50 protein-coding genes, 1 tRNA gene, 1 pseudogene and 1 riboswitch (1 of these 53 only partly in view) are annotated in these 56846 nt (G+C 62.4%); of the genes and pseudogenes, 29 read left to right on the top strand and 23 right to left on the bottom strand.

Going from position 1 to position 56846, the window contains the following annotated elements:
- The first annotated feature begins 269 nt into the window (after positions 1–269).
- From PZN02_RS12205 to PZN02_RS12180, 6 genes are all read left to right on the top strand, one after another.
- Complete coding sequence (locus tag PZN02_RS12205) at positions 270–2333, top strand: acetate--CoA ligase family protein (protein ID WP_280658252.1); 2064 nt, start codon at positions 270–272, stop codon at positions 2331–2333.
- A 5-nt stretch (positions 2334–2338) separates the two neighbouring features.
- Positions 2339–3121: a carnitinyl-CoA dehydratase gene (locus tag PZN02_RS12200; protein WP_280658251.1), complete on the top strand. Its 783-nt coding sequence runs from the start codon at positions 2339–2341 to the stop codon at positions 3119–3121.
- A 332-nt stretch (positions 3122–3453) separates the two neighbouring features.
- The gene (locus PZN02_RS12195; RefSeq protein ID WP_280658250.1) at positions 3454–5043 is read left to right on the top strand and encodes an ABC transporter substrate-binding protein; all 1590 of its coding nucleotides are present in this window, start codon (positions 3454–3456) and stop codon (positions 5041–5043) included.
- Between the two features lie 2 nt (positions 5044–5045).
- On the top strand, positions 5046–6146 hold the full coding sequence (locus tag PZN02_RS12190) for an ABC transporter permease (protein WP_280658249.1): 1101 nt from the start codon (positions 5046–5048) through the stop codon (positions 6144–6146).
- Positions 6143–6970 (top strand): ABC transporter permease, encoded by an 828-nt coding sequence (locus PZN02_RS12185; protein WP_280658248.1) that lies wholly within the window; start codon positions 6143–6145, stop codon positions 6968–6970. The genes PZN02_RS12190 and PZN02_RS12185 overlap by 4 nt, the downstream gene beginning before the upstream one ends.
- Positions 6963–8594: an ABC transporter ATP-binding protein gene (locus PZN02_RS12180; protein WP_280658247.1), complete on the top strand. Its 1632-nt coding sequence runs from the start codon at positions 6963–6965 to the stop codon at positions 8592–8594. Before PZN02_RS12185 ends, PZN02_RS12180 begins: the two co-directional genes overlap by 8 nt.
- A 105-nt stretch (positions 8595–8699) precedes the next feature.
- Here the strand turns inward: PZN02_RS12180 and PZN02_RS12175 are convergent, their stop codons facing one another.
- Positions 8700–9494, bottom strand: coding sequence for a helix-turn-helix domain-containing protein (locus tag PZN02_RS12175; protein ID WP_280658246.1), 795 nt, complete (start codon positions 9492–9494; stop codon positions 8700–8702).
- A 125-nt stretch (positions 9495–9619) separates the two neighbouring features.
- Between PZN02_RS12175 and PZN02_RS12170 the strand changes: the two genes are divergently transcribed.
- Positions 9620–11203, top strand: coding sequence for an ABC transporter substrate-binding protein (locus PZN02_RS12170; RefSeq protein ID WP_280658245.1), 1584 nt, complete (start codon positions 9620–9622; stop codon positions 11201–11203).
- An 80-nt stretch (positions 11204–11283) separates the two neighbouring features.
- Complete coding sequence (locus PZN02_RS12165) at positions 11284–13281, top strand: CocE/NonD family hydrolase (protein WP_280658244.1); 1998 nt, start codon at positions 11284–11286, stop codon at positions 13279–13281.
- 105 nt (positions 13282–13386) lie between these two features.
- On the opposite strand, the gene PZN02_RS12160 is transcribed toward PZN02_RS12165, so the two are convergent.
- Positions 13387–13785 (bottom strand): ACT domain-containing protein, encoded by a 399-nt coding sequence (locus PZN02_RS12160; protein ID WP_280658243.1) that lies wholly within the window; start codon positions 13783–13785, stop codon positions 13387–13389.
- A 10-nt stretch (positions 13786–13795) separates the two neighbouring features.
- A complete protein-coding gene (locus PZN02_RS12155) occupies positions 13796–14719 on the bottom strand; it encodes an alpha/beta hydrolase (RefSeq protein ID WP_280658242.1) in 924 nt (307 codons plus the stop codon).
- Positions 14720–14869: 150 nt separating this feature from the next.
- Between PZN02_RS12155 and PZN02_RS12150 the strand changes: the two genes are divergently transcribed.
- From PZN02_RS12150 to PZN02_RS12105, 10 genes are all read left to right on the top strand, one after another.
- A complete protein-coding gene (locus PZN02_RS12150; RefSeq protein ID WP_136506594.1) occupies positions 14870–15778 on the top strand; it encodes a LysR family transcriptional regulator in 909 nt (302 codons plus the stop codon).
- Positions 15779–15922: 144 nt separating this feature from the next.
- Positions 15923–17083 carry an ABC transporter substrate-binding protein gene (locus PZN02_RS12145; protein WP_280658241.1) on the top strand — a complete coding sequence of 387 codons (1161 nt, stop codon included), beginning with the start codon at positions 15923–15925 and terminating at the stop codon, positions 17081–17083.
- A gap of 189 nt (positions 17084–17272) precedes the next feature.
- Complete coding sequence (locus tag PZN02_RS12140; protein ID WP_280658240.1) at positions 17273–18271, top strand: ABC transporter ATP-binding protein; 999 nt, start codon at positions 17273–17275, stop codon at positions 18269–18271.
- Positions 18268–19218, top strand: coding sequence for an ABC transporter permease (locus tag PZN02_RS12135; protein WP_280658239.1), 951 nt, complete (start codon positions 18268–18270; stop codon positions 19216–19218). The genes PZN02_RS12140 and PZN02_RS12135 overlap by 4 nt, the downstream gene beginning before the upstream one ends.
- On the top strand, positions 19208–20023 hold the full coding sequence (locus tag PZN02_RS12130) for an ABC transporter permease (protein WP_280658238.1): 816 nt from the start codon (positions 19208–19210) through the stop codon (positions 20021–20023). Before PZN02_RS12135 ends, PZN02_RS12130 begins: the two co-directional genes overlap by 11 nt.
- A 25-nt stretch (positions 20024–20048) precedes the next feature.
- Positions 20049–21476 (top strand): gamma-aminobutyraldehyde dehydrogenase, encoded by a 1428-nt coding sequence (locus tag PZN02_RS12125; RefSeq protein ID WP_280658237.1) that lies wholly within the window; start codon positions 20049–20051, stop codon positions 21474–21476.
- Between the two features lie 433 nt (positions 21477–21909).
- On the top strand, positions 21910–24138 hold the full coding sequence (locus PZN02_RS12120) for a TonB-dependent siderophore receptor (protein ID WP_280658236.1): 2229 nt from the start codon (positions 21910–21912) through the stop codon (positions 24136–24138).
- A 5-nt stretch (positions 24139–24143) separates the two neighbouring features.
- The gene (gene fhuF / locus PZN02_RS12115) at positions 24144–24899 is read left to right on the top strand and encodes a siderophore-iron reductase FhuF (RefSeq protein WP_280658235.1); all 756 of its coding nucleotides are present in this window, start codon (positions 24144–24146) and stop codon (positions 24897–24899) included.
- A 57-nt stretch (positions 24900–24956) separates the two neighbouring features.
- Positions 24957–26039: an ABC transporter substrate-binding protein gene (locus PZN02_RS12110; protein ID WP_280661474.1), complete on the top strand. Its 1083-nt coding sequence runs from the start codon at positions 24957–24959 to the stop codon at positions 26037–26039.
- A 156-nt stretch (positions 26040–26195) separates the two neighbouring features.
- A complete protein-coding gene (locus PZN02_RS12105; protein WP_280658234.1) occupies positions 26196–26714 on the top strand; it encodes a hypothetical protein in 519 nt (172 codons plus the stop codon).
- Between the two features lie 93 nt (positions 26715–26807).
- Here the strand turns inward: PZN02_RS12105 and PZN02_RS12100 are convergent.
- Positions 26808–27391 (bottom strand): annotated as a pseudogene (locus tag PZN02_RS12100) (cysteine hydrolase family protein).
- Between the two features lie 114 nt (positions 27392–27505).
- Between PZN02_RS12100 and PZN02_RS12095 the strand changes: the two are divergent.
- Positions 27506–27949, top strand: a complete 444-nt coding sequence (locus PZN02_RS12095) for an Lrp/AsnC family transcriptional regulator (protein ID WP_234886967.1) — start codon at positions 27506–27508, stop codon at positions 27947–27949.
- Positions 27950–28009: 60 nt separating this feature from the next.
- Here PZN02_RS12095 and PZN02_RS12090 read toward each other — a convergent pair whose 3' ends face one another.
- The 3 genes from PZN02_RS12090 to PZN02_RS12080 form a co-directional block, all read right to left on the bottom strand.
- Entirely contained in the window at positions 28010–29554 is a 1545-nt protein-coding gene (locus PZN02_RS12090) for a trimethylamine methyltransferase family protein (protein ID WP_280661473.1), read from the bottom strand.
- A 151-nt stretch (positions 29555–29705) separates the two neighbouring features.
- A complete protein-coding gene (locus tag PZN02_RS12085) occupies positions 29706–32153 on the bottom strand; it encodes a GcvT family protein (protein WP_280658233.1) in 2448 nt (815 codons plus the stop codon).
- Positions 32150–34597 (bottom strand): GcvT family protein, encoded by a 2448-nt coding sequence (locus PZN02_RS12080; protein ID WP_280658232.1) that lies wholly within the window; start codon positions 34595–34597, stop codon positions 32150–32152. Before PZN02_RS12080 ends, PZN02_RS12085 begins: the two co-directional genes overlap by 4 nt.
- 126 nt (positions 34598–34723) lie before the next feature.
- Here PZN02_RS12080 and PZN02_RS12075 point away from each other — a divergent pair, with 126 nt between their 5' ends.
- On the top strand, positions 34724–35587 hold the full coding sequence (locus tag PZN02_RS12075) for a LysR family transcriptional regulator (protein ID WP_280658231.1): 864 nt from the start codon (positions 34724–34726) through the stop codon (positions 35585–35587).
- A 19-nt stretch (positions 35588–35606) separates the two neighbouring features.
- On the opposite strand, the gene PZN02_RS12070 is transcribed toward PZN02_RS12075, so the two are convergent.
- Positions 35607–37292 (bottom strand): alpha/beta hydrolase, encoded by a 1686-nt coding sequence (locus tag PZN02_RS12070; protein ID WP_280658230.1) that lies wholly within the window; start codon positions 37290–37292, stop codon positions 35607–35609.
- 117 nt (positions 37293–37409) lie between these two features.
- A complete protein-coding gene (locus tag PZN02_RS12065; protein ID WP_153440780.1) occupies positions 37410–37868 on the bottom strand; it encodes an Lrp/AsnC family transcriptional regulator in 459 nt (152 codons plus the stop codon).
- Positions 37869–38095: 227 nt separating this feature from the next.
- Between PZN02_RS12065 and PZN02_RS12060 the strand changes: the two genes are divergently transcribed.
- Positions 38096–39379: a cystathionine gamma-synthase family protein gene (locus tag PZN02_RS12060; protein WP_280658229.1), complete on the top strand. Its 1284-nt coding sequence runs from the start codon at positions 38096–38098 to the stop codon at positions 39377–39379.
- A 5-nt stretch (positions 39380–39384) separates the two neighbouring features.
- Here the strand turns inward: PZN02_RS12060 and PZN02_RS12055 are convergent, their stop codons facing one another.
- Both PZN02_RS12055 and PZN02_RS12050 read right to left on the bottom strand, forming a co-directional pair.
- Positions 39385–39765, bottom strand: coding sequence for a VOC family protein (locus tag PZN02_RS12055; protein WP_280658228.1), 381 nt, complete (start codon positions 39763–39765; stop codon positions 39385–39387).
- A gap of 27 nt (positions 39766–39792) precedes the next feature.
- Positions 39793–40371 carry a TetR/AcrR family transcriptional regulator gene (locus PZN02_RS12050; protein WP_280658227.1) on the bottom strand — a complete coding sequence of 193 codons (579 nt, stop codon included), beginning with the start codon at positions 40369–40371 and terminating at the stop codon, positions 39793–39795.
- A 79-nt stretch (positions 40372–40450) separates the two neighbouring features.
- Between PZN02_RS12050 and PZN02_RS12045 the strand changes: the two genes are divergently transcribed.
- Positions 40451–41242 (top strand): crotonase/enoyl-CoA hydratase family protein, encoded by a 792-nt coding sequence (locus PZN02_RS12045; RefSeq protein WP_280658226.1) that lies wholly within the window; start codon positions 40451–40453, stop codon positions 41240–41242.
- A 64-nt stretch (positions 41243–41306) separates the two neighbouring features.
- Here the strand turns inward: PZN02_RS12045 and PZN02_RS12040 are convergent, their stop codons facing one another.
- Positions 41307–41783 carry an anthrone oxygenase family protein gene (locus PZN02_RS12040; protein ID WP_280658225.1) on the bottom strand — a complete coding sequence of 159 codons (477 nt, stop codon included), beginning with the start codon at positions 41781–41783 and terminating at the stop codon, positions 41307–41309.
- A gap of 121 nt (positions 41784–41904) precedes the next feature.
- On the opposite strand from PZN02_RS12040, the gene PZN02_RS12035 reads away from it, so the two are divergent.
- The 3 genes from PZN02_RS12035 to PZN02_RS12025 all read left to right on the top strand — a co-directional run bounded on the left by PZN02_RS12035 (position 41905) and on the right by PZN02_RS12025 (position 44106).
- A complete protein-coding gene (locus PZN02_RS12035) occupies positions 41905–42597 on the top strand; it encodes a TetR/AcrR family transcriptional regulator (protein WP_280658224.1) in 693 nt (230 codons plus the stop codon).
- Positions 42596–42862, top strand: a riboswitch (cobalamin riboswitch). (Overlaps the previous gene by 2 nt.)
- Before the next feature lie 43 nt (positions 42863–42905).
- Complete coding sequence (locus PZN02_RS12030; protein WP_136506572.1) at positions 42906–43082, top strand: CbtB domain-containing protein; 177 nt, start codon at positions 42906–42908, stop codon at positions 43080–43082.
- Positions 43083–43317: 235 nt separating this feature from the next.
- Positions 43318–44106: a CbtA family protein gene (locus PZN02_RS12025; protein WP_280658223.1), complete on the top strand. Its 789-nt coding sequence runs from the start codon at positions 43318–43320 to the stop codon at positions 44104–44106.
- Between the two features lie 88 nt (positions 44107–44194).
- Here PZN02_RS12025 and PZN02_RS12020 read toward each other — a convergent pair whose 3' ends face one another.
- Positions 44195–45040, bottom strand: coding sequence for a ferric iron reductase (locus tag PZN02_RS12020; protein ID WP_280658222.1), 846 nt, complete (start codon positions 45038–45040; stop codon positions 44195–44197).
- 16 nt (positions 45041–45056) lie between these two features.
- Entirely contained in the window at positions 45057–46370 is a 1314-nt protein-coding gene (locus PZN02_RS12015; protein WP_280658221.1) for a glucoamylase family protein, read from the bottom strand.
- A gap of 440 nt (positions 46371–46810) precedes the next feature.
- Between PZN02_RS12015 and PZN02_RS12010 the strand changes: the two genes are divergently transcribed.
- Positions 46811–47605, top strand: coding sequence for a DUF1194 domain-containing protein (locus tag PZN02_RS12010; RefSeq protein ID WP_280658220.1), 795 nt, complete (start codon positions 46811–46813; stop codon positions 47603–47605).
- Between the two features lie 17 nt (positions 47606–47622).
- Here PZN02_RS12010 and PZN02_RS12005 read toward each other — a convergent pair whose 3' ends face one another.
- Positions 47623–47874, bottom strand: a complete 252-nt coding sequence (locus PZN02_RS12005) for an SDR family oxidoreductase (RefSeq protein WP_280658219.1) — start codon at positions 47872–47874, stop codon at positions 47623–47625.
- 1105 nt (positions 47875–48979) lie between these two features.
- On the opposite strand from PZN02_RS12005, the gene PZN02_RS11995 reads away from it, so the two are divergent.
- A complete protein-coding gene (locus PZN02_RS11995) occupies positions 48980–49207 on the top strand; it encodes a hypothetical protein (RefSeq protein ID WP_280658217.1) in 228 nt (75 codons plus the stop codon).
- A gap of 266 nt (positions 49208–49473) precedes the next feature.
- Here the strand turns inward: PZN02_RS11995 and PZN02_RS11990 are convergent.
- Positions 49474–49549, bottom strand: a tRNA-Ile gene (locus PZN02_RS11990).
- Positions 49550–49702: 153 nt separating this feature from the next.
- Here PZN02_RS11990 and PZN02_RS11985 point away from each other — a divergent pair.
- Complete coding sequence (locus PZN02_RS11985; RefSeq protein WP_280658216.1) at positions 49703–50491, top strand: SIMPL domain-containing protein; 789 nt, start codon at positions 49703–49705, stop codon at positions 50489–50491.
- 172 nt (positions 50492–50663) lie between these two features.
- On the opposite strand, the gene PZN02_RS11980 is transcribed toward PZN02_RS11985, so the two are convergent.
- The 5 genes from PZN02_RS11980 to PZN02_RS11960 form a co-directional block, all read right to left on the bottom strand.
- Positions 50664–51053 (bottom strand): hypothetical protein, encoded by a 390-nt coding sequence (locus PZN02_RS11980; RefSeq protein ID WP_280658215.1) that lies wholly within the window; start codon positions 51051–51053, stop codon positions 50664–50666.
- 244 nt (positions 51054–51297) lie between these two features.
- On the bottom strand, positions 51298–51702 hold the full coding sequence (locus PZN02_RS11975; RefSeq protein WP_280658214.1) for a ketosteroid isomerase-related protein: 405 nt from the start codon (positions 51700–51702) through the stop codon (positions 51298–51300).
- 77 nt (positions 51703–51779) lie between these two features.
- Positions 51780–52202: a secondary thiamine-phosphate synthase enzyme YjbQ gene (locus tag PZN02_RS11970; RefSeq protein ID WP_280658213.1), complete on the bottom strand. Its 423-nt coding sequence runs from the start codon at positions 52200–52202 to the stop codon at positions 51780–51782.
- 150 nt (positions 52203–52352) lie between these two features.
- A complete protein-coding gene (locus tag PZN02_RS11965) occupies positions 52353–52706 on the bottom strand; it encodes a DUF1428 domain-containing protein (RefSeq protein ID WP_280658212.1) in 354 nt (117 codons plus the stop codon).
- Positions 52707–52852: 146 nt separating this feature from the next.
- Entirely contained in the window at positions 52853–53422 is a 570-nt protein-coding gene (locus PZN02_RS11960) for a transglycosylase SLT domain-containing protein (protein WP_280658211.1), read from the bottom strand.
- A 70-nt stretch (positions 53423–53492) separates the two neighbouring features.
- Between PZN02_RS11960 and PZN02_RS11955 the strand changes: the two genes are divergently transcribed.
- On the top strand, positions 53493–54305 hold the full coding sequence (locus tag PZN02_RS11955) for a DUF2066 domain-containing protein (protein ID WP_280658210.1): 813 nt from the start codon (positions 53493–53495) through the stop codon (positions 54303–54305).
- A gap of 141 nt (positions 54306–54446) precedes the next feature.
- Here the strand turns inward: PZN02_RS11955 and PZN02_RS11950 are convergent, their stop codons facing one another.
- Both PZN02_RS11950 and rpoD read right to left on the bottom strand, forming a co-directional pair.
- Complete coding sequence (locus PZN02_RS11950) at positions 54447–54740, bottom strand: GYD domain-containing protein (protein WP_280658209.1); 294 nt, start codon at positions 54738–54740, stop codon at positions 54447–54449.
- Between the two features lie 330 nt (positions 54741–55070).
- Positions 55071–56846, bottom strand: partial view of an RNA polymerase sigma factor RpoD gene (gene rpoD, locus PZN02_RS11945; protein ID WP_280658208.1) — the 3' portion only. It continues 285 nt past the right edge of the window; only the last 1776 of its 2061 coding nucleotides appear in the window; the start codon falls outside the window, past its right edge; it ends in the stop codon at positions 55071–55073.

The following is a 56846-nucleotide window of genomic DNA, read 5'->3' as shown; positions in this document are numbered from 1 at the left end:
CCCCTCTGCCCTGCCGGGCATCTCCCCCACAAGGGGGGAGATTGGCAAGACGCGACCACCCAGCTTCTTGATCCACGGCCCATCTCTGCCATCCGCCGCATCATTCCCGCAATCCATCGTCCGTTAAGAGCACTCCACTCCTCGACGGTCACTGACTGGCAAAGACAGCGCCCCGTCCAATCTCCCCCCTTGTGGGGGAGATGCCCGGCAGGGCAGAGGGGGGTATTCCGCGGCTCGCGCGCCCTTGATGCATTCAACAAGGGCGCAGCATGACCACCCCTCCCCGCTCCCTCGACCGGCTGATACGCCCGCGCTCCATCGCCGTCTTCGGCGGCAAGGAGGCGCGCCGCGTCATCGAACAATGCGACAAGATGGGCTTTGCCGGCGAGATCTGGCCTGTCCACCCGCGCGAAGACCAAATTCTCGGCCGACGCTGCTACCGCTCGGTGGCGGACCTGCCGAATGCGCCGGACGCGTCTTTCGTCGGCGTCAACCGGGCACTGACGATCGAGATCATCCGCGACCTTGCGGCACGTGGTGCCGGCGGCGCCGTCTGCTACGCCTCGGGCTTCCGCGAAGCGGCCAGCGAGCTCGCCGATGGCAACGATATGCAGGAGGCGCTGGTTGCCGCCGCCGGCGACATGCCGATCGTTGGGCCCAATTGCTACGGCTTCATCAACATGCTCGACGGCGCGCTGCTCTGGCCCGACCAGCACGGCATGCTGAGCGTCGAGCGCGGCGTCGCAATCCTGACCCAATCCTCGAACATCGCCTGCAACATCTCCATGCAGACGCGCGGGCTGCCGCTCGCCTACGTCATGACCGCTGGCAACCAAGCGCAGACCGGGCTCTCCGACATAGCCTGCGCCGTGCTCGAAGACCCGCGCGTCACCACCGTTGGCCTGCACATCGAGGGCTTCGACAGCATCGAGGCGCTGGAGCGGCTGGCGACCCGGGCGCGCGAACTGCGCAAGCCCGTCGTGACGCTGAAGGTCGGCAAGTCGGAGGCCGCACGGCTCGCGACCGTCTCGCACACCGCCTCGCTCGCCGGCAACGACCGCGTCTCGTCGGCGCTGCTTGCCCGCCTCGGCATCGGCCGGGTCGACACGCTGCCCGAGCTCCTCGAAACGCTGAAGCTCCTGCATCTTCATGGCCCGCTTGAGAGCGCCGACATCTCTTCGATGAGCTGCTCTGGCGGCGAGGCCTCATTGATGGCGGATGCGGGTGTCCGGCGTATGGTCAACTTCCGACCATTGCGCGAGGAGCAGCGCCAGCCGCTGAAGGAAAGTCTCGGCGAGATGGTGACGATCGCCAATCCGCTCGACTACCACACGTTCGTCTGGGGCAACCGCGACAAGCAGACAGCCGCGTTTACCGCGATGATGAAGGGCGACTACGCACTGAACCTCATCGTGCTCGACTTCCCGCGTCTCGACCGCTGCGACGCCGAAGATTGGGTGACGACCTGCGAGGCGGTCATCGCTTCCGCGAAGGCGACCGGCGCCGTCGCGGGAATCGTCGCGAGCCTCGGCGAGAACATGCCGGAAGCAACCGCCCTTTCGCTGATGGCGGCGGGCGTGGTGCCCTTCAACGGCATCGACGAAGCGCTCGCCGCCGCGGAGACTGCGGCCGAGATCGGCGCCGCCTGGGCAAGACCTGCCCCGCTACCCCTCCTCAAGGTCCGGGCCGAAGCGGGCGATGCCGTTACGCTGACCGAGGCAGAGGCGAAGGCCGAGCTCCTGGAGGCTGGCGTTGAGGTCCCCCGAGGCGAAACGGCCGCCACCGCCGAGGAAGCGGCGGATACCGCCGAAGCCCTCGGCTTCCCCGTCGTGCTCAAAGGCCTCGGCGTCGCCCACAAGACCGAAGCTGGCGCAGTCAAGCTCAACCTCGCGAGTCGCGACGAGGTCTACGCCGCCGCGACGGCGATGGCCGCGGTCGCTTCGGGTTATCTTGTGGAAAAGATGATCGCCAAGCCGGTAGCGGAACTCATCATCGGGGCGATGCGCGATCCCGTTGCCGGCCCGGTGCTCACCATTGGCGCGGGCGGAATCCTCGTGGAATTGCTGGATGATTCCGCGATCCTGACGCTTCCGACTACCGAAAAGGCGATTTTGGAGGCGATCGACAGTCTCAAGATCAGGAAGCTGCTGGACGGCTACCGCGGAGGACCGAAGGGAGACGTCGCCGCTTTGGCAAGAACTGTCGCTGCAGCGGCATCCTATGTCGTTGCAAACGCTTCCAAACTCGATGAACTCGATATCAATCCTATTATGGTGTTACCGGAGGGCCAAGGAGCCATCGCCGTTGACGCCTTGATCCGCCGGAGGAAATGACGCCTATGACCGGACCGATCCTCACGCGCCGCGAAGGCGGCATTCTGGAAGTCACGATCGACCGGCCGAAGGCCAATGCCATCGATCTGAAGACCAGCCGGATCATGGGCGAAATCTTCCGCGAGTTCCGCGACGACCCAGCCTTGCGCGTGGCGATCGTCACCGGCGCGGGCGAAAGATTTTTCTGCCCCGGCTGGGACCTCAAGGCTGCCGCCGATGGTGACGCCGTCGACGGCGACTATGGCGTCGGCGGTTTCGGCGGAATCCAGGAACTGCGCGACCTCAACAAGCCGATCATCGCCGCCGTCAACGGCATTTGTTGCGGCGGCGGGCTGGAGATCGCGCTTTCGACCGACATCATCCTTGCTGCCGAACATGCGACCTTCGCGCTGCCGGAAATCCGCTCCGGCACGGTGGCCGATGCCGCGTCGATCAAATTGCCAAAGCGCATCCCCTACCATATCGCCATGGACATGCTGTTGACCGGCCGCTGGCTCGACGTCAACGAGGCGAACCGCTGGGGTTTCGTCAATGAGATTCTGCCGGCCAACCGGCTGATGGAACGCGCCTGGGAGCTTGCGCGCCTGCTCGAAAGCGGACCGCCGCTCGTCTACGCCGCGATCAAGGAAGTGGTGCGCGAGGCGGAAGGCCGCGATTTCCAGACGACGATGAACAAGATCACCCGCCGGCAGTTCAAGACGGTCGATATGCTCTATTCGAGCGAAGACCAGCTCGAAGGAGCCCGCGCGTTCGCCGAGAAGCGCGATCCCGTCTGGAAAGGGCGCTGAGACGATACGGCCATCAATGGCCGCGTGATTTCGAGCCGGCGAGAACCGGCATTCAACGTGGGGCGCCGCGAGCATCGGCGCACGCGGTGCTACGTGATCGTCCATAAGCCATGCTTATGGAAAAGATTTATAAATTAGGACGTTACAAGCCTGTTCCGAACGACTAGCCTTATGGATCGGAATACCTGTATCGCCACCGTAGATCGCAAAAGGAAGGAGAAACCAGACGACATAACGGGCATGTTAGCTTCGAAGCCATTTCGGACGATACGCAACAGTCTCTACCAATCACAACGAACGGCGAATGCCGACTGAAAGAAGGGAACAGGGGAATGAGCGATTACAAGGACTATCTGACACGACAGGTTATGCTGGGCAAAATGAACCGGCGTGAGTTTCTCGGACGCGCGGCCGCTTTCGGCATCGCCGCCTCGACCGCCAGCACGCTGTTCGCAACCAGTGCCGCGGCGCAGGAGCCGAAGCGCGGCGGGCACCTGAAGCTCGGCCTCGAAGGCGCAGCCGCGACCGACTCGAAGGATCCGGCAAAGGCCCTCTCGCAGTTCATGTTTGTCGTCGGCCGCAACTGGGGCGACATGCTCGTCGAGAGCCATCCGACGACCGGTGCACCGGTGCCGGCCCTCGCCGAATCCTGGGAGCCTTCCGCCGATGCAGCGACCTGGACATTTACGATCCGTAAGGGCGTCAAGTTCCATGACGGCAAGGAATTGACCGTCGATGACGTGATCAAGACTCTGCAGCGCCACACCGATGACAAGTCGGAGTCTGGCGCGCTCGGCGTGATGAAATCGATCAAGGAAATCAAGTCGGATGGCGACAAGCTTGTCCTGACGCTGACGGAAGGCAATGCCGACCTGCCGCTGCTTCTGACGGACTACCACCTCATTATCCAGCCGAATGGCGGCCTCGACAATCCCGACGCGATGATCGGTACCGGTCCGTACAAGGTGGCCAGCTTCGAACCGGGCGTGCGCGCCACCTTCGAAAAGAATGCCGACGATTGGCGGACGGATAGAGGCTTCGTGGATACGATCGAACTGATCGCCATGAACGACGCGACGGCGCGCATCGCCGCCCTTTCCTCCGGTCAGGTGCATTACATCAACCGCGTCGATCCGAAGACGGTGAACCTCTTGAAGAGGGCACCGACCGTCGAGATCCTCAATACCTCCGGTCGCGGCCACTACGTCTTCATCATGCATTGCAACACCGCGCCGTTCGACAACAACGACCTGCGCATGGCGCTGAAATACGCGATGGATCGCGAGACGATGGTCCAGCGCATCCTCGGCGGCTACGGCAAAGTCGGCAACGACTTCCCGATCAATGACACCTACGCCCTCTTCCCGGAAGGGATCGAGCAACGCGCCTATGATCCGGACAAGGCCGCCTTCCACTACAAGAAGTCCGGGCATAGCGGGCCGGTGCTGCTGCGCACCTCCGACGTTGCCTTCCCCGGCGCCGTCGACGCTGCCGTTCTCTATCAGGAGAGTGCCAAAAAAGCCGGCATCGAGATCGAGGTCAAGCGTGAACCGGGCGACGGTTACTGGACCAACGTCTGGAATGTCCAGCCCTTCTCGACCTCCTACTGGGGCGGCCGCCCGACCCAGGATCAGATGTATTCGACCGCCTACCTCTCGAATGCCGACTGGAACGACACCCGCTTCCAGCGTCCGGAGTTCGACAAGCTGCTGCTCGAGGCCCGATCCGAACTCGACGAGGCCAAGCGCAAGGAAATGTATCGTACCATGGCAATGATGGTGCGGGACGAAGGCGGCCTGATCCTGCCGATGTTCAACGATTTCGTGAACGCGTCCACCAAGCAGGTGAAGGGCTATGTCCACGACATCGGTAACGACATGTCGAACGGCTATGTCGCAACCCGAGTGTGGCTGGAAGCCTGACGATGGAAAGCGGACCAATGACTGGTCCGGTTCTGACGGATGGGACCGCGGGTGAGCCCCCGCGGTCTGCCGATCTTTCCGGAATGCCAGCAAAACCCAACCCCACCGGCGAGATCGGTGGCACCTTCTGGCGGCGTTTCGTCTTTCGCCGTCCTCTCGCGGCGCTGATCCTTAAGCGCCTCGGCCTGAGTGTTGGATTGCTTTTCGCCGTATCGCTGATGATCTTCGGCGGCATCGAAGCCTTGCCCGGCGATTTCGCCACCACCTATCTTGGCCAGTCGGCGACGCCGCAGGCGGTCGAAAACATCCGCAAGGACCTCGGCCTCGACCGGCCCTGGAGCGAACGCTACCTCAATTGGCTCGGCGGCGCCGTGCAGGGTGATTTCGGCACCTCTTGGGCGAGCAAGAATTCGGTCAGCGAACAGATCGGCAATAGGCTCGGCAATTCGTTGTTCCTCGCCTTCTTCGCCGCGCTCATCTCCGTGCCGCTCGCCGTCGGGCTCGGCATGCTGGCTGTGCAGTTCCGCAACCGAATGCCGGACAAGATCATCAACGTGATATCGCTCGCGGCGATCTCGCTGCCGGAATTCTTCATCGGCTACCTGCTGATCATGTTCTTCGCGGTCAAATTGGGCGTCGCCACCTTCCCGGCGACGGTCTATGAAAGCATGAGCCTCACCGAACGGCTTTCGGCGATCGCGCTTCCGGTTGCGACCCTCGTCCTCGTCGTTCTAGCCCATATGATGCGCATGACGCGGGCGGCGATCCTCAACGTCATGTCGTCGGCCTATGTCGAGACCGCTGAGCTAAAAGGGCTCGGCATGTTCCGCATCATCGCCCGCCACGCCGCCCCCAATGCCGTGGCCCCGGTCATCAACGTCATCGCGCTGAATCTCGCCTACTTGGTCGTCGGCGTCGTCGTCGTCGAAGTGGTCTTCGTCTATCCGGGCATGGGGCAATACATGGTGGATGCGGTGACCGTGCGTGACATGCCGGTCGTCCAGGCCTGCGGCCTGATCTTTGCGGCCTTCTACATCTTCCTCAACATGGCGGCTGACATTCTCGCCATTCTCGCCAACCCGAGACTGAGGCACCCGCGATGAACCTGAGATCTATCCCCCTGAGCGCCTGGATCGGCATCGCGGGCATCGCGATCACCATCCTCTGTGCGATTTTCGCGCCTGTTATCGCGCCCTACGGCGAGCGCGATGTCGTCGGCGACATCTGGCTACCGGCCGGCGGCGATTTCCTGCTCGGCACCGACAATCTCGGGCGCGACCTGTTCTCGCGCCTGATCTATGGCGCCCGCACCACCATCTTCGTGGCGCTGGCGGCAACCGTGCTGTCCTTCTCGCTCGGCATGATCCTGAGCTTTGCCGCGGCTGTCATGGGCGGCTTCGTCGACCAGTTCTTCTCGCGCTTCAACGACCTGATGATGGCGATCCCGACGCTGATCTTCGCCCTCGTCGTTCTCGCGGTACTGCCGCAACATCTCTGGATCCTGATCCTCGTCATGGCGGTGCTCGACTCCACCCGCGTCTTCCGCATCGGCCGCGCCGTCGCCCTCGACGTCGCGGTGATGGAATTCGTCGAGGCGGCGCGGCTGCGCGGCGAAGGCTCGCTCTGGATCATCTTCCGCGAGATCCTGCCGAACACGCTGTCGCCGCTCTTGGCCGAATTTGGCCTGCGGTTCGCCTTTTCCATCCTCTTCCTCTCCACCCTCTCCTTCCTCGGCCTCGGCATCCAGCCGCCCGCCGCAGACTGGGGCGGCATGGTCAAGGACAACAAGGACGGCATCATCTTCGGCATTTCCGCCGCCCTCGTCCCGGGTGCGGCGATCGCGACCCTCGCCATCTGTGTCAACCTCGTCGTCGACTGGCTGATGAAGCGGACCTCGAGCCTGAAAGGAGGGCGCGGCGATGCCTGATCTGCTTTCCGTCAAGAACCTGAAGATCGAGGCGACGAGCTATCCGCCGGGCGAACCGCCCAAGGTGGTGACCCTGGTCGAAGGCGTCTCCTTCAATCTGCAGAAGGGTAAGGTGCTGGGCCTCATCGGCGAATCCGGTGCGGGCAAGTCCACGATCGGCCTCTCGGCTCTTGCCTACGGCCGCGGCGGATGCCGCATCATCGGTGGCGAAGTGCTGCTCAATGGCAGGGACATCCTGAAGCTCGACCGCAGCGGCATCAACACAGTCCGCGGCGCCCATGTCTGTTATGTCGCGCAATCCGCTGCCGCCGCTTTCAACCCCGCTCATAAGCTCGGCGACCAGGTCATCGAGGCGTCGCTCCGTCATGGTCTCATGAGCCGCGACGAGGCGAAAAAACGCGCCCTCTATCTGTTCCGCGTGCTTGGTCTTCCCAATCCGGAAACCTTCGGTGACCGCTACCCCCACCAGGTTTCCGGCGGCCAGCTGCAGCGCGCCATGACGGCAATGGCGCTCTGCCCGAACCCCGAACTGATCGTCTTCGACGAGCCGACCACGGCGCTTGACGTCACCACCCAGATCGACGTGCTTGCGGCGATCAAGCACGCGATCGAGGAGACGCACACGGCAGCACTCTACATCACCCACGATCTCGCGGTGGTGGCCCAGATCTCCGACGACATCATGGTGCTGCGTTACGGCAAGACCGTGGAATACGGCACGACCAAGCAGGTGATCGAGGCCCCGAGGGAGGATTATACCCGCGCGCTCGTCAGCGTCCGCCAGACGAAACGCGACGAGGCGACGGACCAGTCGGGCACGCTTCTCAAGATCGAGCACGTCCATGCCGGCTATGCCAATGGCTTCAAGGTGCTGCACGACGTCTCGATGCATCTGCCGAAGGGTCAGACACTGGCGATCGTCGGGGAGTCCGGCTCCGGAAAGTCGACACTCGCCCGCGTCATCACCGGCCTTTTGCCGGCGAGCGAGGGGCGGATCACCTTTGAAGGCAAGGAACTGCCGAAAGCGTTGAAGGGCCGGACGAATGACGAGTTGCGCCGCATCCAGATGATCTACCAGATGGCGGACACGGCAATGAACCCGCGTCAGACGGTGCGCAATATCATCGGCCGCCCGCTCTCCTTCTACTTCGGCATGCATGGCGCCAGGAAAACCGAGCGGGTCAGGGAACTGCTCGACCAGATCGAGATGGGACCGCGCTTCCTCGACCGCTATCCGGCAGAGCTTTCCGGCGGGCAGAAGCAGCGCGTCGCCATCGCCAGGGCGCTCGCCGCCAAGCCGGAACTCATCCTCTGCGACGAGCCGACCTCGGCGCTCGATCCGTTAGTTGCCGAAGGCATCTTGAATCTGCTTACGAAGCTTCAGGAGGAAACCGCTGTTTCCTATGTCTTTATCACCCACGATATCGCCATCGTCCGAGCCATCGCCGACAGCGTCGCGGTCATGCACCGCGGTCGCCTCGTGCGCTTCGGTCCGAAGTCGAAGGTGCTCTCGCCACCCTTCGACGACTATACCGACCTCCTCTTGAAGTCGGTGCCGGAGATGGAAATCGGCTGGCTGGAGAAGGTGCTGAAGACGCGGCGGATGGAAAGCGCTGGCAATTGATCGATCAATTCTCCCCGCTCGCGGGGAGGTGATCCCCTACAGCGCTGCGCGTCTAATCAGACGCGCAAAGTTCGCTGCAGATCTGATCGCACCGCGCTACCGGCCTCAATATTCAGTCGGCACGCTCAGCACTTCGGCCGCCGGCGTATCGAGAAAGCTCCTCACCGTTGCCGGCAATTGCCGCGAGCTGAAGGCGACCACGCCGCAGCGGGAGAGCATCTGCCGGATATCCGGCTCCTGTCCGATATGGCGCCAGATCATGCGCGATGCGTAGGGCTGGTTCTCCTTGCGCCAGGAGACGCCCATGGTGGTGCCCCGCAGATAGACGCGCTGATGCACTTCGAATGGCATCAGGATCGTTTGCGAAAGCATCGGCTCGCGACCGACGCTCCGCTCCATGATGAAGATACGGTTTCGCCAGAAGGTTGCGAGACCGACATATTTCGAGAACTGTCGGATTTCGTTCGCGGCATCGCGGATGCGCTCGATCGATTTCACGCGGACGGAGCCGCCGTCCTCGTATATCCGAGCACACGAGCAGACGACGAGGCCCGGCCATGACGGCGAAATGTGATAGGTCTGGTAATAGCCCATGTGCCGCCTGAGAGCCGAAATGTCGCCGGGAAAACCTTCAAGCAGCAATCTCGCCTCCGAGCGGTCGCGGCCGGGACGCGTCATCCGCGCTTCGAACAGCTTCGGCGAGAGCGAAAAATCCTGCGTCGAAAGGCCGAAAAACGCCGCGATCCGCGCGACATTGTGCGCCGACGGTCGCGCCTCACCGCTGATGTAGCGGTTGAACTGCTGGCGATTGATACCGATTTCGCGGCAAATCTGGGAGATCGAGCGCCGAGTCGCGCAGGCGAAACGCAAATTGGTGACGAATGTATCGTCCTGCTCCACATCGGGCTCCGAACTGTTGATTTCGAGGAGCGTAAACTAGCGCAAATCAGCGTCAAGTCGCGAAATTGTGCCGCGTCACGCAGGCGCTAGGTTCTTGTCGAACAACACGTAGAGGGAACACTGAAATGACGGAATTCACGAAGCGTCCCGACGGCCTTATCGTTCCGGCCGGCATCAACCGCCGCGGCTTCCTCGCGGGTACCGCGACACTCGGCCTCGCCGCCGGCCTCGGCAGCTTGCCGGGCAAAGCTCAGGCACAGGAGCCGAAACGCGGTGGCCACCTGAAGTTCGGCCTCAAGGGCGGCGCGACAACCGATTCCCTCGACCCGGCCGCCTACACCGGCTCCGTCTCCTTCGTGATCGGCCATCTCTGGGGCGACAAGCTCGTCGAGTCCGATCCGGTGACCGGGGCGCCCCTGCCCTCGATCGCCTCCTCCTGGGAGCCTTCCGCGGATGCTTCGGTCTGGACCTTCAAGATCCGCAACGACATCGCCTTCCATGACGGCAGCAAGCTGACGGTAGCCGACGTCGTCGCGACGCTGAAGCGCCATTCCGACGAGGGTTCGAAATCGGGTGCGCTCGGCCTCATGCGCTCGATCAAGACGATCGAGGAAAAGGCCGGCGATCTCGTTCTGACGCTCTCGGAAGGCAATGCCGACCTGCCGCTGCTTCTCACCGATTACCACCTGATCATCCAGCCGGGCGGCGGCGTCGAAAATCCTGCCTCGCCGATCGGAACGGGTCCATACAAGCTCGTAAGCTACGAGGCCGGCATCCGCGCGACCTTCGAAAGGAACGCAGCCGACTGGCGCTCGGACCGCGGCTATGTCGACAGCGTCGAGATCATCGTCATGAACGACAACTCGGCGCGCATCGCGGCCCTCTCCTCGGGTCAAGTGCACTTCATCAACAACGTGGATCCGAAAACCGTATCGCTTCTCAAGCGCGCCCCTCGCGTTCAGATCCTCCAGACGCCAGGCAAGGGCTTCTACAGCTTCCTGATGCACTGCGACACGGCGCCCTTCGACAACAACGACCTCAGGATGGCGCTGAAATACGCGATCGATCGGCAGACGATCCTTGATCGGGCCGTCGGCGGCTACGGCAAGCTCGGCAACGATTACCCGGTCAACGAGAACTACGCGCTCGCGCCGGAGGGAATCGAGCAGCGCGTCTATGACCCGGACAAGGCCGCGTTCCATTACAAGAAATCCGGTCATGACCGACCGATCCTGCTGCGCACTTCCGACGCCGCCTTCCCCGGCGCCGTCGACGCGGCGGTTCTCTTCCAGGAAAGCGCCAGGAAGGCCGGCATCGAGCTCGAAGTCCGGCGTGAACCGGAGGACGGCTACTGGACGAATGTCTGGAACGTCCAGCCGTTCTGCGCCTCCTACTGGGGCGGCCGCCCGACGCAGGACTCTCGCTATTCCACCTCCTATCTCTCGAGCGCGGAATGGAACGACACGCGCTTCAAACGGGAGGATTTTGACAAACTTCTGTTGCAGGCGCGCTCCGAGCTTGACGAGGCTAAGCGCAAGGAACTCTATCATACGATGGCGATCATGGTGCGCGACGAAGGCGGCCTGATCCTGCCCGTCTTCAACGACTACGTGAACGCCGCCTCCGCCTCGCTGAAGGGCTTCGTGCACGACATCGGCAACGATCTTTCGAACGGCTATGTCGGAAGCCGCGTCTGGTTCGACAGCTAAAGCGGAACGAGGAAAAGTGTGGGCGGTTTTCCGCCCGCATCCTGCATCTCAATAATCAGGTATGGATCGGGAGGTACACAATGGCCGATCGCAACTTTACCGTCCTCGAGAACGAATGGATCACGCTCAAGGACGGGACACGTCTTGCCGCGCGCATCTGGATGCCCGAGGGTACGGAGCAGAATCCGGTGCCGGCCGTTCTCGAATATCTGCCCTATCGTAAGCGCGACGGCACGTGCGCTCGCGATGAGTCCACCTATCCAGTCTTTGCGGCTGCAGGCATTGCCGGCGTGCGCGTCGACATCCGCGGCTCGGGTGAATCCGAAGGCGTGATCGACGGGGAATATACGCCCCGCGAGCTTTCCGACGGCTGCGAGATCATCGAATGGATCGCATCGCAGCCCTGGTCCAACGGCAAAGTAGGGATGATGGGAATTTCCTGGGGCGGCTTCAACTGCCTGCAGGTCGCGGCTCTCAAGCCGCCGGCGCTTAAAGCCGTTATCTCGATCGCCTCGACCGTCGATCGCTACAACGACGATATCCACTACAAGAACGGCTGCCACCTGTCGGCGCAACTCTCCTGGGCGGCGACCATGCTCGCCTATCAGTCGCGCTCGCCCGATCCCGAGCTTGTCGGCGAACGCTGGAAGGAAATGTGGCTGGAGCGGCTCGAGAACGAACCCTTCTTCCTGGAAGAATGGCTGGAGCATCAGCGCCGCGACGATTTCTGGCGCCATGGCTCGATTTGCGAGGACTTCGAGAGCTTCCCGATTCCCGCACTGGTGATCGCGGGATGGGCCGACGGTTACCGCAACACGCCGATCAAGGCCGTCGAGGGTCTCGGCAGCAAGGCAAAGGCTCTGATTGGACCCTGGGTGCACAAATATCCGCATTTCGCCTGGCCGAAGCCGCGCGCGGATTTCCACAGCGAAGCGATCCGGTGGTGGAACAGATGGCTTCGCGACGAGAAAAACGACGCGGAACACCTGCCGCAGATGCGCGCCTATATCCTTGACGGGCCGAGGCCAGCGCTCAGGCGAAACGAAGACCCGGGACGGTGGGTCGCCAAGGACGTTTGGACGACGCCAGAAATGCGCAAGTTTGCCATCGCCGGCGACGGCAGCCTGACCGTTGGAGTCTCGGCGGCGAAGGGCATCGGCGATGTCTATCTCCGCTCGCCGCTCGATACCGGCACAGCCTCCGGCGAATATTTCACGCTGAAACCGGATGCCGAAATGGCAGGCGACCAGCGCATCGATGACGCCGGATCGCTCACCTTCGAAACGCAGCCGTTGCTTGAAGCGCAGGATTATCTCGGACAGCCGGTCCTCAGTCTCGAGGTCGCCAGCAGCGCCGACACCGCCAACCTTGTCGCACGCCTCGTCGATATCCATCCCGACGGCACCGCGACGCGCGTCGCATTCGGCGTGCTCAATCTCGCCCATCGCCACGGCAATGCGAAGCCGCAGCCTATGGAGAAGAACCGTAAGACGCGCGTTACGCTGGTGCTCGACGCCTGTGGCTATCGCTTCCGGGCGGGGCACCGCATCCGCTTGTCGTTGTCGACATCCTACTGGCCAATGATCCTGCCGCCGCCAACCGATCCGGGCTTGACGATCGATACCACCAGCCTGTCGCTCTCTCTGCCGCTCCTCGGTGATCATCGCGAAATTGTCGTGCCACAGCCGGCCAATCCCAATCCGCTGCCGCACTACATCGAGCATTCGCCGGCGCAAACGCGCCGCAAGGTCGAACGTGACATGACGAGAGGTGTGACACACTACCGGATCTTTGAGGATACCGGCCTCGTCGAGCATCCCGGCACCGGCAACGCGACGCAGGACATCCGCGACGAAACCTGGTCGATCGCGCCGGACGATCCGCACTCGATGACCGGCCTTTCCGCCTGGACCTGCATTGCGCAGCGCGGCGATCAGTCGATCAAGACTGTCTCGACCTCCCGGCTTGGCTGCACCGAAACCGAGTGGATCACCTCGGCCAAGGTCGAGGCATTCGAGGGCAAGGAGAAGATCTTCGAGAAGACCTTTGAGAAGCGTATTCGGCGAGATTTCATGTGAGCGACCGGCGCGCGTCGGGGGCTGTGCGGCCCCTCATCCCCGCTGCCGCGACCCTCTCCCCGCGCGGAGAGGGCTAGGGTCAGGGGCAAACCCGCCACGCACCATCTATGCGCCGCTCAATCCCCGCAATGCCTCCAGCGCCCGGTCGGCGTCCGCCGCCGGCACGAGGATATGGTCGTGGTAATAGGCCGCGACGACATTGGCGCTGATCCCGGCTCGTGTGAGCGCCGCCGACACCGCCGCCGTTAAGCCCACGGCTTCCAGCGCGGAGTGCACGCTGAGCGTAATGAGCCGCAGCACCGGCCCATAGGCAAGCCCGGCCGCGTCCGCCTGCGATCGTTCGAGAATGAGCGTCAGGCCTTCTGCCTCGCGGAAGGTGCCGATTGGCTCCAGCGCAAGCCTGGACGCCGTATCGCCCTGAACGGTGCAATAGACATATTCGCCCTCCCGCAGGATCGGGTTCATCTCCGCCAACAGGCGGGCAAGGTCGGTCTCTCCGCTCATAGGAGACGTCTTACCTCGTCCCGACCAGCCGCGCCACGCCGTGAACGAGATGGCGAAAGCCTTCTTCAGCGCCCGGGCTCGTGTGCCGCGCTCTCAGCCACGCATGGATCATCTGCGGTTCTTCACGGTAGGTGACGTCGACGCCGGCCTGCGCGAGCCGCGCCGCATAATTCCGCGCGTCATCGCGCAGCGGATCGAAATTCGCTGCGGTGACATAGGCCGGCGGCAAGCCAGAGAGATCACTGGCCTTCAGTGGATGGGCAAAAGGATTGTCCGCCGGCGCCTTCAGCATCTCGCGGTAATAGCCGACGTCCGCCGTCGTGAGACCAGGCGCCTCCGCCATCTCCACATAGGAGCCGCTGACGAGATCGCCGCCGAGAGCCGGATAGATCAGCACCTGACCGATGATGCCGGAAAGCCCTTCAGACTTTGCCTTGAGCACGATGCCCGCCGTGAGATTGCCACCTGCACTGTCGCCGGCGACGACCATCGGGCGGCCTCCCGCGAGCAGGCTCTGCAACACCTCGTAGCAATCATCGAATGCTGCCGGCCAGACATGTTCGGGCGCAAGCCGGTAATCGACCGAGACAAGCTCCGCCCCCGCGTCATGCGCAAGCTCGGCGCAGATCGCGTCATGGCTTTCAAGCGAGCCGACAACGGAACCGCCGCCATGGATGTAGAAGATGCGGGTCTCGGCCGTAACGTCCGCCGGGCGATAGTGCCTTACCGGTATGCGGCCAGCGACCTGCTCGTCCCGCCGTGTCAGCCCCGCCGGCGATGGCGCATCGAACTCGGCGCAAAGCGCATCGTACCATTGGCGCTGCTGCTCAATGGAGGCGTTTACCGCATCCGCAGGATAGAACGCCTCGCAGCGTTCGTGAAAGGCAAGGATACCCGGCTCAGTCGGCATCGGTCGCGATGTCTTCGAATCCATCCTGCTCCCTCTACTGCATGTTTCCTTAAGCCTTAGCCGATTGAGACCTTACCATCGGTCTCTTACTGCGCACGACAAAATGCGGCAGGGCATGGCGCAGCCATGCTGCTTCGCTTGCCATCGGATCCCTGCCCGGTGTTAAGTCCGTTGATGGCATTCACACTCCGGCAATTGCAGTATTTCATCGCCGTCGCCGAACAGGGCTCCGTCACCCGTGCGGCGCAGAACCTTTCGATCTCGCAGTCCTCCATTACTGAAGCGATCAAGGAACTCGAGACAGACCTCGGTGTCGAACTCTTCGACCGCCACCCGCGCGGTCTGTCTATCACCCATAACGGTCACCAGTTCCTGCGCCACGCGACCAAGATCCTCGCCGACGTATCCGATGCGCGGCGCAGCTTTTCCGATAGCCGCGAGGAACTTGGAGGCAAGCTCAATCTCGGCGTCACCTCGCTTGTCGCGGGCTACGTCCTCTCCGACCTGCTCGCCCGCTACCGCCGCGCCTGCCCCGGCGTCGAAGTGAGCGCCATCGAGGACAACGGCTCGTACCTCGAACATCTGTTGATCGGCGGCGAGCTCGACGTTGCGGTCATGGTCATCTCCAACCTGCGCGACCGAATGGCTCTGCAGGCCGAAATCCTCGAAACCTCGCCTTATCGTGTCTGGCTTCCGATCGGCCATCCGCTCGTCAGCGCCGACATCATCTCGGTCGACGACATCGCCAAGGAACCGCTGATCATGCTGACCGTGGACGAAATCGAGGAGAACACCGGCAAGCTCCTGACCGCGCTTGGCGCCCGGCCGCACGTCGCATTCCGCACCCGCTCGGTCGAGGCAGTCAGAAGCCTAGTCGCGACCGGCGCCGGCATCGCCCTCTTGCCCGATCTCGTCTACCGCCCCTGGTCGCTCGAAGGCGACCGGATCGAAAGCCGCGACGTGTCTGGCGCACTGCCGGTCGTGCAGGTCGGCATGGTTTGGCGGAAGGGCTCGAGCCTGCCGCAATCGGCCCGCGATTTTGTCGGTATCGCCGAGGCGCTTCGCAGCGCCCGCCCCCGCTAAACTTCCGTTCGGTTGGAGGAATGCCAATATCGGAAAAACCGATAACGCCATTCTGTTTAATGAATTTGCGAATACGGAGAAATCAAGGCACGCTTCGATCCGGGAACAAAGCTGCAGAACGCGGCATAAATGGGGAGACTTCCGATGAAGCAGATCTTGAAATCCTGCACGGCGCTCACTCTTTCGCTAGGCCTCGTCGCCCCTGCGCTCGCGCAGGAGCCGCTGAAGGAACTGGGCAAGGGCGAAGGGGAGCTCTCGATCGTCGCCTGGGCCGGCTATATCGAGCGCGGCGAAACCGACAAGAACTACGATTGGGTCACCGACTTCGAAAAAAAGACGGGGTGCAAGGTCAGCGTCAAGACCGCGGCCACCTCGGATGAAATGGTCGCTCTGATGAACGAAGGCGGCTTCGACCTCGTCACTGCTTCGGGCGATGCCTCCCTCAGGCTCGTCGCCGGCAAGCGCGTCCAGCCGATCAACACCGACCTCATCCCGAGTTGGAAGACGATCGACGAGCGCATGCAGAATGCGCCGTGGCACACGGTCAACGGCGTCCACTACGGCACCCCCTATGTCTGGGGCCCGAACGTGCTGATGTACAACAAGGAAGCCTTCAAAGGTGAAGCGCCGAAGAGCTGGAACGTCGTTTTCGAGGAAATGACGCTGCCGGACGGCAAGTCCAACAAGGGCCGGGTCCAGGCCTATGACGGCCCGATCCATGTCGCCGATGCCGCCAACTACCTGATGGCGCACAAGCCCGAACTCGGCATCAAGGATCCCTACGAGCTCAATGAGGATCAGTACAAGGCCGCGCTTGATCTGCTTCGCACCCAGCGCACCCTTGTGGGCCGTTACTGGCACGACGCGATGATCCAGATCGACGACTTCAAGAACGAGGGCGTCGTCGCTTCCGGCTCCTGGCCGTTCCAGGTCAATCTGATGGAGGCCGAAAAGCTTCCGATCGCCTCGGTCATCCCGGAGGAAGGGGTAACGGGCTGGGCCGATACGACCATGCTGCACGCCGACAGCGAGCATCCGAACTGCGCCTATATGTGGATGGAGCATTCACTGTCACCCAAGGTGCAGGGCGACGTTTCCGCCTGGTTCGGCGCGAACCCCTCGGTCGGCGCCGCCTGCAAGGGCAATGAACTGCTGACCGACGCCGGCTGCAAGACCAACGGCTACGAGGATTTCGAGAAGGTCAAGTTCTGGAAGACGCCGGTGAGCAATTGCGAAAGCCAGGGCGAATGCGTGCCCTATCACCGTTGGGTTTCCGACTATATCGGCGTGATCGGCGGGCGGTAAGCCTCCGCTTCCGCATTGCAAGCATTTGCCCTTCACCCTAACCCTCTCCCCGCTTGCGGGGAGAGGGAACGCCTCCTGCGAGGCTGCCGCATGAACTTTCGGCGCGGCGCCAACCACGGGTCCCGTCTCCCTGCAACCGGGGAGAAGGTGCCTGCAGGCGGATGAGGGGCCAGATCCCGGAGTATCCCTATGACCACCGCCGTCCTCTTCGACAATGTTTCCCGCTACTTCGGCGCGGTCCGCGCCGTCGACCGCGTGAACCTCGACATCGTCGAGGGCGAATTCTTCGCCATGCTCGGACCTTCGGGCTCCGGCAAGACCACATGCCTCAGACTGATGGCCGGCTTCGAGCAGCCAACCGGCGGTCATATCGAAATCTTCGGCGAGACGGCCGAGGGTGTCCCGCCCTACCGGCGCAGCGTCAACACCGTGTTCCAGGACTATGCGCTCTTCCCGCACCTCTCGATCCTCGACAACGTCGCCTATGGCCTGATGGTCAAGGGCGCCGGCCGCGAGGAGCGCCGCAAGGCGGCTGAGGATGCGCTCGCCATGGTCAAGCTGCCGGGCTACGGCACGCGCCGTCCCGGCCAGCTTTCCGGCGGCCAGCGCCAGCGCGTGGCCCTCGCCCGTGCGCTCGTCAACAAGCCCAAGGTGCTGCTCCTCGACGAACCGCTCGGCGCACTCGATCTGAAGCTCCGCGAACAGATGCAGGAAGAATTGAAGAGCCTGCAGAAATCGCTCGGCATCACCTTCGTCTTCGTCACCCACGATCAGGGCGAGGCGCTGTCGATGGCCGACCGCATTGCCGTCTTCAACGAAGGCCGGATCCAGCAGCTCGGCAGGCCGGAAGAGGTCTACAACCAGCCGAAGACCCGCTTCGTCGCCGATTTCGTCGGCTCGTCCAACGTCCTCTCGACCAAGCTCTGCCAAAGGCTTGGGGTGAAGGCGGCCTTCGCCAGCCTGCGGCCGGAAGCGATCGTGCTCGCGGCACCGAGCAACGGCGCGCTCAGCCTGGCCGGCACCATCGCCGGCCAGAGCTTCCTCGGCGCCACAAACCGTGTCGTCGTCGATGTCGACGGCGCGCGTATCGCCGTGGCAAGTCCCGCCGCGCACGCGGTCCCGGCCGTCGGCAGCCCGGTCACGATCAGTTTCGCCGCACGCGACCTTCACCCGATGGAGGACGCATGACCATCGTCGCCGAAAGCATCATTCTTCCGGAACGTCGCGGCACCGCCGGCCGTCTTTCGGACTTCTTCTGGCGGCACCCGCATGTGCTTCTCGCGGTGCTGCTCGGGCCGCCGCTCCTTTGGCTCGGTGTCGTGTACCTCGGTTCGCTCTTCGCACTCCTGCTGCAGAGCTTCTTCTCGATCGACGATTTCTCCGGCCTCATCAATTACGAATTCACGCTCGCCACCTACCGCCAGCTTTTGAGCGAGGCCAATCTCGACATCATCATCCGCACCGTCACGATGGCGGCAGTGGTGACACTCGTCTCCGCGCTCATCGCCTTCCCGATCGCCTATTACGCGGCCCGCTACGCGCGCGGAAAATGGAAGGTGCTGTTCTATCTTGGCGTCATGCTGCCGTTGTGGTCGAGCTATCTCGTCAAGATCTACGCGTGGAAGCTGATCCTCGCCAAGGAAGGCATTCTCACCTGGTTCTTCGAGAAATTGAACCTGCGGTGGCTGCTCGATGCATGGCTCGCGATTCCGGTCGTCGGCGGCAATTCGCTGTCGGTCAGCTACACCGGCACCTTCATCGTCTTCGTCTACGTCTGGATGCCCTTCATGATACTGCCGATCCAGGCAGCGCTGGAGCGGGTACCGTCAAACCTGATCGAAGCGTCGTCCGACCTCGGCGGCACGCCGGCCCAGACCTTCCGCTATGTGCTCTTTCCGCTGGCGCTGCCGGGCATCGTCGCCGGATCGATCTTCACCTTCTCGCTGACGCTCGGTGACTACATCATTCCGCAGATCATCGGCTCGTCTCGGCTCTTCATCGGCCAGGCCGTCTATGCGCAGCAAGGCACCGCCGGCAACATTCCGCTCGCCGCCGCCTTCACGGTCGTGCCGATCGTTATCATGGGCCTCTATCTCTGGATGGCCAAACGCATGGGGGCCTTCGATGCGCTCTGACAAATCGAACCGCGCCCCCTCGGGCCTGAAGATCGCAGCTGCCGGCGGCCTCGCCTTCATGCATGTGCCGATCCTGCTAATCTTCCTCTACGCCTTCACGACCGAGGAAAAGAGCTACCAGTTCCCGCCGCCCGGCCTGACGGCGCAGTGGTTCGGCGTCGCATGGGACCGGCCGGACGTCTGGGCGGCGCTGACGCTCTCGGTCAAGGTTGCCTCGATCGCGACGGCGACGGCCCTGGTTCTCGGCACGCTCTGCGCCGCCGCCGTCAGCCAGACCCGTTTCTTCGGCCGCGAGACGATCTCGCTCCTCGTCATCCTGCCGATCGCACTTCCCGGCATCATCACCGGCATCGCGCTGCGCTCGGCCTTCTCGATGGCGGACATCCCCTTTTCCTTCTGGACCATCGTTCTCGGCCACGCGACCTTCTGCATCGTCGTCGTCTACAACAATGCCGTCGCCCGCTTCCGGCGGATCTCCGGCTCGCTGATCGAGGCCTCGATGGATCTCGGCGCCGACGGCTTCCAGACGTTCCGCTACGTGATCCTGCCGAATATCGGCACGGCGCTGCTTGCCGGCGGCATGCTCGCCTTCGCGCTTTCCTTCGACGAGGTGATCGTCACGACCTTCACTGCCGGGCAGCAATCGACCCTGCCGATCTGGATGCTGGAGGAGTTGATCCGCCCGCGCCAGCGCCCGGTGACCAATGTCGTCGCCATGATCGTGGTGATCGTCACCTTCCTGCCGATCCTCGGCGCCTACTACCTGACGCGCGACGGCGACCAGATCGCCGGCGCCGGCAAATGATATCGAACGTAAAGGGAGAACAGACATGGACACCCAACTCTTGATCGGATCGCGCTTCGAAGCCGGCGCCGAGGTCGAGGAGCACATCCTGAACCCGAGGACGGGCGCCAAGATCATCGACGTCGCGGAGGCTTCCCATGCGCAGATCGACGTCGCCGTCGACGCGGCCGAGCGCGCCTTCGTCGCCTGGTCGCAAACGACGCCCGCCGAGCGCTCTAACTATCTCCTGAAGATCGCCGACGCCATAGAGAAGAACGCCGATGGATTCGCGGCGCTGGAAGCGCTGAACTGCGGCAAGCCGATCAACGCCGTGAAGAACGACGAATTGCCGGCGATCATCGACTGCTGGCGCTTCTTCGCCGGTGCCGTGCGCAACCTGCATGCGCCGACTGCGGGTGAATATCTGCCGGGGCATACCTCGATGATCCGCCGCGACCCGATCGGCATCGTCGGCTCGATCGCACCGTGGAACTACCCGCTGATGATGATGGCCTGGAAGCTGGCGCCCGCCATCGGCGGCGGCAACACGGTGGTCTTCAAGCCTTCCGAACAGACGCCGCTAACGGCGCTGAAGCTCGCGCGGCTACTCGCGGACATTCTGCCCGAAGGCGTGGTCAACGTTGTCACCGGCCGCGGAGAAACGGTCGGCAATACGCTCATCAACCATCCGAAGATCTCGATGGTCTCGATCACTGGCGACATCGCGACCGGCAAGAAGGTGCTCGCCGCTGCGGCCAAGACCGTCAAGCGCACCCATCTCGAGCTAGGCGGCAAGGCGCCGGTCATCATCTATGACGATGCCGATCTGGACGCTGTTGTGAACGGCATCCGCACCTTCGGCTACTACAATGCCGGCCAGGATTGCACCGCCGCCTGCCGCATCTATGCGGAGGCCGGCATCTACGAGAAGCTCGTTGCCGATCTGACATCCGCCGTCTCGACGATCCGCTACAACCTTGATGACGATACCGAAAACGAGATCGGCCCGCTGATCTCCAAGCGGCAGCGCGACCGGGTCGCGAGCTTCGTCGAACGGGCGGCGGACCAGAAGCACATCGAGATCACCACCGGTGGCGCCGCGGGCAGCAAGGACGGCTTCTTCTTCAAGCCGACTGTCGTCGCCGGCGCCACGCAGGAGGACGAAATCGTACGCCGCGAAGTGTTCGGGCCGGTCGTTTCCGTCACCCGCTTCACCAGCAGCGACGATGCCGTCGCCTGGGCGAACGACAGCGACTACGGCCTCGCCTCCTCCGTCTGGACGAAGGACATCACCAAGGCGATGCGGGCGGCCTCCCGCCTGCAATACGGCTGCACCTGGATCAACACGCATTTCATGCTGACCAACGAGATGCCGCATGGCGGCGTCAAGCAGTCCGGCTACGGCAAGGACATGTCAGTCTATGCGCTCGAGGACTACACCGCCGTTCGCCACATCATGATCAATCATGGCTGATCGGCAGAGATAGCCCTTATCCCGCTGCCACCCTTCCCCGGTCGCGGGGAGGGGTTAGCCGGGATCTCCCACATCCCATCTCTACAAACCGGTGACGGACTCGGCCGTCGCCGCGCGTCTCCTTTCGCGCCGCCTATGGGGAGACGGCCGACAGACGGAATGAGGAGCGAGTATTGTTTGTCTGCCCTTCGACCGTCTGAAAATAGGTTGAAGGAGCACTGCCTTTTGGCCCCTCCTGCCAACAGTTCAGCAACATCTTCCGAGTGCCGCCAGCCGGCCATCGCCCCTATTCGCGCGGACCGGCCTGTTGCGGATTTCCCACAAATCCGAAAACATGACTCTTTGAGTCATAAAAAATCTCTTGCGCGAGCAAAAAACATGAGTGATTAGCTCATCTTATAAATTTCGCTTATCGATCAGAAAGTTGCATAGCATGCCCGCCACCAGAAGCCTTCTGCTGCCGCTCATTCGCGCCGCCCTCGCCGGCACATCCGCCCTCGCTCTCGTCGCCACCGCGCAGGCGCAGGAAGCACAGCAGGAGGACACTGCGTCCAGTGGCGATTCGACTGCACTCGAAACGCTGGTCGTCAACGGCGGCAGCGGCGGCGTGATCACGGCGCAAGGCTTTGTCGGCATCAGCAGTGCGACTGGAGCCAAGGTCGACACGCCCTTTCTTGAAACGCCGCAGTCGATCTCGTCGGTAACGGAACAGCAGCTGAAGGACCGCAACCCGCAGACGCTGCTCGAAACGCTCGCCTATACGCCGGGCACCTGGGTGAACGGCTACGGCTTCGATCCGCGTTTCGACTCCTTCTATGTTCGCGGCTTCGACGTCACTTATACCGGCGTCTTCCGTGACAATCTTCGCCAGCCGGCCGCCGGTTCCTCGCTCTTCAAGAACGAGCCATATGGGCTTGAGGGCGTTTCGATTTTGCGCGGCCCCTCCTCGGCACTCTATGGCGCGACCGGCGCCGGAGGTCTTTACAACCTCATCACCAAACGGCCTACCGAAGACACGCTTCGTGAGGTGCAGGTTCAGGTGGGCACCCACGACCGCTACCAAGGGCAGTTTGACTTTTCCGGCCCGATCAATGAAACGGATCCGGTTTACTATCGCCTCACTGGACTTCTTCGCGATTCAAATACCGAACAGATCGGTGTGCCGGACGACCGCGCCTATATCGCCCCGGCCTTCACCTGGAAGCCGGACGAGGATACGAAGCTGACCATCCTCGGCGAATATTCCCGTACCAAGACCGGCGGTACCGCCGCCAATTACAATGATTTCTACTACGGGGGCTTCGGCTCCGTCACCGATATCTTCCTGGGCGATCCGGCCTTCAACGATTCGGTTCAGAACCAAGCTCGCGTCGGCTACGAGTTCGAGCACAGTTTTAACGACGCACTAACCTTCCGCCAAAACCTTCGTCTTTCGACGCTAAATATCGATGCGCAATACGTCTACGGGTACGGCCCATTCATCGTCGATCCACTCGATCCGGACAATCCCTACGACGATATTCTCGATCCGAGTCGCATCGGTCGTATGGCCGGGGTGTTCGACGAACGCCTCACGTCGCTGGTCGTTGATAACCAGTTGGAATCGAACTTCGCGACCGGCATATTCGACCACACACTGCTTGCCGGCATCGACGTTGCGAAAATCCGCTACAAGGCACTTGGTGGCGAAGCCGAGATCGCCCCCATTTTACTTGCCGACCCGAACTTTGGGGCGCCGATCGCAACGCCTGCGTTCACCTCCAGTGACAAGCAGGACCAATGGCAGCTCGGCACATATCTGCAGGATCAGATTCGCTACGACGCCTGGACGCTGACGGTCGGTGGCCGTTACGATTGGGTTTGGACTGACAGCAGCATGACGGACCTGACCACGGACACCACCACAAACGTCTCGCAGAGTGACAAGGCATTCTCCGGCCGCATCGGCCTAACCTACGAGACCGATTTCGGGCTCACCCCCTACGCAAGCTACTCGACCGCCTTCTCGCCCAATGTCGGCATCAACGGGGAGACGAACCAACCGTTCAAGCCGACCGAAAGCACGCAGCAAGAAATTGGCGTCAAGTACCTGCTGTCCGACTACAACGTGCTGCTGACTGCGGCGCTCTTCAACATCGACCAGGAGAACGGCGTGTTCTGGGAAGTCATTGGCACCAAGAACACTCAGGTCCAGCGCGGTAAGCTGCGTTCGCGCGGCCTGGAACTGGAGGCCACGACGAGCCTCGACAATGGCCTGTCGCTGACCGCTGCCTACAGCTACACCAATGTGAAAATCCTAGAAGGCCCTGCCGGAACCGTCGGGAACCATGTTTCCAGCACACCCTTCCATCTCGCCTCGATCTGGGCGGACTACACGATGCCCGAGGACAGCACCGCCGAGGGTCTGGGCTTCGGCTTTGGCGCCCGTTACATCGGCTCAAGCTATGGCGACGACTACAACACGCTTAAGAACGATGCACGCGTGCTTTTCGACGCCTCGGTCCATTACGATTTCGCTGCAATCGACAAGAAATATGACGGTCTTCGCCTGCAGGTGAACGCGACCAACCTCTTCGACCGCCGCGACATCACCTGCACGTCAGGCTACTGCTACCGCGACCAGGGCCGCACGGTGATCGGCTCGCTCCGCTATAACTGGTAGAGCCCATGACAACGGCCGGACCTGAAAGCATCACGGCAGCCGGCGGAGTAAAGCTCCTGTCGGCGGCCTTCGCCGGTCCGCATGCCTGGTGCAACGAGAAGATGATGCTGGCGGAAGACCTCTCCGACGGCATCCCGCTCGCCACGTTCTTCGCCTCGGGCGCCTTTGAACGGGCGCTTTCGACCTATGCCGAAACTTCGAATGGTAGCGACCGGCGTGCTGTCGCGTCCATGTGGTCGCTCTATTATTTCTCCTGTCTTACCATCCCCTATGTTGTCGCCCGGGTCCTGGACCACCAGGCGCTGCCCGTCGCATTCGACGAGATGACCGTGGCCCTTTCGGCCGATGGTCTCCCTCGCGCCTTCGGCGTCACGACGCCCGGCGACTGGCAGGCGGGCGGCGAGCAGGAGGTTTTTTCCGTCCTCGCACCGCTGATGGAAGAGCATCTCGCCAAGGTCGTCGGTCACCTAAAGGCTGTCGGCGGGATCTCGCCCAAGCTCGCCTGGAACAACGCGGCCGTCTATATCGACTATGCGCTTCGCACGGCCGGAATCGAACCCTTGAGCGATCAGGCCGATGCCATGGTCGGCTGTCGCCTGTTGCCCAACGGCGCGCCGAACCCCTTCTTCGATTGCCTTCGCCACGAGGAAGAGGACGGTGATCGCGTCTGCCGACGCAAGATCTGCTGCCTGCGATACCTTCTCCCCGGCATCCCGAGTTGCGGCAGTCTTTGCGCCCTTCCCAGCCAAAGGAAACAATAATTGTCTCGCCCCAGTCTCGGTCTTGTAACCATCATCCGAGTCATCGCGCTTCTGTCGATGACACTGTTCTGCCTCGCCGCCCGTGCGGAGACGCAATGGCCCATGACCGTCACCGATGCGCTTGGCAGGCAAGTGACGATTCCGGCCCCACCCAAGGCCGTCCTGCTCGGCAGCGGCTTCAATCTTGTCGCCCTTTCGCTCATCCACCCGGATCCCGTAAGCCTGCTGGCCGGCTGGTCGGGTGACATGAAGAACGACAATCCGGAAATCTACGAAAGCTTCGTCCGCAAGTTTCCAAAACTTGCCGATGTGCCGCTGATCGACGACGGCAGCGGAGCCGGCCTGTCTTTCGAGGCGCTCCTGACCCTCAAGGCCGATCTCGCGATCCTTGCCAATTGGCAGGCAGATACGGAGCCGGGTAAGCGCGCGATCGACTATCTCGAAAATGTCGGCGTGCCGGTCGTCGTCGTCGACTTCAACGGCGATCCCTTGAAGAACACCGCTGGCAACATGCGCCTGCTCGGCAAGATCTTCGAGCGAGAGAAGCAGGCCGACGATTTCGCCCGCTTCTATGAAGAGCGCCTCACCCGCATCCGCGAGCGGGTTGCGAAGCACCCCGAGCCGGGACCGACGGTGCTCATGGAAGCGTTCCCCGGCGCAGCCGCCTGTTGCTGGGCCTATGGTGTCGGCGGCCTTGGCGAATTCGTCAGCATCACCGGCAGCCGCAACATCGTCGAAGGAAAGCTGCCGCGCCCCGGCGGGATGGTCAACGCGGAGGCGATCATGGCCGAAAATCCCGACGTCTACATCGCCACCTCCTCACCGGGCGGAAAATACAGCGGCTTCTCCATCGGGCCCGGCGTGACGGCGGAGGACGCGGAGCGGACCCTGGCAGAAGCGGTCACGACGCCGGTGATGACAAGCATTGCCGCGGTGCGCAACGGACGCGTCCATGGGCTCTGGAATTTCTTCAATGCGGTGCCGCTGAACATCCTCGCGGCGGAAGCCTTCGCCTCCTGGCTGCGCCCGGACCTTTTTCCGGATGTCGATCCAGCGGCGAGCCTTGCGGAAATCAACACGCGCTTCGCGGTCGTTCCCTTCGAGGGCAGTTACTGGATCAGCCTGAAGACCGGGAAATAGCGCGACTGGCGCAGGCGAAAGAGCGCGCATGCTACGGGCAGCTAGCGCATTGATTCCAAGCATCTTATTCGAATTCACTTCCTTCAAGCGGACGCGCGCGTGCGGCAATTGCCAGGTGCTCTCGACCCCATATAAGGTGCCGCGAGGAGGAACTTCATGCTGTGGTTGATTGTCCTGCTGGTCGCGGTGGCGATCGTCTATCTCGCGGCCCGGTACAGCCGCTTTCGCAATCGGGCCGAACTGGTCCTGTCGATTGCCGTCGCCCTCGGCCTGACCGTCGCCTTCGTGATCTGGCTGAGTGAACGCGGCAATCAGCAAGCGCCCGTACCCGAGCCAAGTCGCCCTGCCGGCCTCGCGACCGAGGACATCGCGCTTGAGGGCATGACCTTCGAGCGCAACCAGTCCAAGCGGAGCTACCGCGTCCGCGGCACCGCTCACAACCGCTCCGCTCTCTCGCTCGAATATTTCCGGTTGACCGTCACGCTCGAAGACTGCCCCGGCGGCACTTGCGAGCGGATCGGCGACGATACGGCGCTCATTCTCGTTCGCGTGCCGGGCGGCCAGAGCCGCCCGTTCGAGACGTTCCTCACCTTTCCGTTCCGCGAGGGAGAACCGCCGACCGCGCCGAAATGGACCTACGAGGTGAGCCAAGTGAGAGGCGCAGCGACGCGTTAGCAATTCCATAAAGATCGTGCAGTGGTATCCGTCCGGAATTGCCGGAAGAGTGGTAGCCATGAAGCGGTCCACCACAGCCTCTCGGAGCCGTAGTCATGCAGCGGCCGCGCCGCTTAGCGCTACAAGTAGTTCGCTCGTCGTCACGACCGAAGCGAATTCCGCCCTCAGCGTCGCGACATGCGCGCGATGGATATCCCGCGCCGGAACCACACCCCCGCTCCGTCCGCCAGATCGAAGCAGTCGCAGGCATCCTCGACGAGGATCACGCGATAGCCGATATTCGCTCCCACCCGCACAGATGTCGAAACGCACATGTCGGTGGAGATGCCGATGAGCACAACAGTATCGGCACCGAGACGCCGGAGTCGCAAGTCGAGGTCGGTGCCGATGAAGGCAGCGTTCACGCTCTTGGTGACCAACGGCTCGTCGCCTTGCGGCTCGAAACCGGGACGGAACGCGTTACCCTGCCGGTCCGGACGCAGCGTCGACCCTTCCCCGACACTGTCGTGCCGCACATGGATGATCGGCCGCTTGGCGGAACGCCAGGCTGCGAGAAGCGCGAGGCCGTTCTCATCGACGCGATCGTTCCAGCGCGGCGGCCACGGCGCCGCATCAAAGGCCTGCTGCATATCGATCGGTATCAGGACGGCATTGTCGGGCAATTTCAAGCTGTTCATGAACAAGGCTCCTTCGTTGTTCGTGAACGGTAACTGCCCTATCGTCCGGTTTCACTGAGCATGATGTTGCCCGGTCCGGACATTCGTCCGGCAGCGCCGGCAGGGGACGACGATTTGACCGAACTCGATGAAAAGGACCGGCTTTTGATTGCCGCTCTGCGCAAGGACTCGCGCCAGAGTCTTGTGGCGCTTGCACGCCATGCCGGCCTCTCCCGCAGCGCCACGCATGAGCGGCTGCGGCGGCTCGAAGCGAAGGGTGTGGTTGCGGGCTACACGATCCGCCTCGGTCAGGAGGACAAATCGCCGGTCGTGCGCGCGCTTGTCGCCGTGGCCTTCCAGCCCGGCAAGAATTGCGACCATGTCGTGCCGCACCTTTCCGGCATGCCGCATGTCGTCAGTTGCTGGTCGCTGGCGGGCGCAACGGATCTGATGCTGCTCGTCGAATGCGATTCCAACGGCGACCTCGACACGATCCGGCGGCAGATCGCCACGATCCCAGGTGTTGCCACCGTCCAGACGCATGTGACGCTCAGGACGCATTTCGACCGCCGGAGCTGACCGCGCAGACGGATGCCTTGGAGGATCCGCCTTCAACTCAGATGCGAAACATTGCGGTCGTCAGCAATAGATCCTGAATTTTTCGCGGATCGCCCGGTCAATTTCCGGTGCGATCACCGAAGGTGCCGCCTCCGCAAGAATACGGTTCTTCCTTTCGATCGCGCGCGCGACGAGATCCGGACGGCCGATCTCCACCCATTCCTTCGGGCTCGTGCGATCGGCGACCGCCGGATAGATGTATTCCGTTTGCATGAGACCAAGCGTCTGCGGGTGTCCGAGATAGTGGCCGGGACCGTCGAGGCAGACGGAGCGCATGGTTTCGAGCGAGACCGAATCCTCGGTCACGTCGATGCCGCGGATGCAGCGCTGCACCTGCCCGAGCATGTCGTCGCCGAGCACCAGCGACTCCAGGCAGAAGCCGAGGAGCGAGCCATGCATGCCGACCGCCTCATAGACCATGTTGAGGCCGGAAAGCCCCGCCATGACGTTGGAGATCGCCTGTTCCCAGCCGGCCTGCATGTCCGGCAGTTTCGCGTCCGCGATCCCGGCAGCGGCCCCGCCCGGCAGGCGATAGAACTGGTGCATTTGCGCGCAGCCGGCCGTCAGCAGCGCCTGTTCGCCGGAGCCGCCGGACATCGCCCCGGTCCTCAAGTCAGAGACAAAAGGCCAGGTGCCGAAGACGGCCGGGTGGCCCGGGGACATGGCGTTGACATAGACGACACCTGCCAAGCACTCGGCGACCGCCTGCACGATCGCGGTTGCAAGCGGCGCCGGCGCGGTCGCGCCCGCCTGCCCGGCCGACAGCAGAAGGATCGGCATGCCGCCACGGATGCACTTCTCCATGGTGATGCAGCTCTCTTCTGCAAACTTCATCGGCGGCACGACGAAGCAGTTGGAATTGGAAACGAAGGGCCGCGCCCGCCACTTGTCCTCGCCGCCGGCAATCATGTGGATAAGGTCGAAACAGCCTTCCACGTGCGACGGATCGGAAAAGCTGGTGCCGACATGTTTCGTCGTTCCGGCGCAACAGGCATAGAGCGTGTTGACGTCCATCAGGAAATTGTCGGGAATATCCCGGCACACCATCGCCCGCTGGAAGAAATGGACATTGTCGAGGTGGTGAACGAGCTGAGCGGCGTTCAGAAGGTCCTTGGCGGTCGACTCGCGGTATTCCCGCTTCTCGACATCGACGACATGCACCGCCGCGCCGGCGGTGCCGTAATAGACGCGGGTACCGCTGAGCTCCAGATCCTGCTTCGGATCGCGGGCATGAAGCGTGATGTCGCGGGCGGCAATGGCGAGCATGTCCTCGACCAGCGCGCGGGGAAAGCGGAGACGGCCGTCATCGCCGAGGATGACGCCGGCACCCGTCATGATCTCGATGCCGGATTTCGGCGCATTGGCAAGGCCGATCTGCTCCAACGCATCGAGCGCGGCTTCATGGATGCGCCGGACATTCGCCTCAGTGAGCGGCTTGTACTGGCCGCCGGGAAGACCGGGGCGCACCGGCCGGATGTTTTCCGCAAGCGGTGCGGAGCGAAGCGCCACGCGCGCCGCCCGTCCCCCGGACCGTCTCGAAACCGCAACTGCGCATTCCTCAGCCATCATTCGATCTCCCAATGGCGCTGTAACTCTTTGCCCCTCACCCTAGCCCTCTCCCCGCACGCGGGGAGAGGGGACTGAGGCGTCGCGGCTTGTCCCTTCTCCCCGTCACGGCGGGGAGAAGGTGACGGCAGGCGGATGAGGGGCAGTCATTTCAGGCCCGTACCCGCTCCGCCTTCGGGTCATACATCGGCTTCAGCGAAGCCTCCGCCTTGACTCGCGCTCCGGCAATCTCGATCTCGTAATTCGACGCCAGCACATCCGCGACGCTCTCGCCCCGACAGGGCACATAGCCAAGCCCGATCGCACCGCCGAGATGATGGCCGTAATTGCCGGACGTGATCGTGCCGACGATCTCGCCGTCGCGGACGATCGCTTCGTTGTGGAAGAGCAGCGGCTCCGGGTCGCTAAGCCGGAACTGCACCAGCCGTCGCAACAGCCCCTTGTTCTCCTTGGCAAGTACCGCTTCCCGGCCGATGAAATCGCCCTTATCGGGCTTAACCGCGAAGCCTAGTCCCGCTTCGAGCACATGGTCCTCGTCGGTAATGTCGTGGCCGAAATGGCGGAAAGCCTTTTCGATCCGGCAACTGTCGAGCGTATGAAGGCCGCAGAGCTTGAGCCCGACGTCCGTCCCCGCCGCCTCCAGCGTCTCGAACACATGCGCCGCCTGATCGGTCGAGACGTAAAGCTCCCAGCCGAGCTCGCCGACATAAGTGACGCGGTGGGCACGGGCGAGCCCCATGCCGATCTCGATTTCGTGCGCGGTGCCGAACGGATGCGCCTGATTGGAAAAGTCGTTCGGGCTCACTTTCCGCATAAGCTCGCGCGCCTTCGGGCCCATCACGCAAAGTACGCTTTCGGCGGCGGTGACATCGGTGATCACCACGAACTCGTCACGAACATGCTTGCGCAGCCAAGCAAGATCGCGCTGCAGCGTTGCGCCAGGCACCACGAGGAAAAAGGCGGCTTCCGAAAGGCGGGTGACGGTCAGGTCGCTCTCGATGCCGCCGCGCGCATTCAGCATCTGCGTGTAGACGATCCGACCCGGCTCAACATTCATCTCGTTGGCGCAGAGCCGCTGCAGGAACGAAAGCGCATCCCGGCCCTCGACGCGGATCTTGCCGAAGGACGTCATGTCGAAGAGACCGACGCCATTGCGAACAGAGAGATGCTCCGCCCTCTGGTTCTCGAACCAGTTCTGACGCTTCCACGAGTAGCGGTATTCGCGTTCCTGTCCCTCGTTGGCGAACCAGTTGGCACGCTCCCAGCCCGCCACTTCGCCGAAGACGGCGCCGCGGGCCTTCAGATGCTCATGCAGTGGTGAACGGCGGACGCCGCGCGCCGTCGCCATCTGACGATAGGGGAAGTGGTCCGCGTAAAGCAAACCGAGCGTTTCCGACACGCGCTCCTTGAGATAGCTGCGGTTCCGCTGGAACGGCTGCGCCCGGCGGATATCCACTTCCCAGAGGTCGAAGGGCGGCTCGCCGTCGTTCATCCATTGCGCCAGCGCCATGCCGGCGCCGCCGGACGAAACGATGCCGATCGAGTTGTAGCCGGCGGCGACCCAGTAGCCTTTCACTTCCGGCGCCTCGCCGAGATAGTAGCGGTCGTCCGGCGTAAAGCTTTCCGGTCCGTTGAAGAAGGTGTGGATGCCGGCCGTTTCCAGCATCGGCATGCGGTTGACCGCCATTTCGAGGATCGGCGCGAAATGGTCGAAGTCCTCTGGCAACTGATCGAAGCAGAAGTCCTCGCGGATGCCATCCATGCCCCAGGGCTTGGCCTTGAGCTCGAAGGCGCCGACGAGCATCTTGCCGGCGTCTTCCTTGTAATAGGTGCACTCGTCCGGCACGCGCAAAACCGGGAGACGGGTGAGGCCCGGAATCGCCTCGGTGACGATGTAGAAATGCTCGCAGGCGTGCAGCGGCACGGTCACGCCCGACTGGCGCGCGAACTCCCTGCCCCACATGCCGGCGCAGTTGACGACATTCTCCGTCTCGATGGTGAAGCTCTCGCCGTTCTGCTCACAGGTGACCCCGGCCACCCGGCCGTCCTTTTTCAGAACCGACGTGACCTTCACGCCCTCGATGATGGTCGCGCCGTTTTGCCGCGCGCCCTTGGCAAGCGCCATGGCGATATTGGCCGGATCGCACTGGCCGTCGAGCGGCAGATGCACCGCCGCCTTGACGTCGGAAGTGTTGAGATGCGGATACATCGCCTTCACCTCGTCCGGCGTGATTTCGCGGACATCGACATTGAAGGCGCGGGCGAGCGAGGCCTGGCGATAGATTTCTTCCTTGCGCTCTTCCGTCAGGGCAACGGTGATCGAACCGTTCTGTCGCATTCCCGTGGCGATGCCGGTTTCAGCTTCGAGCTTGACGTAGAGGTCGGCCGAATATTTGGCGAGCCGCGTCATGTTCTGCGAAGCACGAAGCTGGCCGATCAGCCCGGCCGCATGCCAGGTCGTGCCGGACGTCAGTTGCTTGCGCTCGAGCAGCACCACGTCCGTCCAGCCGAGCTTCGACAGGTGATAGGCGACCGAGCAACCGGAAACGCCGCCGCCGATGATGACGGCACGGGCTTTTGCAGGAATGGGCTTCGTCATGCTCTCAGTCTTTCATTCGAGGGATCCCAGAGCGGCTGGTCCGGCTGAACGACCGCCTTGAAGCGGTCGCCGAAAATCTCGACCTCGATTTCCTGACCAGGCACGGCAAGATCCGCGCGCAGCATGCCGAGCGCGATCGACTTGCCGACGCGATAGCCCCAGTTTCCGGAGGTCGTTTCGCCGACGACCTCGCCGTTCGACCAGAGCGTCGACATGTAAGGCGCGTCGCATTCGCCGGCCTCGACCGTCAGGGTGACGAAGCGCTTGCTGGCACCCTGCTGCTTCTCGCGTTCCAGCGCCGCCTTGCCCTTGAAGGCCGGCTTCGACCAATCCACGAAGCGCTCCAGCCCGCCCTGCAGGACCGTGTAGTCGGTAGACAAATCACCCTTCCAGGCGCGGTAGCCCTTCTCAATCCGCAGACTGTCGAGCGCCTCCATGCCGAAGGGTTTGAGGCCGTGTTTCTGGCCGGCCGCCCACACCGTATCGAAGATCGCCGCCGTGTCGCCCACCTTCGTGTGGATTTCCCAGCCGAGCTCGCCGGCAAAGGAGACACGCACGAGCTGGCAGTAACGGCCGGCGATTTGCGCCGTCTGATGGGTGAGCCAGCCTTTCGAAAGGTCGGCCTCCGAGACTTCTGCCAGGATCGCACGCGACTTCGGCCCGGTCAGAATCTGGCAGGAAAAATTCGCCGTCACGTCCTCAAGCGTGAAGGCCGCGTCGACCGGGCGGTGCTTCTGCAGCCATTCGAAATCATGCCATTGCGCCGTCGCCGCCGTGATCAGGAAGAAGAAGTCCTCCTCGATCGCCATCACCGACATTTCGGTGACGATGCGCCCCTTGTCGTCAGCGAAATAGGCAAGCCCGATGCGTCCTGGCTTCGGCACGCGGCCGGTGATGAGCCAGGTCAGCCACTGCCGTGCCCCCTCGCCCTTGATGCGGAAGCGCGAGAAGCCCGGCAGGTCGAGGATGCCGGCGGCGTCGCGCACAGCCAGGCATTCCTCCTCGATGCGTTTTGCCCACGGCCCTTCGCGACCCCAGGTCTGCGTCGCTTGCTCGGACGTGTCGTCGCCGGGCTTCGCGTACCACATGGCACGCTCCCAGCCGTTATAAGGCTTGAACTGCGCGCCGAGCGCAGCGATACGGTCGTGGATCGGCGAGAGTTTTTTGCCGCGGCCGGCCGGCCAGTATTGTTTCGGAAAATGCATCGCATATTCGTGGCCGTAGATTTCCATGCCCTTGGCGATGCAATAGTCCTGGTCGGTATAGTCGGTGTAGCGGCGCGGATCACAGGACCACATGTCCCATTCCGTCTGGCCTTCGGTCACCCATTCGGCGAGCACCTTGCCGGCGCCGCCGGCCTGGCAGATGCCGAAGGTGAACACGCAGGCCTCGAAGGCGTTCGGCACGCCGGGCATCGGCCCGATCAGCGGGTTGCCGTCGGGCGCATAAGGGATCGGGCCGTTGATCACGCGCGAAAGACCGGCCGTGCCGAGGATCGGCACACGCTCGACCGCATCGTTCAGATACCATTCCAATCTTTCCAGATCGTCGGGGAAGAGCTGGAAGGAGAAGTCCTCCGGCATCGGATCATCAGGCGTTACCCAATGAGCGCGGCAATTGCGCTCATAGGGGCCGAGATTCATGCCGTATTTCTCCTGCCGGAGATAATAGGAGGAATCGACATCGCGGAGCAGTGGCAGCTTGTGTCCCGCCTCCTTCGACCAGGCGGCGAGCTCCGGGATCTCGTCGAAGAGAATATATTGATGGCTCATCACCATCATCGGCACGTCGCGGCCGAACATCTTGCCGACTTCGCGAGCGTAGTAGCCGGCGGCGTTGACGACATATTCGCAGCGGATTTCGCCCTGCGGCGTGGAGATCACCCATTCATCGTTTTCGCGTCGTGCCCCGGTGACGGGACAGAAGCGTATGATCTTCGCGCCCAAGTCGCGCGCGCCCTTGGCGAGCGCCTGGGTGAGCTGCGCCGGGTCGATATCGCCGTCATAGGGGTCGTAGAGCGCGCCGGTCAGTTCGTGGGTTTCGAGGAAGGGGTAGCGGCTGCGCATCTCGTCCGGAGTCAGGATGTCGAGGTCCATGCCCTGGTAGCGCCCCATGCCGACGACGCGCTTGAATTCCTGCAGGCGCTCCTTCGAATGGCCGAGGCGGATCGATCCGGTGATGTGATAGTTCATCGGGTAGTCGACCAGCGCCCCCAGTTCGCGATAGAGCGAGGCCGAGTAGCGCTGCATGTTCATGATCGACCAGGACGAGGAGAAAGTCGGCACATTGCCGGCCGCATGCCAGGTCGAGCCCGCCGTCAATTCGTTCTTTTCCAGAAGTACGCAATCGGTCCAGCCGGCCTTGGCAAGATGATAGAGCGAGGAGGCGCCAACAGCTCCCCCGCCGATGATCACGACACGCGCGTGAGATGGCAAATTCGACATGCGCAGTTCCCTCTTTTGAGGGGATATTTGACGAGGAACGTAAGGCCATCAAGCAGCGGAACGAGGTTTTATTGATCGAAAACTTCGATTAGGCTTACCGCGTTTTGGAGGCGGCGTGTAGCAAAGATGCAAGTTGAACTGATTGAGACATTTCTAGACCTGATGGAAACGCGGAGCTTCAACCGCACGGCCGAGCGGCTGAACATCACACAGTCGACCGTTTCTCATCGTGTGAAGGCGCTGGAGGCGCAGTTCAACCGCAAGCTCTTCACCCGCAGCAAGGGCGGCACGGTGCCGACCGCTTCAGGCCTGCGCTTTCTCGACTACGCGAAAGCGCTTCAAAATCAATGGCACGAAGCGACGCGCGCGGTCGCGAGTGCCGGCGCCTTCGAACGCTCGATGCGGCTTGGGATCCAGCACGATCTCGCCGAGACCCTTGCCGGCAACTGGCTGGCCGCCATCCGCCGCGAGTTGCCGCAGACCGAGATTTACATGGAGGCGGATTATTCCAACCAGATGAATCGCGATCTCGCGGCCGGGGAGCTTGACCTGGCGATCCTATACACGCCCCACTATCTGCCCGATCTTCACTACGAACGGATCGGCGAACTGCATTACATACTGGTCAGCACACAAGCCCGCGACATAGCCGGCGTTAAGCCGGAGACATATATCCGCTCCAGCTATTCGCCGGTCTTCGACCGCGCCCATCGTCTCGCCCTGCCGCATCTCTCCGCCGCACCGCTCGCCGCCGGCCAGAACATGGCGATCACCGGCTTGCTTCGCGCCCTCGGCGGGGCGGCCTATGTGACAAAGGCCACCGCCGAGCGACTTTCCGAAGATGGCGTCGCCGCAACGGTCGCCGACGCGCCCGTCATCCCGCAGGCCGTCTACGCGGCGACCAGCCTCCGCACGCGCCACGCGCACCAACACCGCAAGATCATTGGGGCGATGGAGTTGCTAGTCTCGTCAATGCAGGCGCAGGTATAGGCAATACGAAGGCATATCGTCAGAACTTGCCCTTGAAATGCGTTTTCAACCGCGTGACGTCCTCTGGCGTGACCGCCGGCGGATCGACCACCGCCATCCAGGCATCGATATAGTGCTCCGGCGCATAGACATGGCCGTAACCCATTGGCGACGTCGTCGCCAAAGCCATGTCGGCAAGAAGCTGCAGCCCGGTGACGACCGGAAACCAGCTTAGCGCCGGCGAGACATCCGGCCCCCGCGGCGCCTCCATCCATTGCGGCTCGCGGTAGAAGGAATGGGGATCGAAAAAAGTCACCGGATCGCTCGCATATTGCAGATAGACGATCCGCATCGCGCCCCAGCGCGCGCCCGGAACATCGAGCGCATTCTGCTGGTTCGTGAAGCGGATGATCGAACTGTCCCGGTAGCGCGGCAGCCAGGCCGGGGACGCAGGATCGCGATCCGCCGTCACCGACTGCCACAACCCGCTCGGAAAGGGCGGTCCGCTCCAGAGCGCGCCTTGGAAAGGATCGCTCACGACGTCGAAGAGATCGACCGAGCCTTGCGAGTTCATCGCCCCAAGACTCAAGCCATGGAGATAGAGCCTCGGACGGCTATCCTTCGGCAGCGTCCTCCAGTAGCCATACACCTCGTCGAACAGCGCATTGGCGGCGTCGGCGCCGTAACCCGGCTCCACCAGCAGCGACAGCCAGCTTGTGAGATAGGAATATTGCACCGCGATGCTCGCGACATCGCCGTGCAACAGGTATTCGACGGTATCGAGTGCTGCCGGATCGATCCAGCCCGTGCCAGTTGGAACGACGACGATCAGCGACTTGCGTTCGAAACCGCCGGCGCGCTTTAGCTCTTCGAGGGCGAGTTTCGCCCGCTCTCTCGCGGTCTCGGCAGAATTCAGCCCCACATAGACCCTTACGGGGGCCTTCGCCTGACCGCCGGAGAAGGCACCGATTTCGGCAGCCGTCGGGCCGGAGGCGATAAACTGCCGGCCCTGCCGCCCAAGCTCATCCCAGTTGACCAGCGATGCGGCGCTGCCCGTCTTCGTCGGATCCGACGGTGGTGGGACCTCGGCATCGATATAGGCATCGAGCGTCTGGAACGAACTATCGGCGGCACGCAATGCGAACTTGAAGATCAAGCCATCGGCCACGGACCAGAAGAGTGCGATCGCCGCAAGCCCGCCGATCGCCCTCGCGATGGGGCGGGTCACAAGGCGCTCCAGCATGCGCGAGAGAAAATGGAATGTCAGCCGGAACAGCCGCGCCAGAAAGACGAGCACAACGAAGACCGACGCGGCGATGAGACCGAGCTTCAGGGGTTCCGCTGATTCGATCGGTTCGAGCCCCATGATGTTTCGGACGGTGTTCTGCCATCCCGCGGTCTGCCACAGGAACACCGCGACTGCCGCGCCGCAGACCAGCCCCGCCACGATTTTCAGTGTGCGTTGGCGTCGCGGAGACGCGTCTGGAAGTTCGAAGAAGGACCAGAGCCAGCGCAGGAACACGCCGATCGCATAACCGGCAGCGAGCGAGAAGCCGGATATCGCTCCCTGGATCAGGTAGGGCCGCGGAATGAGGCTCGGCGTCAGCGAAACGGCGAAGAACAGCACGCCGACGAGCAGCCCGGTCGCAGAAAACGAATCCCAGAAGCTTGCAGGATCGCTTGAGGGCCGCGGCCTCGACATGTCCGTCCGTAGAAGGTGTTCCATGCGGCCCTCCACTCTAGAGGCACTATCACCGGAATGTCCGGCGCGAGCGATACGCGCAGGGAGCAATGTCGCCTCGCACTCTCTCGCAGTCAATTGTTGCGGCCAGCGCGATGCAGCCTAAATGCGCCGCTCCTTGATCGTGTTCATCACAAAACTCGTCTCGATCGAGGCGACGCATTTCAGCCGGGCGATCTTTTCCTTGATGAAGCGCTCATACTGTTCGAGCCCGGCACTCATGACTTTCAGCACATAATCGCGTGAGCCGGTGACGAGGTGGCATTCAAGCACCTCGTCCCAGCCGCGGATCGCCTCCTCGAACATCACGATTTCGTCCTCGTGCTGGCGGCTGAGCCGAACGGTCGCGATCGCCGTCATCGTCCAGCCTTCGATCGCCGGGTCGACGAGCGCTGTGTAACCGCGGATGACGCCGCTTTCCTCCAGCCGCCGCAGACGCCTGAGGCAGGGCGATGCCGACAGCCCGACCCGCTCGGCGAGTTCGTTGTTGGTGATCCTGGCGTCGGCCAGCAATTCCTTCAAAATCCGGCGATCCATTTCATCGGCAATTTTCTGCGTCATATCTCTTCGGTTCCGGCAAATATTTGCGCCCATCAAAGCGAAGTGATCGCAAATAGCAAGGATCCGTCCAAGCGTCTGATATAATTTGGCTGTTACTGCATGTTTCCTCAGATCGTAGTCGATTTAAGGACAAAACATGCAGCAGTTCAAAGTGCTACAGCGTCCTTTGCGCGTCTGACAGACGCGCGGCGCTGTAGTCGAGTCCGTTTCGTTCGAGGAGAGAAGCCATGACCGCGCCCCATCCTTCCAAGACCCACATCGGCAACCACAAGCTGCACCCTGAAACCCTCATGCTGAATTATGGTTACGATCCGGAACTTTCGGAGGGCGCGGTCAAGCCGCCAGTCTTCCTGACTTCGACTTTCGTTTTCCGCTCGGCCGAGGAAGGCCGCGACTTCTTCGACTTCGTTTCGGGGCGGCGCGAACCGCCGGCGGGCGTTGGGGCTGGGCTCGTCTATTCGCGCTTCAACCATCCGAACAGCGAAATCGTCGAGGACCGGCTGACTGTCTTTGAGCGGGCCGAAAGCGGCGCCGTCTTTTCCTCCGGCATGGCGGCAATCGCGACGACGCTGCTCGCCTTCGTGCGCCCGGGAGACTCCATCCTGCATTCGCAACCACTTTACGGCGGCACCGAAACGCTGCTCGCCAAAACCTTCCTCAATCTCAACGTCTCGGCAGTCGGTTTCGCCGACGGGGTCGACGACGCGGCCGTCAGGAAAGCGGCGGAAGAGGCGATGACAAAGGGACGCGTCGCCGTCATCCTCATCGAGACGCCCGCCAACCCGACCAATAGCCTCGTCGATATCGCCTTAATACGCCGCGTTGCCGACATGATCGGCGAAAGACAGGGGCACCGTCCGATCGTCGTTTGCGATAACACGCTGCTCGGCCCGGTCTTCCAGCATCCGATCGACCACGGCGCCGACGTCTCCCTTTATTCGCTGACCAAATATATCGGGGGCCATTCCGACCTTATCGCCGGTGCGGTGCTTGGCCCGAAGGTGATCATAAAGCAGATCAAGGCGCTGCGCGGTGCGATCGGCACACAGCTTGATCCGCACTCCTGCTGGATGCTCGGCCGCTCGCTGGAAACGCTGGCCGTCCGCATGCACAAGGCGAACGAGAATGCCCGCATCGTCGCCGAGTTCCTGCGTGACCATCCGAAGGTTGAACGGATCCATTACCTCCCCTTCCACGACGAGGCCTCACCCGTTGGGCGCGTTTTCGCCGCCCAGTCGACCGGCGCCGGTTCGACCTTCTCCTTCGACATCGCCGGCGGGCAGGACGCCGCCTTCCGCTTCCTGAACGCGCTGCAGATCTTCAAGCTGGCCGTCAGCCTCGGCGGCACGGAGTCGCTTGCGAGCCATCCGGCCGCGATGACGCATTCGGGCGTGCCGATCGAGGTGCGCCAGCGGATCGGCGTACTAGAATCCACGATTCGCCTGTCGATCGGCATCGAGCATCCGGACGATCTCGTCGCAGACGTCGCGAATGCATTGACGACCGTGTGAGCGCTTTATCCAGGCGGGCGCGATTTGAGCTCCGCTGAATGCGACAGGATATTGACGATGTTGCCGAACGGGTCGCGTAGAAAGAATCGGCGCACGCCCCAAGGCTCATCAGTGATATCGTAGACGATTTCCGTACCGGCGTGCTTCGCGCGTCGATAGATCTCATCTACGTCATCCACTTCGATCGAGAGCGCCGGTACCGGCGTTCCCGATCCACCCTCGATGGCGAAGCTCACCTGGGGCATAGCTGAGCCTCCCTTCGCCGCGAAGGTAAGGATCCAGCCGTGATCCATCACCACCTCGAGGCCGAGCAGGTCGGCATAAAAGGCGCGCGCACGCGGCGGATCGGACGTCTGAAGATTGGGCACGATGCGTCGGACTGTCATGCTCTCCTCCATTTGGCCAGCATTTCGTCACCGGTTGGACAGCGCGCTTCTGATCAGCGATGCCGCCGCCATTCCCGCCGTCTCCATATAGCTCGGATCACGATGGAGCAAAACGACGGCGAAGCTTCCGTCGAGGAGCAGCCGAACCTGACGCACAAGCACGTCTGCGCCATCGATCCCCTCCTCTTCGAGGCTCTGCCGTAGCCAGTTCTCGAATTTCTTCTTATGCGCTGCCCCGATGCGCATCGCAGGATGCCCCGGCATATTCGCGAGTTCGGCGGACGTGCGCAGAAAGCCGCAGCCCTTCCATTTCGGGTGTCGGGCGGCGCGGGCGAGATTGCGAAAGATGCCCTCCACCTTCGCCGTCACATCGCCCTCCGTCTCGGCAAACCATTTCTGGAAGAGCTTGAGGTTCGGCTGGTCGCGGCCATCGAGATAGGCGGCGATCAGATCGTCCTTGCTGTCGAAATGATAGTAGAGCGTGCGCTTCGTGACGCCGGCCGCTTCCGCCACTGCGTCGACGCTGACGGCGCGTATGCCCTCCGCATAGAAAAGCTTGGCTGCGGCAGAAACGATACGGTCGCGGGTGGAGGAAGCAGCTGCCATGGTCATGTATACCGACTAGTGAATATACTTTTGCTTATCGCTCGCCTAGCCTCCTCTCGTCAACACCACGGAGATCGCCATGTCCGACACAGTCCTTTTCGATGCTGCCGACGGCGTCGCGCTGCTCACCCTCAACCGGCCGGAAAAGCTGAACGCGTTGAGCTACGAAATGATTGATCGGCTTCTTTCCCTCCTCGACCTGATCGAAGTGGACGACACCGTCCAGGTGGTCATCCTCACTGGCGCCGGAGAACGCGCCTTTTCGGCCGGCGGCGACATTCGCGAGTTTTCCAGAAGCGTAGCGCAGGGGGCAAATGCAGCCGTCCGCGATTTCGTGCGGCGCGGACAAAGGCTCACCGCTCGGCTGGAAGCCTTTCCGAAGCCGGTCATCGCGGCCGTCAACGGCCTTGCCTATGGCGGCGGCTGCGAGATCACCGAAGCCGTGCATCTCGCGATCGCCAGCGACCGGGCGCGCTTTGCCAAGCCGGAGATCAAGCTTGCCATGCCGCCGACCTTCGGCGGCACCCAGCGCCTACCGCGCCTCGCCGGCCGCAAGCGCGCGCTCGAACTGCTTCTCACAGGAGACGAATTTTCCGCGAGCCAAGCGCTCGAGCTGGGACTCGTCAACAAGATCGTGCCGCACGACGACCTCATCGCTTCCGCCCGCGCCCTGGCTCTCCGCATCACGCGACACTCGCCCCTTGCGGCCGCCGCGATCATCACCGCGGTCACGCGCGGTCTCAACATGACGATCGGCGAAGGCCTGCTGAACGAAAGCGAACAATTCGCGCACATGGTGCCAAGCCATGATCTCGCCGAGGGACTTCTAGCCTGGAAAGAACGGCGCGAGGCGCATTACACCGGACGCTGACGCCTTGGAGAGACCGGCCCTACGGCTGGCGGGCTACCGCATGCTTCCCTAAATCGGAGCCGATCTAGCTCCGCGCGAAGCCGAGCACGAAGAGCGCCAGCGCTCCAATCGAGGTGACGGTCCGGACGTGATTCCACCAGACCCAATCGGTCAGGTATTGCTTCTGCCAGATCTCGCGGGCTGCCTCACCCGAAGCCGCCGCAAGCGCATCGTTCAACGGCACATTGAAGACCATCGTCACCAGCAGCGTTCCGACTACATAGGCAAGGCCGCCGGCCGCAAGCAACCAGCTGCCCTGCCCTCCAGAAAAGAAGGCAGCGCCGACGAGAATCAGCCCCAGAAGCGCCGTTCCCATGAAGGCGGTGAGAAAGAGCGGATTCTGGATCACCTCATTGATGGCGTTCATCGCGGCAATCCCTTGCTCGGGCGGCAACCGCGACAGGGCCTGCATGATGCACACCGAGAAGATGAAGAACAGGCCGGCCATCAGGCCGGATCCGATGATAGCGGCGAAAGCCAGAGCGGGTATCAGGGCAACCATCGCACAACACTCCAGTATCGGCTGCAGCCGGAACTGCTGGATAAAATATGAGTAAACCTCATATTTGCAAATGTGATAAATCCTCGTATTTTGCGAGTCAAGCAAAATGTGAGTGATACTCATGATTGACAAGCAAACTCCGGCCGTCGGGCCAACGGAAGGGCAACCAAGCCTGCGCCGCACGCCGAGCCAGAAGCGCAGCCGCGAGCGCGTCGAGCACATCCTTTCCTGCGCCACCGGGCTGATCGAGGAAAAAGGCAGCGACGCCATGCGCATGAGCGAGGTCGCGGAGACGGCCGGTATTTCCATCGGTTCGCTCTATCAGTACTTTCCCGACAAGGCGGCGATCGTGCGCACCCTTGCCGAACGCTACAATGCCGCCAGCCGGGACTGCATCGCGAGCGAGTTCGCTAAAGTCACTACCCTCGCCGAGTTGCGCAGCGCCTTTTCGGCGCTCTTCGACACTTACTACGACATGTTTCTCGCCGAGCCGGTGATGCGCGACGTCTGGTCGGCGATGCAGGCGGACAGAACCCTGCGCAAGATCGAACTCGCCGAAAGCCGGGCCAATGGACGCTTGCTTGCCGAAACCTGGGCAAGGGTTCAGCCGGAAACGCCGCGCCAAAGGATCGACGATGCCGCCTTCCTCATCATGCATCTTGGCGAATGCACGATGCGGCTCGCAGTCTCGGTCGACAGGCCGGAGGGCGACCGCATCGTCGCCGCCTTTAAGCACATGATCCTTCGTGAATTTGTCGCGGATGCAACGTCAGAAGCCGCAAGTTCAATTGACATCGCCCGAGGCCGACCCTAATCATCGGGGATCGATTGGTTCCCGGAAAACGAACGCGTTCCGGGAGTAAACGGGAACGTGACGGATGGACCCAAACTGGGCATCTCAATCACGGCCGACCCCGCGACTGTAGAGCGGCGTGAATTTGCTGTTCCGGAGCGATCCGGAAGAAGCCACTGGGAAAGACCGCGAGAGGGCGGTTCGATCCTGGGAAGGCGAGGCAAATCCTTGGTGAAGACCACCTGACGCCGTGAGCCAGGAAACCTGCCAAGCGATGCGGGCATAGTGCCCAACCCGGGAAACGTCCCAACGCCATCACGGAGGTTGTCATGGCTACGTCTACAGCTTCGAGCATTTCGCTCTCCCTTAACGATCGCCTGGTCGCGGGCATCTCCGCCCTGTTGATCGGCGCCTTCCTCGTCTTCGGTGCCGGCCTCGCGAATTCGGCCGTTCTGCACGATACGGCGCACGACACCCGCCATTCCTACGGCTTCCCCTGCCACTGATCGATGCCATGGAACGCACCTGGCGTTCCATCTCGAACAAAAGCGGATCGTTCCTCCGGCGGATAGCACGCGGGCGGAGTTGCCGTTTGGCATGCGCTCCGGCGTGCTCCGCCGGCGTTTTGCATCCACGGAAACCGGAAATGGCGCCGGCTGAGGCCCTTGCGCAGCGTTCGCGCGTCTTGAATGACGCGCCGCGCTCCCGAGCAGCCGCACGCCGGATTGAGGAAAACCGACAATGATCGTCAAGACACTTCTGGCCGCCATCGTGGCCGGGCTGATTGCCGGCGTCTTCATGACCGCCGCACAGGAAATGCGCGTCGTGCCGTTGATCCTGCACGCCGAGAAATATGAGGGCGAAGCGCCGGCGGCGGATCAGCCGGCAACGCAGGAGCCCGCAGCCGTTGGCCACGACCAGCATTCGTCGCTGATCGGCGCTTCGCCGCTTGGCGCGGCGCTTTCCGCGCTCTCGCCGGTCACGCCGGCCTATGCACATGAGCATGAGGGCGAGCACGAGGAAGGCGGCATCATGTTCGGCCTGAGCCGCTTCTCCGGCACGCTTCTCGCCAATCTCGTGACAGGCGCCGGATTTTCGCTGCTGCTTGCCGGCGTCAGCCTCGTGATCGGCTATCCGATCACGCTCGCGAACGGGGCGCTCTGGGGCGCCTTCGGATGGCTTGCCGTCCACTTGCTGCCAGCGATCGGGCTCCCTCCCGAGCTGCCGGGCTTCCCGGCGGCCGAACTCGGCGACCGCCAGGTCTGGTGGGCTGCGACCGCGCTGCTTTCGGCAGTTGGCCTCTATCTGCTGGCGCTGCGCCGCGAACTGGTCGCCAAGGTCGTGGGTCTCGCGCTCATCGCCGCACCGCAGATCTATGGCGCGCCGCAGCCGCTCGACATCTCCAGCAACGTGCCCGCCGTCCTTGGCGCGGAGTTCGCCGTCGCCGCGCTTGCGACCACCCTTGCCTTCTGGCTCGTACTCGGGGTGATTTCCGGCTTCATCAACGACCGGTTCGTCAACGCGCACTAACGGAGACCGGATCAAGGCGCCGCCGCGAATCTTTTCTCCCCGCTCGCGGGGAGAAGGCGAACGTCCCGCGAACAAGGGCCCCGAACACTCACCCTATTTGATCGCGAGCAGCCTCCAACAAATGCGCCCGCAATCGCTCGCGTCGGGCATCAGGCTCGAGCAATACGCAGCTGTCGCAATAGCTGCCGCCGTCCGTGCGGTAGTAGAGGCAGCACCCGCCGCGCATCCTGTAGATCCGCGAAAGATTTTTCCCGCCCGCCGCGGCGACTTCGATCATCTCGTAGCAAAGCGCATCGGAATGGAGCGGCGACCCCGAACGCCTGACGATCGCGAGCGCCTGCGCGATCGCCTCCGCCTCTGTTCCGCGCCGCCGTCCGACTTCGAGAAAGGCGCCTGCGACACTGTCGGCAGCGAGCCGCCATTGCGCGCGCAGCGACAGGCCACAGCGCCGCTTCAAGAGTGCGATCACCGGCTTCAGATGAGCAACAAAGAGATCGTGAAAAAGCGCGTCGGCATCCTCGGGGTCGCTTGCGGAGACTTGCCTCAGTCCCATGTAGAAATGAAATCGTCGGGCATCGACGACGCCTCCTTTGAGCGGACGCGCGTGTTGCTCGAAGCGCAACCCCGCAACATCCGGAACACGACCGCTGCAGAGATAGATGGCGGCGGCTGCGAGGCTGAGTTGATGGCTATAAAAGGCAATGAGATGCGCCGCCCGCACCTTGTCGTCCATCCCCGCGCCGAAGCGCTCCTGGTAGGAAAGACAAGTCTCCACGTCGGGCGACCCCTCGGCCCAGAACGCCGATGGAAGCTGCACGTTCTCGACCGGCGCCAGCGAGCAGGCAACCTCGGGAAACGCGGCCTCGAGCCAGGCGACGGCGGCCCTCAGTTCCCCCTCGCCCGCGGCGTTTCCCTTCTCCCGCGCATTCTCCATCCCGCCTCCGTCGCGCTCAGATTTGCAGGCCACCCGCCGACAGCCAGCCGCCCTCGAAACCGGCCCGGCGCAGTCCGCGGCAAAAGGCAGGAATGCTGCGCGTGATGTCCCAGAGCAATCCGCTTCTCCAGTTCTCGATCATCATGACCGAAAGGCCTTGGTCAAGCCCGACGATCCTGTCGTCAATCCAACCCTCTGCACCCTCGCCCGGCAGGCTGGGGTTGAAGCCACCCGGAAGGCGGTCCTCGCTCAGCAGCGCCGGATAACGGGAAAGCATATGGCTGAGGCCGTCAAGGCTGGCCTGAGGCTCGAAAGGCAGGCATGCGAGCGGCGCCCAGGGCACGAGCGTACCGTCGTCGGCGCCGAAGGGCGCGCCGCGTGCCGCGTAGCCGAGCATCCGCTGCCAGCGGCCGTCACGAAGCCGCAATCGACCTTTCGGCGCGTGGCAGTCGCTGAAGCCCCAGAGATCGCGGCAATAGCCGGCGAACGCGCCGGGATTTTCCTCTGCATGCGTGCGCTGGAGCGCAATGGCCCGACGGGTGTTCTCAAAGTAGTCGCTCGCCGTCTTGCGCATTTCGGCATCGCGAATGGCGCGAAAATCGATCCAGGCATGGGGAAAGAGGTGAATGAAAAGCGCACCCGCATGAAGATGCCGCGCGTCGCCGATCGTGAGCCATTCATGAGCCGCGGTGAAGGCGCCGTAGTTCTCGGGTGCGATTGCGTGGCGCGGCGCGGCGAGCGCCAGTACATAAAGCAACAACGCCTCGCTGTATCCGCGCCAGCGATGCCTGAGAAACCGGCCGGGCGACCGCCAGCCCATCGCCAGCGTGTCGCCGCGATTGAGCGCCCATGCCCAGTCCGCCCGCTCGAAGAGCCGGTCGGCAAGGCTGCAGATCTCGATCTCGTCTCGCCTCCGCTCCGAGAAATAGGCGGCCGCCGTCAGCATGCCGGCCAAGAGCAGCGCGCTGTCGATGGTCGAAAGCTCGCAGTTCCAGCTTCGCTCGCCGGTTCGCATATCGAGGAAATGATAATAGAGGCCACGGTAGCCAGTGGCGCGTGCATCGCTTCCCTGTCTGCTGGCCGCGAGAAAACGCAGTGCCGTCAGCACACGATGCGCAGCCTCTGGGCGGCTGACCCAGCCACGCTCGACAGCGACCGGATAGCAGGCAAGCCCGAAGCCTGTGGCGGCGATGCTCGATGGCGATCCCTCGCGCGATGTGTCCGCAACGAGACCTGTCCCGGCATCGGAATATCGGAGAAAATAGCCAAACGCGGCGCGTTGCAGGCGATTGATCCGCACAATGTCCGTATTCGAGGTGGATTGCAGCATTTGAGGTCCCGTCTGACGCGCTTTCGCGAGGCGCAGCCTTCGTGCCCGCTGCGTCGGCGATATCTACAGCGCCGCACGTCCAATCGGACGCGCAAGGGTCGCTGTAGCACTTTGGATTGGCGCATGATTTTGTCCTTAAACCGATTCCGATTTAAGGCATCATGCACAGCGGCTATGCTTTCGCCCGGCGATAGAATTCCTTCAAGGGCAAAATCGGGCAAGCAGCGTATCGGCGATCACCGAATATTGTAGGGGTGATCGTTCGCAACGGTCACGCAACGCCAATCCTGTGCTACATTCTTCCCGATGCCTTGATTTTGGCGTGATGCAATCCAAACTCACAGATGTGATCGATTTTTGAAGCGCAGGGTGCGGGCAGACCGCCTCAAATTATTCCGCATCCAGCCCCGAAGCGACCATCCGCAGTAACGGTTGATGCGATGTTGAGCACGTTGGCATTGATCCTGGCCCTTAGTGGGAGTCCGATCCAATCGGCCGCCATGCCGGCGGATGTCGATGTGGAGCTGGTGCTGGCCGTCGACATGTCCGGATCGATGGACATGGAAGAGGCGCGGGTGCAGCGGTCCGGCTATCTCCAGGCACTGCGGCATCCGGACTTCATCAACGCGGTCAGGGGCGGCCTACTCGGGCGAATCGCGATCGGCTATTTCGAGTGGGCGGGGCTCGTGAACGAGCAGTCGGTCGTCTCCTGGCAGGTCATCGACGATGCCGAGGACGCCGAAGCCTTCGCCGCCAAGGTCGAGGCGCGGCCGGTCGGCACGCGCCGCGGCACGTCGATCTCCAATGCCATCCTGTTCGGCACGAACCTGATCGATTCCAATGCCTTTTCGGGCGCACGCCGGGTGATAGACATATCCGGCGACGGGCCGAACAATACCGGCCCGCCGGTCACGCCCGCCCGCGATGGGACAATTGCCCGCGGCATCATCATCAACGGGCTTGCGATCCTCATCCGCCCCTCGGTCTCAACCGGACCGCTCGACCAGTACTACGCGCAATGCGTCATCGGCGGACCGGGATCCTTCGTGCTGCCGGTCCATGAACCGGAGGATTTCGCGATCGCGATCCGCCAGAAACTGATCCTCGAAGTGAGTGGCCTGCCCCCGCCGGCCACCCTGCAACTCACGGCCACGACGCCCGGCGCCGACTGCCTGATCGGCGAAAAGCTCAGACCGGGATTTCTCGATCGGATCTATCCCGAACTCGACCGATAAGGTGCATCCATTGATCGCTATTCGCTGCCGGGCATGAGCGCGGAAACGCCGCCGTCGACGAAAAGCGTCGTGCCGTCGATGAAGTCGGAATCGGCGGAGACCAGAAACAGGATTGCGCGGGCGAGATCGTCCGGAACACCGGGGCGATCACGCAAGTTTACGACGGGCCGGGTCGGATCGAACGTATCCTTGCCGACCGGCGAGCCGATCTTGTTGATGTAAAACGGAAGTGGTAGGCCCGGAGGGACTATCGACAGGCGAGGGCCCACGCGTCTCTTGCTAAGGGCCCGCGCCCTAAATCGTCTGCAACACAGTTAGGTTCTTGTAGGTGTTTGTCATCGACGACCCTAAAAAAGCTAGGGTATTAGCCGGTTCGATCTATGGGACTTTAGTCCGGCACAGATCGCCAAAGGTCCTACGGGCCTTCAACTACGGAACGATGCGCCGAATATAATCTTTTGAGGATGGGTCGCGCTGTTAATAGCGACCCTCACGGAGGCTGCTGGTCCAATCAGGGCCGGCAATTGGCGATGTCAGCTCCCAACTCTTGGGCTGGCATCGCGCTTTCTACTCGCGGTACTCGCCTTTAGGTGGCCGTCAGGCGCTATCTTTTGGCCGAGATGCCACTCCTCTTTATCCATCGCAAGATCCGCCCGAGCTGAGCGAAGTTTTCAGTCGGGCTGGTCGAGAAGGTTATTAACGAGAAGCCCGCCGGTTTATGCCGGCAGAAAGCAAAGGGCCCGGCGACCGACGCTGCCGAGCCCGGGGTTACAGCATCGCTTGCTTGGAACATCGGCCGCTGGGACTTCGTCCGGTCTTGAAGGCGATGTCACTGGTGGCCTGGTCCCTCGCGAGGCATGTTCCCTCGTGTAACCGCCTGCAACATTGCCACGATCACAACGGGTTAGAAAGTGGGACTTAGGTCCAATGCGGCCCGCAAAGGTCCTAATCGCTTTCGAGCGCGGAACCATCCATAGAGCATAGAGTTCGCCGCTCAGGGCGTGTGGAGTTCCTGGAGCGGCCTGTTGACGTCCCTTCCAGACGGTCTGGGCCTCCATCGCCTCGGCTTGCCCCGCCGAAAGGAACGCGTGATGCATGACATTTATGGACAACCGGAACGAAGGGCATCAACTGGTCTGCCGTTGGGCATAATGCTCCTTTCGATGTTCGCTCTTACGGCTTATCTGCTGGTCGGAGGCGCGCTGTTGGACGACAAAAACCAAGACGTCGTTGTATATGTCCCCCAGGCATCCGCACCAAATCCACACTGAAACGACAACGCTGTTGCCGAACCGAACCGTCAAGAGCGTTCGAAGGTACCCTAGTCAACGCGAGAAGCGACAATAGTTCACACAGGGACCGGAGGGAGCCGCAATGCCCAAGCGCTCAGCAAGAAAGATTTCGCCAACGAAAGAGACTGAGGCCGTGCTTGTGGAGCAGGTCGTTCATGACTGGTGCAAAGTGCGTCAAGTGGACCCTAAGAGCCACTTGGCAGTAATGGAAGGGTTGAGGGTTCTCTACATGATCCGCGAGTTTGACATGATCGACAGAGAGAAGCTGCTGAACGAACTGCTGGATAGCGACGGACCTAATGCTTTATAGCGACGAACCTAAAGGCGTTGCGTCGGCGAGCGTGAGCTATTCGCCTTCCTGCGAGGCTTTGCGCACTCGCCATATCGCGAAGCGGCTGGCCAAACGGCTCACCGCCGAATTCGAGGTCTTCGACGACCGGCGTTCTATCACGGCCATACCGGCACCGCGCCGCTCGGGCCGAAGAAGTAAGCCAGTTCTAGGCTTTCTAAGAGTTTTCCAAGTTTTCTAGTTTTCTATAGAAAACCACCTCGTAACCATTTGATTTTTAAAAGAAATGGTGGGCCCGGAGGGACTCGAACCCCCAACCAAGCGGTTATGAGCCGCCGGCTCTAACCATTGAGCTACAGGCCCGTGCCGGTCATCTGCCGGTTGACCGCGAACCAATGGTAATTCGCGGGTCGCAATGGCTCTAGCGGAAAACCTATTTGACGACAAGCCATTGCCGCAATGCCTACACAATCGATAAGCAAGAGTTCGGCATAAAACAACCGGAGAGAAATAACCATGATTTCTACACGCATCGCCCGCACGGTTCATGTCGCTGCCATGGCCGCCGCCTTTGCGGGCGCTTTTGCGGCCGCCGCTGTGGCGGCTGAAGGCAATGATAGCAAGAGCGGCGGCAACGGGCGTCCCGAGGGGATTCGGGGCCGCCAGGCGCTGATCAAGGTCTCCGGTGAGGGCCGCGCAACCGCAGCACCCGACATGGCGATCGTGCAATTGAGCGTCGTCAAGGATGCAAAGACCGCGCGCGAGGCGCTCGACGCCAACAATAAGGCGATGGCAGACGTGCTCTCGGCACTCAAGCAGGGCGGCATTGCCGAGCGCGACCTGCAGACGAGCGGCTTCTCCATCAACCCTCAATACAACTACCCGCCGCAGGGCAACGACGGCAGCAACCGGCCGCCGGAACTCATCGGCTATCAGGTCGTCAACGGTGTCACCGTGCGCGTGCGCGATCTGAGCAATCTCGGCGAAGTCCTCGACAAGTCCGTGACGCTTGGCATCAACCAGGGTGGCGGCATCGAATTCACCAAGGACAAGCCCGACGAAGTCATCACCGAGGCCCGCAAGGCGGCGGTCGCCGACGCGATCGTCAAGGCGAAGGTCCTGGCGGAGGCGGCCGGCGTCTCGCTCGGCCGGCTGATCGAGATTTCGGAACAGGCTCCCCGCCCGGAACCGCTTCCGGTGGCGCGCACCATGGCCAAGGAATTCGCCGCCGATGCCGTTCCGATCGCGACCGGCGAAAATGCCTACAACGTCACCGTCAACGTGACTTTCGCCATCGAGCAGTGAAGCGTTTGGCCCGGCACGGAGAAGGAACACTCCGCCGGGCCCCCTTCGCGCGATGGCCAGCGACAAAGCCCCCGGCGAATTGCATCGGGCTTTTCGAATCAAACGCCCCTCACGGTTGCCGTGAGGGGCGCATTTCCGACGGCCGGGGAAGACGGTGCGGAAATCCGGCAGCTTACCAGCGGCCGATCACCGGGCATCCACGCACATTCGCGAAGATGATTGCCTCGCGGTAACCGTGGCGGCGGCCCTCGACGATAACCTTGCGCCGCGCGACATTGGCGACATGGGCCCGGCGTAGACCGAGATCACGTGCCTTTTCAACGGCAAGCCACCGGTCACAGCGGCCGCGGCGCTCACCGCCCCAGCGGGGGCGATCCCGGCGCCAATCACCCTCGTCGCTATAGCGGTCATAGCGGTCATAGTCACGGTACTGGACATCGACGCCGCGCGGCGAGCCGAATTGGAATATGAGCGATTCAGCAGAAGCCGTGGTGGCTGCACCCGCAAGACCAGTCAGCCCTATGACGGCAGCAACCGCGGCATTGACGAGGAATTTCTTCATAGCGTTTCTCCGGTGTACGAAGGATTCTAAATTGGCGATTACCGCTCTCGACGATTGAGCCAACCATAGACCGGATAAACTGAACGATACCGGAACCCTCCGTTCATGCACCGTTCAGGTAGATGAACCGCGCAAAGACGAAGCGACAAGCAAAGCGATGCGTCGGCCCGCCGTATCTCTTCGCCCCGGAGCCGGTCCAAGGAGAAAACACGCAGACATTCAGTATGTTACGCGTGGAGACGGCTCAGCTCGCCAGTTCCCGCTCGAAGATGCGGAGATTGCGATAGTGGCTGAGGCGCGTGATGACGCCGTCCTCGATTTCGAAGATAAAAACGCTCGGAATGGCGTAGCTCTGGCCCGAGGCCTCGGGAAAGCCCGGCATGGTCTTGCGATAGGTGCCGCGCGCGGTCATATCGGCGGCGACGCGCTGCCCGAAGGCGTCATGCATCAGCACGATATCGCTGAACGTCTCGTCGAAATGGCTCAGATAGTTCATGATCCAGGTTCTCAGCGGGCCGACGCCCACAGTTCGCTGGCCGGTCAGCGAATCAAGGGCGACATCTTCGTCGACGAGGCGGGAAAGCGCATCGAAATCTCGGCCGTTGACGGCCTCGATGAAACGGCTGGCGATGGTCTGCACGTCTGTCATCGTCTTTCCCCGAAGCTGTGTGGTCACTTACTGTACCGCAGAATGGCCAGCCGGAGCAGGACTCAGTTGAGCGCCGATCACGCGCCGAGATGCAGAACGATTTCGCGCCGGTGCGGGCGATCGCGATGCTCGAACAGATAGAGCCCCTGCCAGGTGCCGAGCATCATGCGCCCACCGCTTACCGGGATGCCGAGCGAGACCTGCGTGAGCGCCGCCTTTATATGCGCCGGCATGTCGTCCGGTCCCTCCTGGGTGTGCGCGATCCAGCGCATCGAAGGATCGGAGGACGGCGGTACTAGGCGACCGAAGAACTCGCTGAGATCACGTTTTACATCCGGGTCGGCGTTTTCCTGGATGAGCAAGGAAGCGGACGTGTGACGGACGAATACGGTGAGGAGTCCCTCCGCGACGCCTGATTGCCGCACGAAATCGGCGGCAGCATCGGTGAACTCGTAGAGTCCCTGGCCACGGGTGGCGATGGTGATGATAGTCTGCGGCATTTGCGGCTCTTCCCGTGCGGCGAACACATCCCTCAATGGAATAAACTTAGGAAAAATATCCAAGAGGTCAAAATTCGGCGCACCGCACGCGGGAAAGAGCAAAGTGAAAGGGCCCGACCCTGCCTGCCGGGGAAGCGCGGCCCCTGCCCGCTACAGCTCTAAGAACGGTTCGAAGCCCCCATAAATCAGGCGCTTGCCGTCGAAGATGGACTTCCACTCGTCACCCTGAAGCCGCGGATCGGCCATGACCTTGGCAACGGTCGCGTCACGATCCTGGCGCGACGCGTAGACGACCCAGGAGAAAACGACCGTCTCGTCGTCCTTCGCCTGCACCGCGCGCGGAAAGGACGTCAATTCTCCATAGGGTACGTCGTCCGCCAGGCACTCGACATAGTTGAGTGCACCATGTTCCTTCCACACCTCGCCCGCCCGGCGCGCGAGCGCTTTGTAGTCCTCGACCTTCGCTTTTGGCACCGCGACGAGAAAACCATCAACATAGGCCATTTCATTTCCTCCTATTTGGCTGGACAGGCAAAGGACGAGCGAAGCGGAAAGGTTCCGACAGCCGATGATGATTTTTTGTCATCCATCCACGAGGAGGAGGTCGCATTTGCTGGCGTGTGGGCGAATGGCGCCGAACGCGCCGATTGCTACGAACTGCAGCCGCGCAGTTGCTGCGCGTAAAGCGCCGCCATGCCGGAGGCGCGCTTTGCGCCGGTCTGCGCCGTTTGGCTCCAGTTTCCGCGCGCGTAGCCGCCATGGCCGTGGTAGTAGGCAATGTAGAGCCGATAAGGGTCGTTGAGCGCGATGCCGTTCTGCTGGTGGCTTTGATTGTGGTACCAGGCAATGAAGCGGATCGCGTCAGCGAAATCCGTCCGGCGTGCCGTCCAGCGTCCGGTTTCGGTCTGGTAGCGCGCCCAGGTGCCGTCGAGCGCCTGCGAATATCCATAGGCGGAAGAGACACGCGTCCAGGGGATGAAGCCGAAGAGCTTTGTGCGCGGCGGCCTTGCGTTGTGCTGGAAACCGGACTCCGTGTAGATCGTTGCCATCAGCACCGGAACGGGCACGCCATATTCGCGCTCCGCCGCGTAGGCGGCCCGGCGCCAACTGTTGAAAAGACCGTCTCGCTGCTCGAAAACCGCGCAGGCGTTCCGGGTGTCTTTCGGCACCGTTCCGCAGCCGGCCAGCAACAGGAGGACGACGACAAAAACGCAACGCATCGCGGAACCTCTCGTTTGCGAGAGATTGATAAAGCGTAAATCTTAAGGATCGGTTTTGAGGCGAAGTTGAATGACCGCCAGAATGACAGCCGTCTTGCCGTTGCTCGCCATGCTTACCGGTGTGATCTCTTCCGCGATGGCACAGGATCTTTACACGAGCGACGCGATTGTCACCGGCACCGGCGAGAAGAACCGGGAACTCGGCTTTCGCGAATGCCTGGGCGAAGTCCTGGTCAAGGTCTCGGGCGACCAGCGTTTGCTTGCCGCTCCGGCGTTCACCCCGCTCCTTGAACGTGCCGGCAGCTTCGTCGCGTCCTTTGCCTATCGCGATCGGCTGGAGGGTATCCCGATCCACGACGAACAGGGCACGCACGACCGGCCGCATGACCTGACCTGTCGTTACGAGCCGGCTACGATCGACCGGCTGCTCGACGCGCTGGGAAGCAGGCCCTGGCCGCAGCCGCGCCCAAGGATTGCCGTCCTTCTCGCCGTCCACGACCAGAAGCGCAGTTTCATGCTGACAAACGATGGCGGCGAGAGCCCCTACATGGCCGAGTCGCTCGCCGCAGCGACCGTACCTCTCGCGCTTGAAGCAAGGCTGCCGACGCGGAAAACGCTTGCACTGGAAAGGCTCGGCCCCGGCGTCGTGTCGAGGGAAGGGGCGGTGCAGCTTGAACGGCTGGCAGAAAAGATCGGCGGCGATGTCGCGCTCGCCGGTACGATGTCCTGGAACAACGAGGCGCTCGGCTGGATTGCCGACTGGCAACTGGCGAGCGCCGGGAAGATGCACCGGTGGCAAATCCGCGGCGTCAGCTTCGACGACGCCTTTCGCAACGCGATCCGCGGCGCGGCGCAAATCCTGTCGGGCAACGGCGCGCTTTGACGCAGATCGCCCTTCCACGCGTCAATGGCATGTCAGTCAGTCGCAAGATGGAAGCGCCGCCCCGCCGGAGCATCGACGCCGAAATCATCTCACCGTTTCAATGAAACGGTGAGATGATCCAACTCCTTGAAACGACGCAATCTAGCCGAGCGTGCCGATCAGTTCACGATAGGCAGCTTCCGGAAATGCCTTCAATGTGCGGGTGCGCACATTGCCGTTCATCCCAAGAGTCAACGCAAACCGTGCGGCAACCGCGTCGTCGGGCGCTTCGCAGACTGCGACCATGTCGTATTCGCCCATGGTCAGATAGAAGTCCTTGAAGGACCCGCCCATTTCGGAAAGCACCTTCTTGGCAGCATCCAGCCGCTTCGGAGACTCGCGTACATTCTTGATACCTTGCTCGGTCCAATTGAGAAGCACGACATAAGTGGTCATCTCACACCTCCCACAGAGCATCCCGCTTTCGGATGAAAGCGAACAAAATGCTCTGGATTCAAAGGACTAGCGGGATGAGGAAAAGAGTACGCGGCCCGCATCCCGCTCTAACTCATTCGCGCGCCGATGATGCGTTATCGCATGGGCGCTCTCGGTTCACGCCCGCGGTGCGTCCTCTCCTGCGTCGCGGGCTCGCTGCGAGCCGCAAAGTATAGTCCCGTGGTCATGGGTGAACAAGCGCGGCCGGAACGGGTGCGTCCGCAAAAGCCAGAAAGATGGCCACAAAAAAGCCGGGCGCGAGGCCCGGCTTTTTCGACGTCTCTGTAGCGCTTAGCTGTCGAGGAACGAGCGCAGCTTGCGCGAACGGCTCGGATGCTTGAGCTTTCTCAGCGCCTTCGCTTCGATCTGGCGGATACGTTCGCGGGTGACCGAGAACTGCTGGCCGACCTCTTCGAGCGTGTGGTCCGTGTTCATGCCGATGCCGAAGCGCATGCGCAGAACACGCTCTTCGCGCGGCGTCAGCGAAGCGAGAACGCGGGTCGTCGTTTCACGCAGGTTCGCCTGGATGGCGGCGTCGATCGGCAAGAGCGCGTTCTTGTCCTCGATGAAATCGCCGAGGTGTGAATCTTCCTCGTCACCGACCGGCGTTTCGAGCGAGATCGGTTCCTTGGCGATCTTCAGCACCTTGCGCACCTTCTCGAGCGGCATGGCGAGCTTTTCGGCCAATTCCTCCGGCGTCGGCTCGCGACCGATCTCGTGCAGCATCTGGCGCGAGGTACGGACGATCTTGTTGATCGTCTCGATCATGTGCACCGGAATGCGGATCGTGCGGGCCTGGTCGGCGATCGAACGGGTGATCGCCTGCCGGATCCACCAGGTGGCATAGGTCGAGAACTTGTAGCCGCGGCGGTACTCGAACTTGTCGACCGCCTTCATCAGGCCGATGTTGCCTTCCTGGATGAGATCCAGGAACTGCAGGCCGCGGTTCGTATACTTCTTGGCAATCGAAATGACGAGACGCAGGTTGGCCTCGACCATTTCCTTCTTGGCGATGCGCGCTTCGCGCTCGCCCTTCTGGACCATGGAAACGATGCGGCGGAACTCGGCGATGGAAATGCCGGTTTCGGTCGCGAGATTCTGGATCTCCTGGCGGATATCCCGGATCGTCTGGTTCTCGGCCTTGGCAAACTCCTTCCAGCCCTTGCCGGCGAGATTGCTGATCGACTTCATCCAGTTCGGGTCGAGCTCGGCGCCCGAATACTGTTCCAGGAACGAGTCGCGCTTGACGCCGTAAGATTCTGCAAGGCGCAACAGCCGGCCTTCGTTCTGCATCAGGCGCTTCGAAATGTCGTAAAGCTGCTCTACCAGCGCATCGATGCGGTTCTGGTTGAGCGACAGCGACTTCACCGCCTTGATCAGCTCGTCCTTCAGCTCCTTGTAACGGCGCTCCTGCGCCGGCGACAGCGTACCGGTCGCGGCAAGGCGTGCTTCCACCTGCTGGTCCTGCAGCTTGCGAAGCTTTTTGTAGGTCTCGGCGATGATGTCGAGCGTTTCCATCACCTGCGGGCGCAGTTCCGCTTCCATCGCGGCGAGCGAGAGGTTCGATTCATCATCGTCCTCTTCTTCTTCCTCGGGCGGCTGGCCATCGCCGCCGACATTGGTGATGTCGTCGTCATTGGCAGCGGCAACACGCGTCCTGCGCACCTTTTCCTTCTCTTCGGCCGCCTTGCGGTCAGCCTCGATCTTTTCCGGGCTCTGGAACTGCGGAGCAGCCTTCGCCTCGGGACCGGAATAGGTCGTTTCGAGATCGATGATCTCGCGCAGAAGCGTCTGGCCTTCGTTCAGTTCATCGCGCCAGATGATCAGCGCCTGGAAGGTAAGAGGGCTCTCACAGAGCCCGGCAATCATCGTCTCGCGGCCGGCCTCGATGCGCTTGGCGATCGCAATTTCGCCCTCGCGGGAGAGAAGTTCGACCGAACCCATTTCGCGCAAATACATGCGCACCGGATCGTCGGTGCGATCGGTCGGTTCTTTCTTCTTGCCGGTCGCAAGCGCGGTACCGGTGGAGGTGGTGAGTTCACCGCCTTCGCTGTCACCGTCATCAGC

This window comes from Sinorhizobium garamanticum (assembly GCF_029892065.1).
GTDB lineage: Bacteria > Pseudomonadota > Alphaproteobacteria > Rhizobiales > Rhizobiaceae > Sinorhizobium > Sinorhizobium garamanticum.
Note: the sequence above shows the minus strand (reverse complement) of the source record. Positions and strands in the feature narration are given on the sequence as shown.

Coding starts and splice junctions, on each gene's coding strand:
- PZN02_RS12205 (WP_280658252.1), top strand. CDS start 270: ATGACCACCCCTCCCCGCTCCCTCGACCGGCTGATACGCCCGCGCTCC.
- PZN02_RS12200 (WP_280658251.1), top strand. CDS start 2,339: ATGACCGGACCGATCCTCACGCGCCGCGAAGGCGGCATTCTGGAAGTC.
- PZN02_RS12195 (WP_280658250.1), top strand. CDS start 3,454: ATGAGCGATTACAAGGACTATCTGACACGACAGGTTATGCTGGGCAAA.
- PZN02_RS12190 (WP_280658249.1), top strand. CDS start 5,046: ATGGAAAGCGGACCAATGACTGGTCCGGTTCTGACGGATGGGACCGCG.
- PZN02_RS12185 (WP_280658248.1), top strand. CDS start 6,143: ATGAACCTGAGATCTATCCCCCTGAGCGCCTGGATCGGCATCGCGGGC.
- PZN02_RS12180 (WP_280658247.1), top strand. CDS start 6,963: ATGCCTGATCTGCTTTCCGTCAAGAACCTGAAGATCGAGGCGACGAGC.
- PZN02_RS12170 (WP_280658245.1), top strand. CDS start 9,620: ATGACGGAATTCACGAAGCGTCCCGACGGCCTTATCGTTCCGGCCGGC.
- PZN02_RS12165 (WP_280658244.1), top strand. CDS start 11,284: ATGGCCGATCGCAACTTTACCGTCCTCGAGAACGAATGGATCACGCTC.
- PZN02_RS12160 (WP_280658243.1), bottom strand. CDS start 13,785: ATGAGCGGAGAGACCGACCTTGCCCGCCTGTTGGCGGAGATGAACCCG.
- PZN02_RS12155 (WP_280658242.1), bottom strand. CDS start 14,719: ATGGATTCGAAGACATCGCGACCGATGCCGACTGAGCCGGGTATCCTT.
- PZN02_RS12150 (WP_136506594.1), top strand. CDS start 14,870: ATGGCATTCACACTCCGGCAATTGCAGTATTTCATCGCCGTCGCCGAA.
- PZN02_RS12145 (WP_280658241.1), top strand. CDS start 15,923: ATGAAGCAGATCTTGAAATCCTGCACGGCGCTCACTCTTTCGCTAGGC.
- PZN02_RS12140 (WP_280658240.1), top strand. CDS start 17,273: ATGACCACCGCCGTCCTCTTCGACAATGTTTCCCGCTACTTCGGCGCG.
- PZN02_RS12135 (WP_280658239.1), top strand. CDS start 18,268: ATGACCATCGTCGCCGAAAGCATCATTCTTCCGGAACGTCGCGGCACC.
- PZN02_RS12130 (WP_280658238.1), top strand. CDS start 19,208: ATGCGCTCTGACAAATCGAACCGCGCCCCCTCGGGCCTGAAGATCGCA.
- PZN02_RS12125 (WP_280658237.1), top strand. CDS start 20,049: ATGGACACCCAACTCTTGATCGGATCGCGCTTCGAAGCCGGCGCCGAG.
- PZN02_RS12120 (WP_280658236.1), top strand. CDS start 21,910: ATGCCCGCCACCAGAAGCCTTCTGCTGCCGCTCATTCGCGCCGCCCTC.
- fhuF (WP_280658235.1), top strand. CDS start 24,144: ATGACAACGGCCGGACCTGAAAGCATCACGGCAGCCGGCGGAGTAAAG.
- PZN02_RS12110 (WP_280661474.1), top strand. CDS start 24,957: ATGACACTGTTCTGCCTCGCCGCCCGTGCGGAGACGCAATGGCCCATG.
- PZN02_RS12105 (WP_280658234.1), top strand. CDS start 26,196: ATGCTGTGGTTGATTGTCCTGCTGGTCGCGGTGGCGATCGTCTATCTC.
- PZN02_RS12090 (WP_280661473.1), bottom strand. CDS start 29,554: ATGGCTGAGGAATGCGCAGTTGCGGTTTCGAGACGGTCCGGGGGACGG.
- PZN02_RS12085 (WP_280658233.1), bottom strand. CDS start 32,153: ATGACGAAGCCCATTCCTGCAAAAGCCCGTGCCGTCATCATCGGCGGC.
- PZN02_RS12080 (WP_280658232.1), bottom strand. CDS start 34,597: ATGTCGAATTTGCCATCTCACGCGCGTGTCGTGATCATCGGCGGGGGA.
- PZN02_RS12075 (WP_280658231.1), top strand. CDS start 34,724: ATGCAAGTTGAACTGATTGAGACATTTCTAGACCTGATGGAAACGCGG.
- PZN02_RS12070 (WP_280658230.1), bottom strand. CDS start 37,292: ATGGAACACCTTCTACGGACGGACATGTCGAGGCCGCGGCCCTCAAGC.
- PZN02_RS12065 (WP_153440780.1), bottom strand. CDS start 37,868: ATGACGCAGAAAATTGCCGATGAAATGGATCGCCGGATTTTGAAGGAA.
- PZN02_RS12060 (WP_280658229.1), top strand. CDS start 38,096: ATGACCGCGCCCCATCCTTCCAAGACCCACATCGGCAACCACAAGCTG.
- PZN02_RS12055 (WP_280658228.1), bottom strand. CDS start 39,765: ATGACAGTCCGACGCATCGTGCCCAATCTTCAGACGTCCGATCCGCCG.
- PZN02_RS12050 (WP_280658227.1), bottom strand. CDS start 40,371: ATGGCAGCTGCTTCCTCCACCCGCGACCGTATCGTTTCTGCCGCAGCC.
- PZN02_RS12045 (WP_280658226.1), top strand. CDS start 40,451: ATGTCCGACACAGTCCTTTTCGATGCTGCCGACGGCGTCGCGCTGCTC.
- PZN02_RS12040 (WP_280658225.1), bottom strand. CDS start 41,783: ATGGTTGCCCTGATACCCGCTCTGGCTTTCGCCGCTATCATCGGATCC.
- PZN02_RS12035 (WP_280658224.1), top strand. CDS start 41,905: ATGATTGACAAGCAAACTCCGGCCGTCGGGCCAACGGAAGGGCAACCA.
- PZN02_RS12030 (WP_136506572.1), top strand. CDS start 42,906: ATGGCTACGTCTACAGCTTCGAGCATTTCGCTCTCCCTTAACGATCGC.
- PZN02_RS12025 (WP_280658223.1), top strand. CDS start 43,318: ATGATCGTCAAGACACTTCTGGCCGCCATCGTGGCCGGGCTGATTGCC.
- PZN02_RS12020 (WP_280658222.1), bottom strand. CDS start 45,040: ATGGAGAATGCGCGGGAGAAGGGAAACGCCGCGGGCGAGGGGGAACTG.
- PZN02_RS12015 (WP_280658221.1), bottom strand. CDS start 46,370: ATGCTGCAATCCACCTCGAATACGGACATTGTGCGGATCAATCGCCTG.
- PZN02_RS12010 (WP_280658220.1), top strand. CDS start 46,811: ATGTTGAGCACGTTGGCATTGATCCTGGCCCTTAGTGGGAGTCCGATC.
- PZN02_RS11995 (WP_280658217.1), top strand. CDS start 48,980: ATGCCCAAGCGCTCAGCAAGAAAGATTTCGCCAACGAAAGAGACTGAG.
- PZN02_RS11985 (WP_280658216.1), top strand. CDS start 49,703: ATGATTTCTACACGCATCGCCCGCACGGTTCATGTCGCTGCCATGGCC.
- PZN02_RS11980 (WP_280658215.1), bottom strand. CDS start 51,053: ATGAAGAAATTCCTCGTCAATGCCGCGGTTGCTGCCGTCATAGGGCTG.
- PZN02_RS11975 (WP_280658214.1), bottom strand. CDS start 51,702: ATGACAGACGTGCAGACCATCGCCAGCCGTTTCATCGAGGCCGTCAAC.
- PZN02_RS11970 (WP_280658213.1), bottom strand. CDS start 52,202: ATGCCGCAGACTATCATCACCATCGCCACCCGTGGCCAGGGACTCTAC.
- PZN02_RS11965 (WP_280658212.1), bottom strand. CDS start 52,706: ATGGCCTATGTTGATGGTTTTCTCGTCGCGGTGCCAAAAGCGAAGGTC.
- PZN02_RS11960 (WP_280658211.1), bottom strand. CDS start 53,422: ATGCGTTGCGTTTTTGTCGTCGTCCTCCTGTTGCTGGCCGGCTGCGGA.
- PZN02_RS11955 (WP_280658210.1), top strand. CDS start 53,493: ATGACCGCCAGAATGACAGCCGTCTTGCCGTTGCTCGCCATGCTTACC.
- PZN02_RS11950 (WP_280658209.1), bottom strand. CDS start 54,740: ATGACCACTTATGTCGTGCTTCTCAATTGGACCGAGCAAGGTATCAAG.